This is a genomic window from Actinomadura sp. 7K507 (genome assembly GCF_004348425.1).
Classification (GTDB): Bacteria; Actinomycetota; Actinomycetes; order Streptosporangiales; family Streptosporangiaceae; genus Spirillospora.
In genome coordinates this window covers 1-51,576 of the sequence record NZ_SMKK01000026.1, presented here as the reverse complement: position 1 = coordinate 51,576, position 51,576 = coordinate 1, and the positions used below count along the sequence as shown (strand labels likewise).

Sequence of the window (51,576 nt, the reverse complement as noted above, 5' to 3'; positions counted from 1 at the left end):
ATGTCCGGGGGCGCGGGCGGGCCGGGTCGAAGCGGATCACCACCGGCAGGTCGGGCATGCCGACGGCGCGGCGGTAGCGTTCGACCGGGCCCGCGCCCAGCTCCCCGTACACCTCGCCGACCAGGGTGTCGCCGGCGCAGGCGACCTTCAGCAGCAGGCGCGGCTTGTCCGCCGTGCCGGTGAGGCGGGCGCGGACGTCGTGGACGCCGGGCAGCTCCCGCGCGTCCCGGACCAGGGCGCCGGCCGCGTCCCCGGCGCGGACGCGGGTCTGCGCGTCGAGGTCCGGCCACCACTGGTGGACGAGGTACCGGGCCTGGACGACCAGCCACAGCTGGCCGGCGAGGGCGAGGATCTCCGCGACGCCCGCCGCGGCGGGCAGGAACCAGCCGGTGCCGTCGGCGAACCGCGCCAGCGCGGGATCGAGCAGCGGCCCCTCCGCCGGGGCGCCGAAGACGCCGAGCCCGGCGGCGAGCGCCGTGCCGCCGCACGCGAACAGCACCGCCCCGGTCAACGCGATCGCGATCCGCACGTCAGTCCCTCCGCCAGCCGAGCCGGACGTCGACCCGCGGCCGGTGCATCGGCTCGATGCGGTCCAGCCGCGCGTCGACGGCGATGTGGACGAGCTCTTCCAGGTTCGCCGGGTTCCGGTACTCGGTGGTCGCCCAGACGACGACGCCCCGGCGGAAGATCCCGAGGCCGCGGACGCGGGCGCTCTCGATACCGGGGACGGTGAGCGCCGCGTCCGCGAGCGTCCGGCGCAGGGCGGTGCGGCCGATGGCGCCGGCCTGGCGCGGGTCGGAGCCGGCCAGCGGGACGCCGCGCAGGCGGCCGGGCAGCGCGGCCAGCAGGAACGCGAGGCCGAAGACGGTGATCGAGGCCGCCCACAGCAGGACTTCCGGGTCGCGCCAGGAGCGGCTGCGCAGCGCGCCCGCCACGATGTCAACGCCGGGGACCGGGTGGACGCCGGAGCCGAGCGCGGCGGCGAGGAGCTCGATGGCGGCCACCCCGCCCGCCACGGCGACCAGCAGCGCGGCGGCGAACCCGGCGAACGCGCGCCGCGGCCGGAACTCACGGACGGCGAGCCGCCGCGCCTGCCGCTCGTTGCGAGCCTCCTCGATCAGGTCCTTGACCAGCGTCTCGGTCATGGCCACCCCCGTGAGCCATAGGCACGTCCGACATCATCACCCATGGTGAGGCATTGTCACGTGGAGTAACACGCGCCATGCCGACGTCCGGCGCGTTCGCCGGGAGCGATCGTGCAGGTCAGCGGAAGACGACCGTCCGGTCACCGTTGAGGAGGATGCGGTGCTCGCAGTGCCAGCGGACCGCGCGGGCGAGGGCGAGGCATTCGACGTCGCGTCCCACGGCCACCAGTTCCTCCGGGCTGTGGGTGTGGTCGACGCGGGCGACCTCCTGCTCGATGATCGGGCCCTCGTCCAGGTCGGCGGTGACGTAGTGCGCGGTGGCGCCGATCAGCTTCACGCCGCGCGCGTGCGCCTGGTGGTAGGGGCGGGCGCCCTTGAAGCTCGGCAGGAACGAGTGGTGGATGTTGATGATCGCGCCGGGCAGCTTGGCGCAGAAGTCGTCGGAGAGGATCTGCATGTACCGGGCGAGGACGACGAGGTCGGCGCGGTAGTGCTCCACCAGCGTGAGGATCTCGGCCTCCTGCGCGGCCTTGCCGCCGGACCCGGCCGGCAGATGGTGGTAGTCGATCCCGTACGACTGGGTGAGGGGCCGCAGGTCGGGATGGTTGGACGCGACCGCGACGACGTCGATGTCGAGCAGCCCCGACCGCGTCCGGTACAGCAGGTCGTTGAGGCAGTGCCCGCCCTTCGACACCATGATCAGGACGCGCGGGCGGTCGGCCAGCGCGTGCAGCCGCCACTGCAGCCCGAGCTCGGGCACCAGGGACGCGAACGCGCCGCGCAGCTCGTCGGGGTCGGTGTCGTCCAGGGCCGCGAACTGCACCCGCATGAAGAACGTTCCGGATCCCGCGTCGCCGAACTGCTGGCTCTCCAGGATGTTGCAGCCGCGCTCGGCCAGCAGTCCCGAGACGGCGGCGACGATGCCGGGCCGGTCGGGGCAGGAAAGGGTCAGCACGTATTCGTTCAACGGTCTCACTCTTGATTCACGGCGCGGACGGAACCCCGGCCGCCGAAAGGCGCGATGCGGCAGCTCAGGGCGGGTCCCTCCGAGGGTACGCGGGTACGGACGGCCCCGCGGACTACTGATGAGTAGTTTGCGGGCTTGATTTGAGGTTAGTTTTGCCTTCATGCGGCGAATCCTGCTGGTTGGACTGACGGTCACCCTCGTGCTCGCGGGCTGCACCACCGACGGCGACGAGGGCACCGGCGGCGAGGGCGGGCGTCCCGCGAAGGTGGACGGCATCCCCACCTCGGAAGGCACGCACAAGCAGAAGATGGACGTGGGGACGATCGGGCACCGCGAGTTCCTGCTGCACGTCCCGTCCAAGGTGTCGGGCGGCGAGTGGGAGGACGGCAAGCCCGCCGAGCCGCCCGCGCTGGTCATCGCCCTGCACGGCGGGCTCGCCACCATGGGCAAGATGGAGGACATGTCCGGCTTCAACGGGCTGTCGGACGAGAACGGCTTCCTCGTCGCCTACCCGAACGGCGTCATGACCACGTGGAACGCCGGCGACTGCTGCGGCGCGGCGAAGGTCGGCAACGTGGACGACGTCGGGTTCCTCACCAAGCTGATCGACAAGGTCACCGGCGCCGGGCTGGCCGATCCGGACCGCGTCTACGTCACCGGGTTCTCCAACGGCGCAGGCATGGCATACCGGATGGCGTGCGAGAAGCCCGGGAAGGTCGCGGCGATCGGTGTCGTGGAGGGCGCGCTGGTCACCGACTGCGACCCCGGCGAACCGGTCTCGGCGATGATCTTCCATGGGACGGCGGACGGGAGCGTGCCGTTCGACGGCGGCGGGAACCGCGACTTCAACGACCGGCGGCCGTTCCCGCCCGTGTCCGAGGCCGTCGAGTTCTGGCGCCGGGTCGCCGGGCTGCCCGAACCGGCCGAGCGGGTCAAGGCGCGCACCGACGACACCGAGTGCGAGAGCACGGGCAAGGGCGACCAGGGCGTCGCGGTGGCCTTCTGCAAGATCAACGGCGGTAAGCACGTGTGGCCGGACGAGGCGAGCGCGATGCTGTGGGATTTCTTCGCCGACCACCCCCGCGGCGGCCGATGACCGTTACGTGAGAGCTTTTCACATTCGCCGGTCTGTGGCAGTCTGGCCTGCATGAACCTCCGGGACCGCTATGACGCCGCGACGGCCGGGATCGAGGCGCCGTTCGCGGTCGTCGACCTGGCGGCCTTCCGCGCCAACGCCGACGGCCTCGTCCGGCGCGCCGCCGGCAAGCCCATCCGGGTGGCGAGCAAATCGGTGCGCTGCCGGTCGCTGCTGGAAGACGTCCTCGCCATGGATGGCTTCGCCGGGGTCATGGCGTTCACGCTCCCCGAGGCCCTCTGGCTCGCCGGAGAGCGCGTCAGCGACGACATCCTCGTCGCCTACCCCACCGCCGACCGCACCGCCATCGCCGAACTGGCCGCCGACGACGCCGCCGCCCGCGCCATCACGCTCATGGTCGACTGCCCCGAGCACCTCGACCTGATCGAATCGGCCGCCGGCGACCGGGCGGTCCGCGTCTGCATCGACGTCGACGCCTCCTACCGCCCGCTGGCCGGACGGGTCCGGATCGGCGCGCTGCGCTCCCCGCTGCGCACCCCCGCCCAGGTCAGCGCGTTCGCCGAGGCGATACTCAAGCGGCCGTCGCTCGACCTCGTCGGGCTCATGGCCTACGAGTCGCAGATCGCCGGGGTCGGGGACGTCCCGCCCGGACGTCCCGCGCGGGCCCGCGTCATCCGCGGCATGCAGCAGCGGTCCCGGATGGAGCTCGCCCGGCGCCGCGCCGCGATCGTCCGGGCCGTCCGGGAGCTGACCGACCTGGAGTTCGTCAACGGCGGCGGCACCGGCAGCGTCGAGAAGACCGCCGCCGAGCGCGCGGTCACCGAGGTCGCGGCCGGGTCCGGCCTCTACCAGCCGCACCTGTTCGACCAGTACTCCAACTTCAGCGGCCGTCCCGCCGCGCTGTTCGCCCTGCCGGTCGTGCGGCGCCCGGCGCCCGGCGTCGCGACCTGCCTCGGCGGCGGCTACCTCGCCTCCGGCACCGGCGACACCGTCCGCCTCCCCCAGCCGTACCTGCCGACCGGCCTGGCCTACGACGGCAACGAGGGCGCCGGCGAGGTGCAGACGCCGCTGCTCGGCCGCTCCGCCGACCTGCTGTCCATCGGCGACCGCGTCTGGTTCCGGCACACCAAGGCCGGTGAGCTGTGCGAACGCTTCGACGCCCTGCACCTCATCGACGGCGACCGGGTGACCCGGACCGTCCCCACCTACCGGGGCGAGGGCAAGACGTTCCTCTGAGGCGCGCCCGAGCGTTTAGGTTGGGCGTATGAGCGACGCTCCCATGATCAGTGTCCGCGGTGAGGCGGTGCTGGAGGCCGAGCCGGAGATCGCGCGGCTGACCGTGCACGTCCAGTCCCAGGAGTCCGACCGGCGCACGGCCCTGGACCGGCTCACCGAGCGCAACCAGCACTGCCTCGACCTCGTCAAGTCCTACGGCGAGGCCGTCGAGAAGCTCGAGACGGGCGGGCTGTCGATCACTCCGCTGCTGAAGTACAAGCGGCGCGAGGGCGACATCCGCGCCTACCGCGGCACCGTCCAGATCAAGATCACGGTCGCGGACTTCGGGGTGCTCGGCGAACTCGTCACCCGGCTCGGCGACCTCGAGCGCACCGCCGTGGACGGTCCCGAGTGGGACCTGCGGCGCGAGAGCGAGGTGTACGGGCGGGCCGCCCGGCAGGCCGCCCACGAGGCCGTCGAGCGCGCCCGCAGCTACGCCGACGCGCTCGGGTCCCGGCTCACCGGCCTGGTCGAACTGTCGGACGAGGGCCTCGGCAGGCCGCAGGAGCGGCCCGTCGCGCTCGCCGCCGCGTACGGGCGGGCCCCCGGCGGCGCGGAGGCGGAGCCCGAGCCGATCGACCTGGAGCCCGCCAAGCAGATCGTCCGCGCCGCCGTCGAGGCGCGCTTCACCGTGTCGCCGCCGGACCTGGATCCGCGGTGAAGATCGCGATCATCGGGGCGGGCAGCGGCTACATGCCCGGCGTGATCCGGGGACTGCTGCACCGCGCCGGCGACCTGGCGGGCACCGAGCTGTCCTGCTACGACATCGACACCGGGCACCTGGTGGTCATGACGCGGCTCGCGCGCAACATGTTCGCCGCCCGCGACGCCGCGTTCACCGTCTCCGCCCACACCGACCTCAAATCCGCGCTGGACGGCGCGTCCTACGTCTTCACGACGTTCCGGCCCGGCGGGCTCGCCGCACGGCACCTGGACGAGTCGATCCCGCTCAAGCACGGCGTCGTCGGGCAGGAGACCGCGGGGCCCGGCGGGTTCCTGATGGCGCTGCGCTCCGTGCCCGTCCTGCTGGAGATCGCGTCCGCCACCGGCCCGGACGCCTGGATCGTCAACTACACCAACCCCACGAACATCGTCACCGACGCCGTCGCCCGCGCCACCGGCGCCCGCGTCATCGGACTGTGCGACCAGGCCGTCGGCGACACCGAGATGTGGGCCGACCTGCTCGGCCTCCCGTTCGAGGGACTGGAGGCCGACTGGACCGGCCTCAACCACGCCACATGGGCGCAGCGGCTCCGGCTCGACGGCCACGACCTCGACGTCCCGCTGCTGCTGGACGACCTGAAGGTCCCCGGCGGGGGCGCGACACCATGGCGCGACCCGTCCCGCATGGCCGAACTCGCCAAAACGCTCGGATTCCTGCCCAACTCCTACGCCAAGTACTACTTCTTCCACGACGAAGTGGTCGAAGAGCTACGCAAGAAGGGCACGACCCGCGCGCAGGACATCCTCGCCATGCTCCCCGCCTACTACGAGCAGGTCACCGCCGAGTCCGGGAAGGCCGATCCCGACCCGTCCCGCGAGCGCGGCGGCGGCGAGCACGGCGAGTTCGCCGTCGACGTCATCTGCGCGCTGCACCGCGACGAGGGCCGCCGGATGATCGTCAACACCCGCAACAACGGCGCGATCCCGTCCCTGGACCCCGACGCGATCGTCGAGGTCCCGTCGCTCGTCGGACGCTCCGGGCCGGTCCCGCTGACGATGGGGCCGCTCCCCGGGCCGGTGCGCGGCCTCACCCAGGCGATCCACGCCTACGAGCGGCTCGCGTCCGACGCCGCCGTCACCGGCGACCGCCGGACCGCGCTGCAGGCCCTCATGGCGCACCCGTTCGTCCGGAGCAAGCACACCGCCGAGAAGATCCTGGACGAGGGACTCGCCGCCCACCGCGGGCACCTCCCCCAGTTCACCTGACCCGCCCCGTCGTCCGACTGAACGGGGAAGGCCCCGGGCCCGTACTCCCTGACGTGGGAGGAACGGACTGCGGGGAGTACCGCATCGGGCTCGGCGTCTACGCCCTGGGACGGCTGCCGGGCGCCGAGGCCGACGAGCTGTCGGCGCACCTGCGCGGCTGCCCGCCCTGCCGCGCCGAGCTGGCCGAGCTGCGCGCCGTCGCCGAACTCCTCGCCCACAGCGTCCCGCGACCCCCCGGCGGCGGACGCGGCACGGCCGTCGCGGCACGAAAAGGCGCCGGCCGCAGACCGCGGACCGGCGCCTCCCTGATGCGGCTCAGCGGCGCTTGCGCCTACGGTTCAGGAGGACCAGGGCGGTCACGGTGACCGCGGCCCCGACGCCCGCCAGGACCAGGCGTTTGTCGACACCGCCGGCACCGGGGACATCGTCGCTCTCGTCGTCCGAGGACGGACGCACGAGCGCGCCGACGGTCCTGGCGACCTGACCCGCCTCCTCCTTCAGCCGATCGGCGCCCCGCTGCGCGACCTTCTTCGGATGGACCCGGTCGGCGACCTCGTCGATGGTACGTGCGAGCTCCTGGACATTGCGCTCTATGTACCTTTCCAGCCCTTCCGGGTCGCTGGGCCTGTCAGCCATGCCGTGTCCTTATCGTGTGGGGCGAAACCTTGACCAGCGAAGCATGATCCGAACAGTCTGGCAGGTCTTCCCCCCGAACGCCCGCCTCACCCCGGACGGGTACGGTTGGAGCCATCATCCGAGCGAAAGGCGGGACAGGTGTCCGAGCGGCTTCAGCCGGGCGATGTCGCCCCCGATTTCGAGCTTCCCGACGCCGACGCGTCCCCGGTGTCACTGGCCTCGCTGCGCGGGAAGCGCGTGATCCTCTACTTCTACCCGGCGGCCATGACGCCCGGCTGCACCAAGGAGTCGGTGGACTTCGAGAGCGCCTTCGGCGACCTGGAGGCCGCCGGCGTCACCGTCGTCGGCGTCTCCCCCGACAAGCCCGCCAAGCTCGCGAAGTTCCGGGAGAAGGAGGGTCTGACCTTCCCGCTGCTGTCCGACCCGGACACCGAGGTTCTGAAGGCCTACGGCGCGTACGGGGAGAAGAAGCTCTACGGCAAGGTCGTCGTGGGCGTCATCCGCTCCACGTTCATCATCGACGCCGACGGCAAGATCGAGAAGGCGTACTACAACGTGAAGGCCACCGGCCACGTGGAGCGCCTCCGCCGCGACCTCGGCGTCTAGCCCCCGCGTCACGCGCCATGCGGAACCCTGAACCGGCCCGCGGCGCGGGCCGGTTCATCGCTTTCCAAGGTGCAGGGTGCGGGCGGGGGGATTCGAACCCCCACGGTGTCTCCACCAACAGGACCTAAACCTGCCGCGTATGCCTGGTTTCGCCACGCCCGCCGGTGCTCCCGTCCGGGAGCGCGTTCAGCTTAGCGTTCTGACCGGCGGCCCCGGCAACGCAATTGCCCCGGTGCGACGTGGCGGGCACGCGGCGCCGGCGGGGCCTGTCGCGCACCGGAGGTACGGCGCGGCGGGCGCCAGGCGGCCTGAACGGATAAGGGACACGGCCGCAATGGATTTGCGGACATCAGCTACGCGAATCGGCGGCATTATCTGAAAAACGGTATCGGCGGGGCCGCGGCGGGCGGCCTAGGCTTGATGGGTCCGGCCTTCGGCACAGTCGGTGACGCCATGATCACGAGTTCGTCGGGAACGGTTCTGAACGCCTCCTTCACGCACCGCCTGCTGCCCTACGACGGCGCGGACCAGTTCCTCGACGGCGCCGTCCCCTTCCTGCTGGACGGGCTCGACAGCGGCGACCGCGTCCTCGCCGTCTGCGGGACCGGGCAGGAGATGCTGCTGCGGGACGCCCTCGGCCCCGCCGACGCCGGCATCGAGTTCGCCGACCCGGCGGCCTGGTATTCGCACCCCGCGCGGACGCTGGCGGACTGCCTGAGCCAGGCCGACGACGCGGCCCTGCGGGGAAGCAGGCTGCGGCTCCTCGGGGAACCGGCGTGGACGTCGCGGTCCCCGCTGGAGGTCCTCGAATGGCAGCGGATCGAGGCCGTCCTCAACGTCGCGTTCCGCGGCACCGGCGCGTCCCTCATGTGCCCGTACTCGGCCACGCTCCCGGCGGGCACCGTCGCGGCGGCGCGCAAGACCCATCCGGAGACCGTGCGAGGCGGCCGGTCCCTGGCCAACCCGGGGTACATCGACCCCTGGGCCTACTGCGAGCAGTGCGACCGCGAGCCGCTGCCCCACCCGCCGCCCGGCGCCGACGCGCTGAAGATCGAGCGGGCGGACCTGTACTGGCTGCGCGCCTACGTCACCGACTACGCCCGGCAGACCCCGCTTCCGGCCGAGGACCGCAAGCGCCTCCTCGTCGCCGTCACCGAGGTCGTCACCAACGCGATGCGGCACGGCGAGCCGCCCATCATCCTGCGCATGTGGACGGAGACGGACGCGGGCGGCGCGGCCTTCGTCTGCGAGGTCACCGACGAGGGGCGGTGGGCGCCGGACACCGGATACGGGCTCATCCCTCCGCGTCCCGCGGGCACCGCCTCGGGAAGCCGGTTCGGGCTGTGGGCGGTGCGGCTGCTGTGCTCGATCGTGCAGGTCAGGACGGGAGACGGCGGCAGCGTCGTCCGGCTCAGGCTCGACCTCCCGGACCCTGCCGGCCCTGTCGTCCCGGACGGAGAGTGAGCGGTTCCATGCGTTGGGCTTCCAAAAACCTCCGGACGGCGTACGCTGAACGAATCACCGACCTCGATGGGCAGGCCCCATGATCAGCGAGCGGGAGACCCCCTGGTTCGCCAAACGTCCTGTCAGCGCAGTCCGGCCGGGAGACCACGGCTGGCTGGCCTACAGCGGCTTCGAGGAGCGCGACCGGGTCATCGGCCCGTTCGTCAAGGAGGGCCTGCGCACCAACGAGAAGGTCGTGTACGTCACCGACGCGCCGGCCGACCGGCTTCCCGGCCTCGGCCCACGGCACCGGATCGACCTGGACGCCTACGGCAGGGCGGGCCAGCTGCGGGTGATCTCCCGGCAGGACGCCTGCCTCAACCGGCGGGGCGAGTTCGAGCCCGCCATGATGCTGGACACGATCGGCCGCGAGGTGGACGGCGCGTTCACGCAGGGCTTCCGCGCCGTGCGCCTCACCACCGACTACAGCTGGCTGATGAACGCGCCGAACCCGCCCGACCTCGGCCGGATGCTCGGCTGCGAGCACCGGGTGGGCGACGCGGTCTCGCCGAGCACGATGGCGATGGCGATCTGCCAGATCGACCGGCACGCGTGCCCGCATGACGAGCTCATCGCCCTCCGCGACACACACGAGGTCCTCGTGGAAGTGAACCCCGAATTCGATGACGGGATCCTGAAGATAGTGCGCACATTCGAACCCGACGGCCTGCGGGTCGAGGGCGAGCTGGACGCCGCCCGGCACACCGTGTTCGCCGAGCAGCTCGCGCAGGTGAGCACCGAGCGGCGCGGCATCCACCTCGACCTGTCCCGGCTCGCCTTCATCGACCTCGGCGGCCTGAACCTGCTGGCCCGGCACGCGACCGGGCTGCCCGCCGGCGAGCCGCTGGTCCTCGACCATCTGGCGCCCGACGTGGAGAGCGTCATCGAGATGGTCGGCTGGCACCGGCTGCCGGGCCTCGCCCGCGGCGGCGAACCGGGGCGCCCGGACACGGAGGGCACGAGCTGATGTCCATGGAGCACCAGGCGTTCCTGTACCGCGACATCGACGACTTCCTGTCGGTCACCGTGCCGTACCTCCGGTCCGGGCTGGAACGGGACCAGGCCGTCATCGCCGTCGTCCGCGAACCCAACCTGACCGCGCTGCGCGACGTGCTCCCCCCGCGCGACGCGCCGATCCTGTACTTCGGCTCGGCGGAGTTCTACCAGCACCCCGTCCACACCCTGCGCGACTACCAGAACGTCGTGAAGGAGAGCGCGCCGCGCAGCGTGTGCGCGCTGGCCGAGCCCGTCTGGGACGGCTGGGACGAGCGGCAGACGCTGGAGTGGATCCGCTACGAGTCCCTCATCAACGTGGTGTTCGAGGGTTCGGGGGCGCGTGCGCTGTGCCCCTACGACACCGGCACGCTGCCGCACCGCATCGTCGCGGAGGCGAGGCGGACCCATCCCCGGCTGCTCGCCCCGGACCACGACGGCCCGAACGAGGAGTACGTCGACCCGGAGACGTTCGGGTCCGGCTGCGACCGCGGGCTGCGCTTCGACCGTCCCCGCACCGCCGAGTACCTCCCCATCGAGAACGACGACCTGTCCGCGCTGCGGTCGTTCGTCGGCGAGCGCGCCTGCCGCCACGGCCTCACCCAGCCGGCGGCGCGCAACCTGGTCACAGCCGCGAACGAGGTCGCGGCCAACGCGCTGCAGCACGGCACACCGCCGATCGGCCTCTGGGTGTGGCAGGACGGCACCGACCTCGCCTGCGAGATCGGCGACAACGGCTTCTGGCGCCCCGGCCCCAGCTCCCTGACGGGGTTCATCCCACCGGACACGGCCCTCCAGCGCGGCTTCGGCCTGTGGACCGTCCGCCTCTTGGTCGACCTGATGGAACTACGAGCAGGCTGGGACGGCACGTTCGTCCGCTTGTGGGCCTGCGGGAGTGCCCGCGGCTAAGGGGCTAAGGGAGAAGCGCGTTGGGGAGGAGGTCCGCCAGGGCGCGGAAGGCCTTGCCGCGGTGGCTTATGGCGTCCTTCTCCTGCGGGGTCATCTCCGCGGTGGTGCGGGTTTCGCCGTCGGGGACGAAGATCGGGTCGTAGCCGAAGCCGCCGGAGCCGCGCGGCTCGCGGACGAGGGCGCCGCGCATCTCCCCCTCGACGCCGTGCTCGGTGCCGTTCGGGACGACGAGGACGGCCGCACATACGAACGCCGCGCCGCGCTGCCCGTCGGCGACGTCGGCGATCTGGTCGAGGACCAGCTTGAGGTTGGCGGCGTCGCGGTCGCCGGCGCCGAACCGTCCCGACCAGCGGGCCGACAGGACGCCGGGCATGCCGTTCAGCGCGTCCACGCACAGGCCGGAGTCGTCGGCGACGGCGGGCAGGCCGGTGGACGCGGCGATCGCGCGTGCCTTCAGCAGGGCGTTGCCCTCGAACGTCAGCTCGGTCTCGGGCACGTCGGGCGCGCCGGGGAACTCGTCCAGGCCGGCGACGTCAAGGCCGCCGAGGATGCGGTGCAGTTCCGCGATCTTGCCCGCGTTGCGGGTCGCGAGCACGATCCGGGTCATCGGGCCGGGGCCCCCGTGCTGAGGGCCTGCGCCTGGAGGCGGGTCAGCTCGGCGCAGCCGCCCGCCGCGAGGTCGAGCAGCGCGTCCAGCTCGGCGCGGTCGAACGGGGTGCCCTCGGCGGTGCCCTGCACCTCGACGAACCGGCCGTCGCCCGTGCAGACCACGTTCATGTCGGTCCCGGCGGCGGAGTCCTCCTCGTAGCCCAGGTCGAGGCGGGGCTCGCCGTCCACGACGCCGACGCTGATCGCCGAGACCGAGGTGATCAGCGGGTCGCCCTTGAGGAGCTTGCGCTCGCGCATCCAGCTCACCGCGTCGGCCAGCGCCACGTACGCGCCGGTGATCGCGGCGGTGCGGGTGCCGCCGTCTGCCTGGAGGACGTCGCAGTCGAGCTGGACGGTGTTGTCGCCGAGCGCCTTGAAGTCGAGGCAGGCCCGGACGGAACGGCCGATCAGCCGGGAGATCTCGTGGGTGCGCCCGCCGATCCGCCCCTTGACGGACTCGCGGTCGTTGCGGGTGTTGGTCGCGCGGGGCAGCATCGCGTACTCGGCGGTGACCCAGCCGAGGCCGCTGTCGCGCCGCCACCGGGGCACCGAGTCCTGCACGGACGCCGCGCACAGCACCCGCGTCGCGCCGAACTCGACCAGCACCGACCCCTCGGCATGGTCGAGCCACCCGCGCTGGATGCGGACGGGACGGAGCTGGTCGGACGCGCGGTCATCGGGGCGAGGCATGCGCTCCACCCTAAGGCCTGTTGAACAAGTCCCGTGGTGGGGGTTTGTTGAACAGCCGGGTTCGTTTCCGGTGCCTGTCCGGCGTGACCGCTCCCTGGCCCATGGTGGGTGGAGGTGGTTCATCCGGGGTCGGCGCCGTACTGGTCCGGGTTCGCCGAGCAGAGGCCACCCGCCGGTTCCGCCGCCGCGGTTCGCGGCGGCGTTCGGTGGGGGTGGCTGCCGCGTTCCCCGTCCCGGCGCCAGCTCGGGTGCTGGTGCCGGGTGTGGGGATGGGTGCGGTTGACTCGGACAGGGCTCCAGGTAGCCCTGGCCCGCCCGCGCACAGCACGCGGCGGGAGCTTTCGTAGTCCACCCGTGCGGTGGAGGGGTCACAAGGATCTTGCAGGTGGACGAAGGCGGCGAGGGCGGCGGCGACCAGGTCGCGGTCGCCGGTGAGCCCGCAGCCGCCGTCCTCGATGCGGCAGTGGTGGGTGCGGACGCTCAGGTGTTTGGGGACGCGGCGTCCGCAGGGGCAGTGCTGGGACAGGGCGGTGGCGCGGGTGGCCGCCCGCAGCAGCCGCCCGCCGCTGGCGCGGCATTCGTGGTCCAGGGCGGTGATGAGCATGCCGGGGGTGAACCGGGCGCAGGCCCGTCCCCACAGCCGGAACCAGCCGCTGATGCGGCAGTCTTCGATCACCAGGTTCGGGCCGTGCACGGCCACGATCTGCCCGGCGGTCTGCCGGGCCCGGGTTTTGCGGGATTGGGCGATGCGCTGCGCGGCGGCCGCGTCCCGGGCGCGCAGCCGCCGGTAGCTGCCCGACAGGGTGTCGCGGCGGTAGGCGCGGCGGGGTCTGCCGTCGGCGCGGGCGATGCGCGGCCCACCGGGCACCGGCACCTGTTTGGGTGGCAGCCCGGCCGCCTGCCGGCGGCGTTGGCGTTTGCGCTGGCGCCTGCCAGGCTCGTATTGGGTGGTGTTGGACGCGCGGCGCGAACGTTCCAGCGCCCGCTGCCGGCGGCGCCGTTTACGCTCCCGCCGGGCGATGCGGTCCCGCTCGTCGGGCGGCAGGGTCACCTTCGACGAAACCACCCCCGAAGAGACCAGCCCCGGGGACGTCACCGCCGTGTGGGGCGACGCCTCGACGGCAGCCCCTCCAGCGGGGCCCGGCTCGGCGGGGGCCGAGACCACGGCGAGGTTGGAGACGTTGCCGTCCACCCCGCCCCGGCGGCCTGTGGGGACCTGGACCCGCCGCACCACCGTCGACGCGGGAACATACGCAGGCCGCAAGACCATCAGGTGGGCTTCGTAGCGCCACCCGCCCGGCTCGGCCGGATCCTGGCGGCGCACCAGGTCGACCTTGTGGAACGCCTCCGGATCAGCCAGCGTGTGCAGCAGATGCGGCCACTGACCCGCACCCTGCGGCAGCCGCACCGGCACCACCAGATCACCCCGGCACCCATCCGGGCCACCCGCATACACCAGCGTCAACGGCCCCTCATGCTCCCACCACAACCCCTTGGTCCCCCAGTTGCGGGGCGCTGATGGCACCGGCACCGTACGGGGCTGGGTCAGCACACTCGCCCCGGGCGGCAATGCCGCCGCCTCCTCGGGAGTGGTGCCCTCGGGCAGGCCGGGCGCCCGATGTGCGGCCAGGTGCCCGGCCAGGGTGCCGTGCAACCGGAACGTCTCCCACTTGCGAGGCATTGTGTGCGAACGGGCCCGTCCGGGGATCCGGGTGAACTCCCACCACGCCCCCGCGCCCGGAACCCCCTGGCGGCAGCCCGACGCGTCGGCGAACAGGTGCCGTTCCAGCCCGGTCCACACCTCGTCGGCGATGTGCATGGCCACGGCCTTGGAGAGGTGATGCCTCAGATGCCCCGAGGCGTCCAGATGCCGGTAGGCGGCACGCTCCAATGCGTCCCGCGACAACCCCAGCCGCACCCGCAACCGCTTGGTCTCCGCCGGGGTGCGGCGGCGACGGTGCCCGGCCCGAAAGGCCAACGCGCGCGACCGGGCATCGCGCCGCAACGCCCGCTTCAAGCTCCACGCCGCACCGAACAGGTGCTCCAGCCGATGCCGCGCCGCCGGGTCCGGCGTCAGCCGCAACCGCACCACCGTCACCGGCCCATCGGCCGGACGCCGCCACGCCGGAGCCTTGTTCTTACCCCGGAATCGCCGCCCGGAGGCCGGGTCGGTGACCGTGGCCCCGTCCACCAGCCCGCCCGCGGCACCGGCCACGGCGTCGGACGCGGCCCCGCAGGCCGTCCCGCCCACCTCGTCCATGCCGTACCGGCTGACGGAGGAGCCGACGATGGAGGGGACAGTGACGGGTCCGGCACCACCCTCACGACCGACTTCGGACTGCAACACGGCGGACACATTACGCAATCGCAGTCGAACACGCAATCGACAACCTGCCCATCACGCATCCACACGACACCCACCCAAGAACGCAGCGCAGTTCGTCCCCGGCTGGCCGTACTCGTTCGTCGCCGCGCTGGAGCCCGGCCGGACCTCAAGGACGGCCGTCCAGCCCAGGCACGGCGGCGAGTTCACGCTGAGCAACCCGGCCACCTGGCCGCAACCAGCAGCACTCACGACCACCCAGACCACCCGCTACGGCACCGCGACGGCCTCCTCGTGGGGCCGACTGCACCCACGCCTCACCCACCGCGCGGTCTGGCTGGAACACGATGGCCGGCTCCCGATCGTCGAGGACACCCTGATCCTCCACGTCGAGCGGATCCCCGGCACCGGCGACCCCAAGCCGGTCTGGCTGTGGTCCTCACGCACCGGCGCCTGCCCGCAGCACGTCGACCGGCTCTGGCGGGCGTTACTGCGGCGTTTCGATAAAGAACAAGCTAAGTGGCACTCAGAGGGTGTACTGGGCGCCCACGCGGGCCAGGTCGATGGCGCCGGTGTAGGGGGTCGCCTTGGCCTCCTTCAGCGAGAGGTCGGCGTCGTTCCACGGCACCAGGTGGGTGAGGACGAGCCGCCCGACCTCGGCGCGGGCGGCGTGCTCACCGGCCTCGCGGGCGGTCAGGTGCAGTTCGGACGGCAGGCCGGGGCCGTCCAGGAAGGACGCCTCGCACAGGAACAGGTCGGCGCCCGCCGCCAGCTCGACCAGCTCGTCGGACGCGCCGGTGTCGCCCGAGTAGGCGACGGCCTTGCCGCCGTGCTCGACGCGGAAGGCGTACGCCTCGACCGGATGCGGCATCAGCGCGGTCGTCACGCGGAACGGCCCGATCTCGTAGGGGCCCCGGCGCAGGGTGTGGAAGTCGAACGTCCCGGTCATTCCCGGGTCGGGTTCGAGGTCGTACGCCCGCGCCATCCGCTCCGCCGTGTCGGAGGGGCCGTGCACCGGGATCGGCGGCGGCGGGCCGCCGGGCCGGTAGGTGCGCGCCACCCAGTACCCGCACAGGTCAAGGCAGTGGTCGGCATGCAGGTGCGAGATGCAGACGGCGTCGATCTCGTACAGCGAGCGGAAACGCTGCAGCGACCCGAGCGCCCCGTTGCCGAGATCGAGCACCAGCGCGAACCCGTCCGCCTCGATCAGGTAGCTGGACGCGGGGCTGTCCGGCCCCGGGAAACTGCCGGAGCAGCCGATCACAGTGACCCGCACGCTCAACTCCTCCTTTGTGTCCCCGAGGAATCAGGTCGTCAGCGCCTTGCTCGGCGTGGTCTCCACCGAGCCGATCTCCGGGCCGAGGAACCGGCGTCCGAGTTCGGCGAACACGGCGGGGTCCCCGGTCGCGCGGAACCGGTGACGCGGCCGGGGCGTCGCCTCGGCTCGGGCCAGCCCCCGATCGTGCAGCACGCGATACACGTCCTTGGCTGTCTCGTCGGCACTTGACACCAGTGTGACCCCGTCGCCCACCACATACGAGATGACACCGGTCAGCAGTGGGTAGTGCGTACAGCCGAGGATGAGGGTGTCGCATCCCGCGTCCACGATGGGCCGCAGGTAGTCGCGGGCCGCCTCCAGCAGTTCCCCGCCCATCGTGACGCCCGCCTCGACGAACTCGACGAAGCGCGGGCAGGCCGCGCTGACCAGGTCGATGTGCGGGGCGGCGGCGAACGCGTCGTCGTAGGCGCGGCTGTTCACCGTGGCCTCCGTGGCGATGAGCCCCACCAGCCCGTTGGACGTGGCGCGGGCCGCGCGCCGGGTCGCCGGGTTGATGACCTCGACGACCGGGACGTCGTAGCGTTCGCGGGCGTCGCGCAGCATCGCCGAGCTGGCGCTGTTGCAGGCGATCACCAGCATCTTCACGCCCTCGTCGACCAGGGCGTCGAGCATCTCCAGGGCGTACGCGCGGACCTGCGCGATGGGGCGCGGCCCGTACGGCTGGCGGGCCGAGTCCCCCAGGTAGACGATCGGCTCGTTCGGCAGCTGGTCGAGGATGGCACGGGCCACGGTGAGGCCGCCGAAACCGCTGTCGAAGATCCCGATGGGGGCGTCTGGGAGGCCGACCCCCCGGGACACAGCTGACATGGTGCACAAGGCTAAGCGAGATGGCCCGCCTCAGGTACGTCATGCGTTGGACATCACACCGTCACATGCCGGAAAACCGTCCAGTTCAGGCCGTGGGCGCGCGGTCCGGACGCGAATCGGCGCGAAACGCCGGTGTGTCCCTCCGCAACGCCGGGATGCCCGTTTCAGAAGGGTTTGAGCGGGACCCTCGCGAGTTGCCGGCACTGCGCGACGAGCCGGTCCGCCGAGTCCCACACCTCGACCTCCTCGTCGAACCAGCCGTCGGCGAGGAGCCGGCCGGTGCCGTGCACGGCCAGCCAGCCGGGCGCCGGCACGGCCCGCATGTGCCAGGTCAGCTCGACGGTCGGGGCCCAGCCCTTCGCGCCCAGGTTCAGCGCGACGGGCGGCAGCGCGTCCACGGCGAGCGCGAGGGAGTAGGCGTCGATCGCGTGGTCGTCGCGGTGCCGGAACCAGCCTCGGACCTCGGGACGCCCGGTCGGCTGCCCGTCCAGCCAGCCCATCGTCGAGCGGTCGAAGCGCATGTCGACCTGGTCGGCGAAACCGCGGCCCCCCGGGGCGTGGAAACCGCTGCACTCCTCCAGCGGAGGCATCGCCGGGGGCCCCTCACCGGACCAGTCGGGCTCGGCGGCGTCGTCGAGGGTGGCGGTAGTGATCAGGGCGTCCACGACGAAACGGTCGTTCTGGACGAGCGTGACCCGCGACGCGGCGGCCGTCCGGCCCTCCTTGCGGGGCTCGACGATCAGCTCGGCGGGGCCCGCCTTGGCGACCCGGTGGAAGTTCGTCGCGGTCGAGACCGGGTGCGCGTGCGGGGAGGCGTCGACGGCGGCGCGGGCGAGCACGGCCATCAGGTAGCCGCCGTTCAGCGCCTCGCCGATGGCGTAGCCGCCGTCCAGAAGGGTCTCGTACCGGCCCTCGCCGACCTGCTTGATCGCGGTCGCGTCGCCGAACCCGCTCATCCGCACACTCCTGCGTCCTGCCGTCCCGCGGGCGCGCCCGCCCGTCCGGCACGGTTCTAGAATCTCGTTCGAAAACGCACTCTACCGTGCCGGACGAACGGCCACCCCGGTCAGGGGCCGTCCTGCCCGGCTCTAGGTCACGCCCAGAGCTGGCCTTCGAGGCGCGCCTCCGCCTCCTCCAGCGTCCCGCCGTACGCGCCGGTGGACAGGTACTTCCAGCCGCCGTCCGCGATCACGAAGGCGATGTCGGCCCGCTCGCCCGCCTTGACCGCCTTCGCCGCCATGCCGAGCGCCGCGTGCAGCGCCCCGCCGGTCGAGATGCCCGCGAAGATGCCCTCCTGCTCCAGCAGCTCACGGGTGCGCCGCAGCGCGTCCTTCGACGCGACCGAGAACCGGGTCGTCAGCACCGACTCGTCGTACAGCTCCGGGATGAAGCCCTCGTCGATGTTGCGCAGCCCGTACACCAGCTCCCCGTACCGGGGCTCCGCCGCCACGATCCGCACGCCCGGAACCTGCTCGCGCAGATACCGGCCGACGCCCATCAGCGTGCCCGTGGTGCCGAGCCCGGCGACGAAATGCGTCACCGTGGGCAGGTCCTCAAGGATCTCCGGCCCGGTCGTCTCGTAGTGCGCGAGGGCGTTGGCCTCGTTGCCGTACTGGTAGAGCATCACCCAGTCGGGGTTCTCCTCCGCCAGCCCCTTCGCCACCCGGACGGCCTCGTTCGACCCTCCGGCCGCCGGGGACGAGATGATCCGCGCCCCCCACATCTCCAGCAGCTGGCGGCGCTCGGCGGAGGTGTTCTCCGGCATCACGCACACCATCCGGTAGCCGCGCAGCTTGGCGACCATCGCCAGCGAGATGCCCGTGTTGCCCGACGTCGGCTCCAGGATCGTGCAGCCCGGCGTCAGCAGCCCCTCCTTCTCCGCCTTCTCGATCATGTAGAAGGCGGGACGGTCCTTCACCGAGCCGGTGGGATTGCGGTCTTCGAGCTTGGCCCAGAGCCGGACGTCCTCGCGCGGCGACAGCCGCGGCAGGCCGACCAGCGGGGTGCGGCCGAGCGAGTCCAGCAGCGAGTCGAATCGCATGGTCCCGTGTCCAGCCCCGGCTCAGCCGCCGGCCACGGCCGGGAGGATGGTCACGCTGTCGCCGTCGGCGACCTGCGTCTCCAGCCCGCCGAGGAAGCGGACGTCCTCGTCATTGAGGTAGACGTTGACGAACCTGCGCAGGCCCTTGTCGTCCACCAGCCGGTCGCGCAGGCCGGTGTGGCGCGAGTCCAGGTCGCTGAACAGCTCGTCCAGCGTGGCGCCCTTGCCCTCCACGGCCTTGGCGCCGTCGGTGAGGTTGCGCAGGATCGTCGGAATGCGGACCTCGATCGCCATCGCGGTGATCTCCTTCTACGTCGTACGGGCTCCCCGCCCTCTGCTTCACAACCGGGTTGGGAGCGGGATGATTCCGGGCGGCAACAGCGCGTCAGCGACAGTCGTAGACGACCTCGGCGCGCGAGTGCCCGAACAGGAAGCTCTGTACGGGTGAGACCACGGACGAACCGGTGCGGCGGCGGCCGCCGCCCGTCCCGTGCCCGCTCGTCCACATGTCGACCAGTTTACCGGCCGCCACCATGACGTTCCCCGCCGCGTCCCTCAGCTGTAGGCGTCCACGACGGCGACCTCTTCCTCGGTCACCTCACCGTCCACGATCCGGAACGACCGAAACTCGGTGTCGTGGTCCTCACGGGTGGAGACGAGCACGTAGTGGGCGTTCGGCTCGGACGCGTAGGAGATGTCGGTGCGCGACGGATACGCCTCGGTGGAGGTGTGCGAGTGGTAGATGACCACCGGCTCCTCGTCCCGGTCGTCCATCTCCCGCCACACCTTGAGCTGCTCCTGGGAGTCGAACCGGTAGAACGTCGGAGACCGCTCGGCGTTGACCATCGCGACGTACCGGACGGGCCGGTCCGAACCGATGGGACCCGCGACGATGCCGCAGGCCTCGTCGGGATGGTCGGCACGCGCATGCGCAACGATCTTCTCGACCAGACCACGCTCGATCGTCAACATGTCCCGCAGGCTACCGGGCACTCCGCACCGCCCGGGTCCCGCCCTCAGTGGAGTTTGACACGCAGGCGGATCTGGAGGCCCTGCCCGTCCGAGCGGACCTCCACGATGTGGCACAGGCGGCGGACGGCCCACATCGCGGGATCGTGGCCCCTGGCGCCCGGCGGCACGTAGCCGAGGAAGCGGTCGGTCGGCACGCCCACCGGATCGGCCACGTCGCAGATCAGCTCGCCGCCCTCCGCCCACACCCACACCGCGCCGCGGCCGCCGGCGTCCCGGACGATGCCGGTGGCGACCTCGTTGGCCGCCAGCACGAACGGGAGCGTGCGCTCCCGCGGCAGCCCGAGCCGGGCCGCCTCGGCGGACAGGAAGCTCCGCAGCCCCGGCAGCCCGCCCGAGGCGAACGGCCTGCGGGCCGCCGCGGCCGGCGGCGGAGGCAGCGGGCCCGCGTCGCACTCGGCGCAGAACCCGGCCGGGTCGGTGAACCGTGCGGCGGCCGCCGTCCCGTCCGGACCGGTCAGCTCCGGATGCGTGCGCGCGGCGTCGTCCAGGACGTGGCCGGGCAGCGCCGCCGTGTCGTAGGCGCACACGATCAGGGTCGGGGTTGCGGCGAACACGACGTTCAGCAGCGCGTCGTACCGCTTCCACTCCCGCGTCTCCAGCGGTCTGCGGCCGTCCCATACCGGCTCGGCCAGCAGCCGCAGCCGTCCCCGCGGCCACCAGTCGCCCCGCGCCCGGTCATGGAAGTACGCGAGCGCGTGCATCGGGCCGGCGAACCACTCCGCCGGGTCGATGAACTCGACCGCCTCGGTCGTCTCGGCATCGAGCCGCTCGCGCAGGGCCCCGGCCACCGGCGGCGCGACGACGGCCACGACCGCGTCGCCCGCCTGCCGCCCGGCGCGCAGGAACGGCACGGCGGTCCGCAGGAACTCGTCCCGCGACCCGTACAGCAGCGCCCTGTGGACGAGCGCGTCCCGCCGGTCCTGCGCGGCGGTTCCCGGACGCAGTGCGCTCGGCTCGGTCATGGCGCCGCCTCCGCGACGGGGGTCATGGCGTCGCCTCCGCGACGATTCCGGGGGCGGTGTCCCAGCCGGACGCCCGCAGCATCAACTCCATGCAGCCCGGCATCGACCGCAGGATCACCTGCCGGTCGAGGACGCTGCTCGTCTCGTTGGCGCGGATCAGGGTGCGCAGGCCGTCCAGGTCGCAGAAATCGAGCCGGGACAGGTCCAGGCACAGATGCGCGGCGCCGTCGTCGACGTCGCGCAGGGCCTCGACCAGCGCGGGCAGGGTCGACTCGTCGATCGCGCCGGACAGCCGCAGGCCGGGAGGCGCGAACAGCGGGACGATCGTCAGCACCCCGTCGTCGAAGACCGCGTCGGCGCCGGCCCGCCCGCCGTGGTGGCGATCCACCTCGCGCAGATGGTCGCCCGCGAACCAGCGGCGGTCGTACTGGCACAGCGCCATCGCGGGCCGCGCCGGCCGGGCGACGGCCCGGTGGAGAGCACCCTCGTACGCGGCGAACCGCTCGGTGCCGGGCCAGCCGCGCAGGGACGGGGACGCCTCGTCCGTGACCCGCACCCCCCGGTGACCGCGCGCCAGGGCGGTATCGATCACCGCTTCGACGTCGGTTCCGGCGGTGGGCAGGATGGTCAGCCGGCCATCGCCGAGCGCTGCTCCGAAGCCGTCGCGGAGGCGTCCCGCGGCGGAACCGGCGGGCTCCTCGTCCACCAGGTAGACCAGGGCGTCCCCGGCGCGCAGGCCGTCGTTGAGGAACGCCGTCAGGACGGCGTGGCGTTCCTCGTCGTTGACATAGGCGAGGCACAGATGGTCGCCGTGCCGCATGTCGCCGACCGGCCGGACGGGCTCGCCCGCCCGGTCGAGGGCCTGATCGGGAGCCATGCGACCTCCTCAAGGAGCGCCGATGCGGTCAACGTACCAACCGGGTCCGCCGCCGGCACCGCCCGGTCGCGTCACCTCACCCGCGTCACCTCGCCCGCGTCACCGGGCGAGGTGCTCGATGGAGACGCCCGGGACGTCGACGAGGCCCTCGGCGTGCAGCCGGGCGTGCAGCGCGGGCGGCACATCGCGCAGCAGCAGCCCTCGCCCCTCGCCCCGGTCCGGACGGCCGGCGCCGGTCAGCAGCCGCAGCCCGTCCGCGTCGCAGCCCGTCACGCCGCCGAGGTCGAGGCAGAGCAGGCCCGTCCGGGTCGTGATCGACGCCAGCACCGTCTCGGCGGCGCGACGGGTCGACCCGTCGATGACCCCGGCCAGTTCGGCACCGGGCGGGCTGAAGATCGGCGTGATGCGCAGCGAGCCGTCGTCGTAGTAGTCGTCGACCCGGACGCGTCCCATGTGGCTGGCCTCGACCTCCGCCAGCCGGACCTCGTCGAACCAGCGGCGGTCGAACTGGCAGATCGCCATCGCCTTCAGGTCGGTGGTCATGAAGACCTCGTCGAGCATCCGCTCGAAGTCGCCGAACTGCTCGGTGCCCGGCCAGCGGCGCAGCGAGAACCTGGCCTCGCCCGCGATCCGCACGCCCTGGTAGCCCTGCACCAGCGCGAGGTCGATCTCGGTCGCCATGAGCTCGATGCTCCCGGACGGGTCGAACCTGCCGCTCGCCAGGAACGTCTCCTCGGCGGTCCGCACGACGAAGTGCCCGGCGTTCATCGCATCGGTGAGATCGACCATCTCGTAGTCCGTGCCGGAACCGGCGTCGTCGCCCGCGGCGAGCAGCCAGCCGAGCACGTCCCGGGCGGGGACGGCGTCGGAGATGTAGATGACCTTATGGCCCGCGCGGACACCGTCACGCGCGTACGCGGCCATGATCGAACGTCGTTCCGCGTCGTCGTCGAAGATGAGGGCGAGATGGTCGCCCAGTTCCATCGTGCCCACCGGCTTGTGGTGGGTGCTCGCTGTGGACATGGCGGCCTCCGAGTGGTCGCGGCCCGCCGGGACGGGCCTGGAACGCCCCCTGGAGGCAACACTAACGACCCTCCGCAGCACCGTCCCGACAATCGGTAATGTCCGCTATGACCGGGTGTGGACGCCGGAGACGGTCACCAGAGGACGCGGACCAGGCTCTCCTGCAGCATCGTGAGCCAGTCGTAGGCCGCGAACATGGGAGTACGGGGGTCGTCCTTGTCCATCTTCTCCGCCTCCTCGTACCACTCCTCCGAGATGTCGAGCCGGGTGCCCAGCGCCAGCCGGACGTCGTTCAGCGCCCGCAGCCACGCCTGCGCCTGCTTCTCGTCCAGGAAGACGTCCGCCTTGGGTTCGCCCAGCGACCCCAGCACCACCCCGGCCGCCTCGCGCTTGCCGTCGCGCAGCCCCATCTCGGTGTAGCGGCGGAACTCCCCCGCGGCCTCGCCGCCGTCGCCTTCGTCGCCGTATGCGTCCGGGAACAGCCGCGCCAGCACCGGGTCGTCCGGCTTGGTGGCGTTCTCGGAGATGCCGACGGAGGCCAGCTCGTCGTCCTCGGCGGGAGCGTCGCCGAGCAGCGCGAGCAGCTGCTCCATCAGGGCGCGCAGGAGCGCGATCTCCTCGGCCTCCAGCCGCACCCTGATCCCCTGGCGGGTCTTCTTCACATGGCTCACGGGTCGCTCCGCTCCACACGGCTCATGGGTCGCTGCGCCCTCACTCGGCCCACGGGCTCAGTCGTCCCGCTTCACGGTGGCCCACAGCCCGTAGGAGTGCAGGATCTCCACGTCCCGCTCCATCTCCTCGCGGGTGCCGTTCGCCACGACCGCGCGGCCCTTGTGGTGCACGTCCAGCATCAGCTTCTCGGCCTTCGTCTTCGGATACCCGAAGACGGCCTGGAACACGTACGTGACGTACGACATCAGGTTGATCGGGTCGTTCCAGACGATGGCCAGCCACGGCCGGTCCGCGCTGACGTCCTCTTCGGCGTCCGGCCGCTCCAGTTCGACGGGTGCGGGCGCCGTGCTCATGGCGCTCATGCCGCGTCTCCCCCTCTCCACGTCGGGTCCGCCCTCGCACCCGATGCTATGCGCGTCAGCACCGTCCGGGGGCGATGGCCCGCACGATCATGGTGCCACCTGGGCTTAGAGTGCCAATCGTGGACCTTGATGACGGTACTGCCCTGCTGACCGACCAGTACGAACTGACGATGCTTCAGGCCGCACTGCGCAGCGGGACGGCCGACCGCCGCGCCGTCTTCGAGGTGTTCGCGCGGAGCCTGCCCGCGGGCCGCCGGTACGGGGTCGTCGCGGGTACGGGACGGCTCCTGGACGCGATCGAGGCGTTCCGCTTCGAGCCCGCGCAGCTGGAGTTCCTGGCCTCCAACGGCATCGTGGACGAGCCCACAGTGCAATGGCTGGAGAAGTACCGCTTCACCGGGAACGTCTGGGGCTATGCCGAGGGCGACTGCTACTTCCCGGAATCGCCGATCCTGGTGGTGGAGGGGACGTTCGGGGAGGCCGTCCTGCTGGAGACCCTCGCCCTGTCGATCCTCAACCACGACTGCGCGATCGCGTCCGCCGCCTCCCGGATGGTGCAGGCCGCCCAGGACCGCCCGATCATCGAGATGGGTTCCCGCCGCACCCACGAGCGCGCCGCCGTGGCCTCAGCCCGCGCCGCCTACATCGCGGGGTTCGCCACCACGTCGAACCTGGAGGCGGGCCGCCGCTACGGCGTCCCGACCGCCGGGACGAGCGCGCACTCGTTCACCCTCCTGCACGACAGCGAACGGCACGCCTTCGAGGCGCAGCTCGCCTCGCTCGGAGAGGGCACCACGCTCCTGGTCGACACCTACGACGTCGAACGGGCCGTCCGCACCGGCGTGGAACTCGCCGGGACATCGCTCGGCGCCGTCCGGCTCGACAGCGGCGACCTGGGCGCCCTGGCGCTCCGCGTCCGCGACCAGCTCGACGCGCTGGGCGCGCACGGCACGCGCATCGTGGTGACCGGCGACCTGGACGAGTACGGCATCGCGGCCCTCGCCGCCGCCCCCGTGAACGGCTACGGCGTGGGGACGTCCCTGGTGACCGGTTCGGGCGCGCCCACGGCGTCCCTCGTCTACAAGCTCGTCGCCCGGTCGGACGGCCCCGACGAGGACGCCCCCATGCGCCCGGTGGCGAAGCGGTCCACCGGCAAGCCGAGCCGCGGCGGACGCAAGACCGCCGTCCGCCGCATCGACGGCCACGGCATCGCCCACGCCGAGACCGTCTCGACCGGCGAACCGTCCCCCGGCCCGCGCGACCGCGTCCTCCAGGTCCCCCTGGTCCGCGACGGCGAGGTCATCGGCCGCGAACCCCTGACCGAGACCAGGGACCGCCACGCCCGCTCGGTCGCGGAACTCCCACCGACCGCGACCCAGCTCTCCAGAGGTGAACCGGCCGTGCCCACGGAGTTCGTCAACGGCGGCCCGCGCAGTTGAACCCGACCACGCGGGCCTGAGGTAGCGTCGGGAGTAACCGGGACAGGGAGCGGTCATGGGCAAGAAGGCTCTGATCATCGTGGACGTGCAGAACGATTTCTGCGAGGGCGGGTCGATGGGCGTCGGCGGCGGGGCGGACGTGGCCACGGCCATCTCCGGGTACGTGGCCGAGCACCGGGACGACTACGCGCACATCGTGGCGACCCGCGATTTCCACCTCGACCCAGGGGACCACTTCGCCGAAGAACCCGACTTCGTCGACTCGTGGCCGCCGCACTGCGTGATCGGCACACCGGGGGCCGACTTCCACCCCAACCTGGCACTCGCACCCATCGAGGCGGTGTTCAGCAAGGGCCACGAGTCCGCCGCCTACAGCGGCTTCGAAGGCGTCTCCGACGACGAACTACCGCTCGCGGACTGGTTCGCCACCCGCGGCGTCGACACCGTGGACATCGTCGGCATCGCCACCGACCACTGCGTCCGCGCCACCGCGGTGGACGCCGCCCGCGCGGGCCTGCGCACCACCGTCCTGCTCGACCTCACCGCCGGTGTCGCCAAGCCCACCGTCGACCGGGCGCTGGACGAGCTGGCGCAGGAGGGGGTCACCCTCTCCGGCGCCCCCGTGGTGATCACCTGATCATGACCTCCCCCCGAGTCGTTCTCATCGCCGGCGTGTCCGGCAGCGGCAAGACCACCATCGGAACCAAGCTCGCCGAAAGCCTCGGCTGGGACTACGCCGAAGCCGACTCGTTCCACTCCCAGGCCAACATCGACAAGATGAGCGCGGGCCACCCGCTGACCGACGCCGACCGCCTCCCCTGGCTCAACTCCATCGCCGCCTGGATCGACGACCGCCTCGAAATCGACCGCCCCGGCGTCGTCTCCTGCTCCGCCCTCAAACGCAAATACCGCGACATCCTCGCGGGCGACCGGGAAAAGGTGGCGATGGTCCTCCTGGACGGCGACCGCGACACGATCGCCGCCCGCATGAAGGACCGCAAGGGCCACTTCTTCAGCGCGACCCTCCTGGACACCCAGTTCGCCGACCTGGAACTCCCGTCCCCGGACGAGGACGTCGTCACAGCCCCCATCACCGGCACCCCAGAGGAAACGGTGACTCACATCCTCACCGCCCTCGGTCTCAGCCCCGGCCCTCAACAGCGAACGCCGTAACCGCCGAGCACGCCGTCCAAGCGCCCCTGCCCGCGGCCCGGCTGCAGGCGCCCGCTTGTTGCCACACCTGGCCATGGATCTTGTCCACGGCGGATTCCTTCCTGAAAGGATTCGATCGTAGGTTTCCGCTGAGGAAAGGGCCTGCCCTGCATGGAGCCTTTGAGCAGGCGCGACCCGCGGAAGGTGGGGCCCTACCGCCTGGTCGGGCGGCTGGGCGGCGGCGGAATGGGGCAGGTGTACCTTGGCCGTTCCGAAGGCGGCCGCCCGGTCGCGGTCAAGGTGGTCCGGCAGGAACTGGCCGCCGATCCGGGGTTCCGCCGCCGGTTCGCCCGCGAGGTGACCGCGGCCCGCAAGGTCGGCGGGTTCCACACCGCGCAGGTGGTCGACGCCGACCCCACAGCCGACCCGCCTTGGCTGGTCACCGCGTACATCCCCGGCCCATCCCTGCAAGCCGCCGTCCAGGAGGACGGCCCGCTGCCGCTGAAGTCGGCCGCCGCCCTCGGAGCGGGCCTGGCCGAAGGGCTCGCCGTGGTCCACGCCTGCGGCCTTGTGCACCGCGACCTCAAGCCCTCCAACGTGATCCTGGCCGAGGACGGCCCGCGCGTCATCGACTTCGGTATCGTCCGCGCCCTCGACGCCACCTCCCACACCCTGTCCCGCGCCGTGGTCGGCACCCCGGCGTTCATGTCCCCCGAACAGGCCCGCGGCGACCCGGTCGGCCCGGCCAGCGACGTGTTCTCCCTCGGTTCCGTGCTGATGTTCGCCGTCACCGGTCGCGGCCCTTTCGGGGAAGGCCCGTCCCACGCGCTCATGTACCGCATCGTCCACGACGATCCAGACCTCGACGGCCTGCCCGGGGAGTTGCGCGACCTGGTCGTGGACTGCCTCGCCAAGGACCCCGGGATGCGCCCGGCCGTGGCCGATGTGCTGCGCCGGATCAGAGCCACCGACCCCCGCATGAAAACCTGGCAGTTGCCAGAGCCCGTGCGCCGCGAGACCCTGGTGGCCGCCCATCCCGCACCACCACAACCGGCGGAAGAACCCCCTCGCCCGATCCTCCCCCAGCGGCAGGGCCGTTCCGCCGACACCGGTACGGGAGTCGGATCCGCTCTGCGTCGCCTGCCCCCCATCGGGGGTTTCGGCGTGTTCGACGAAGTGGCCCCGGCCGAGCCATGCCAGGACTGCGGCCATGGCAAGGCCCGGTCGACAGATCTCTTCTGCCCCGACCATGACCGCTTTCTCCCCCTCGCCACCAGGACGAACGTCCAACGGGCCGGAATAGTGCTGTCAGGAGCGGCGCTCGTCTACGCACTTCTCTGGCTGACCGCAGAACTGGGATCGCACGTCACCGCCTTCCTCGCCACCGCAGCCACCGGGATGCTCGTCTACCTGCTGCCGCTGCGCAGACACGAGGCCCCTGCGATATTTATGGCGGCGGCGGCCTACGTCCTCGCTTTCATCACCATGTTCCTGATCTATGCGACGGAGGGCGATTCCCGCCGGCTGCTCGTCAGCACGGCGTTCTTCGCGGTGGTGATCCTGCCGGCGGCGCACGCCATCCTCGGTGCTCTCGGCACGACCGGTGACGACAAGCAGATCTTCGCGCGCGGACCTGCCAACGGCACGGTCGCCCTGGGCTCGATCCCGGCCGCCTTCACCCTCGCCGGCGGCTTGGGCTGGCTCCTGACACCGCTGCTCGGGGACGCCGTCCACGGCGAGCGGCTGCGCGCCATATTCGCGTTCACCACTGTCCTCGCGCTGTTCCTGTCGCTCGGGATCTCCGGTGTGGTCGGTTTCACCGAAGGCATGCGGCGTGTCAGCAGGGAGTCGCCCCGCTTCCGACGCCCCCGCACCGCGCGCCACGTGACCTGGCGTGCGGCGTTCAGCGACGCGGAGCGCGTCCGGGCCGCCACCGCGGTCGACCGACTGGGCGAGCTCGCCAGAATCACCGCCATCCGTGTCACGGACGTGGCGCGGATCACCTTGGTCACCGGGGCGCGCGTGACCGTCAACGCGCTGGCGGACCTCTCCCGCCTGCTGGTGGTGCTGGTGATCGAGGCGGTGAACCTGGTCGTGAAGGCCGGTGTCCTCGTGCTGCGTTCGATCGTCGCCGTCGCGGTCGGGTTCGCCGAGTCGGCCGCCAAGCTCCTCGGTTTCGGCGTCGGAACCGGCGCGTGGGCCTTCGCCGCCCTGGCCCTCCCGGTGGCCGCGCTCCTGGGAGCCGCGACGCTCTCCGTGGCGCTGTCCGAACATCTGCGCGACTACATCGACGACGGCGCGTTCGCCGACCTCGGGTGGTTCACCGCGCAGGCCGCGGCGGCGCTCGCAATGGTGTCGAGCGCCTGGATTCTCAGCGCGCACCAGAACATCGGCCTGTCGCTGATCTCCGCCCACCGCTCCGCGAACATCGCAGGCCCGTACCTGCTCGTCTTCATCGCCATCGGCGGCTGGTTGTTCACCGCACTGTCCTTTCTGGGCATCGGCGACGTTCGTGCCGGATGGGCCACCTGGACGGCGACCGCCCTGCTGGTCGCCGCGTTCATGTGGTCCCGATGGCGGCACCGCGCAACCTGATCCGCGCCCGGTCCGTCGCCGCCCCTCACCATCGTCGGCCGTCTCAGTCGCGGACGTAGTAGTGGCCGAGGACGCCGTCATACCGTCCGGTGGGACGGCAGCAGCGCCGGAAAGCGTCGCCCGGACCCGCACGGGCAGGGGTCGTTGCCGCCGAGCTTCTCGACCAGTTCGGTGTCGACGCCGACCGTACGGTCGCCGCGCTTGACCTTGGTCTCGCTAGAGGGAACCCCCGGCGGCGCTTGCTGGTCCGCTCAAAAGGACGTCTCGGTGTCGCGGTCGCGGTACATGGCGGCCTCCTACGCTCGGGCTCCGACAGCGCAGACGGTACGGCCAGGACGACCCCGCACACCACCGATTTAACCGGCGGCTCGCTGCCCGGTTGGTGTGGCGGTTAGGACGGCGGCGACCAGAGGTAGGGGGTCGTGGTGGTGACGGGGGTGAAGCCGAGGCGCTCCAGGATGGGGCGGCTGTCGTCGGAGGCGTCGACTTGCAGGTACCGGTAGCCGTGCTCGGCGGCCAAGCGCGCCCGAGCGGCCACCAGCGCCCGGTAGATGCCGCGGCCTCGCCATGCCTCCAGCGTCGACCCGCCCCACAGGGACGCGAAGACTCCGTCCTCGCCGAGCACCGCCCAGGCGGCGGCGACGACCCGGCCGCCGGCCTCCGCCGTGAAGATCGCCAGCCGATCGGAGGCGGCGGCCAGGCTCCCGGCCAGATGGTCACCGATGAAGCCGCAGTCACGGCCCCACACCTGCGACTCCATCGCCACTATGGCTGGGATCGCCTCGCCACCGACCCGGCGGATCACCACGCCCTCGGAGGCGGGTGGCGCGGCCGTCATGTCGGCGATGCGGCCGATCACGACCGTCTCGGTGGGTTCGGCGACGAATCCTGCGGCACGCAACCGGTCGGGCAGATCGCTGGGGAGGTCGTGACCGCGGGCCTTCCACTCCACGGCCTCGCCGCGGGCGCCGAAGAAGGCGGTCTGCGCGGCGATGAGGGCGTCGACGTCGTGGCCGGACAGGTCGCGCGGACCGGTGACGAACCCGCGGTACTCCCCGACGACCCGCAGAAGCGGACCGTCCTGCTCGATCCACGCGTCCAGCGCGGGAAGGCCCGTGCCGCGCAGATGCTCGTCATAGGCGGCCAGAAGATCGTCATTCACCTGGCCGAGGGTAACGACCCACCTCTCCGGTGACGACGGGGTTTCCGCGCGCCCGGCCGGCGGTCCCGCTCTGCGCTCGGGCCGGGCGAGGACGCTCAGGGTTCGGACGCCGCCGCGACGAAGAACGGGACGGCCGCGAACAGACGGTCGGCCTGGGCGCGTTCGCGCTGGTCGGCGATCCACGCGTCCGCCTCCGCACGTGTGATCGCGCCGTGCTCGCAGCAGACCTCGGCGAGGCGGGTGAGTACCGGCAGGAACGAGGCGTCGGTGAACACCCCCGTGTGCACCTCCGCCGTCACGTCGCGGAAACCGGCGTCCAGCAGCAGGTTGCGGTACTGGCGGGCGGCCCGCGGCGACGCCACCTGGTCGGCGCGCTTCCGCACGATGGTGCGGGTGAGCTCCGGGTCGGTCGAGTCGATCACGAACGTGTCCCAGTCCTGCCCGGACAGGACGATGCGCCCGCCCGAAGTCAGAACACGCCGTGCCTCGGCAAGCGCCCGTCCCGGGTCGGCGAGCGTGTGGATGACCTTGTCGGCCCGGTAGCCCGCGGCCTCCCCGTCCTCGAACGGCAGGGCCCGCGCGTCACCGGCGCGGAACTCGCCGGACGGCCAGCGCTCCCGCGCCAACTCGATCATCTGGTCGCTGACGTCGATCCCCATGGCCCGTACGCCCTGATCCGCCAGCTCGGCGACGGCCCGCCCGGCACCGCAGCCGACGTCGACCACGAGCGCGCCCGGGGCGGCACGCAGCAGTTCGTACGAACGGGCGCGCAGCGCGGCGGCGCCGGGACTCTCGTCGACGGCGTCGAGCTGCGGGATGAGGGCCTTGATCGATTCGTTGGACATGCACGCCATGCTGCGACTTAATGTCGACATGAAGTCAAGCGCGACCATGAGCATCGGCGAGGTGGCCGGTCACTTCGGGCTGGCGACGCACGTGCTGCGCCACTGGGAGACCATGGGCCTGCTGTCGCCCGCGCGAGCGGCCGCAGGACGCCGCCGATACGGCCGCTCCGACCTCTACCGGGTCGCGAGCATCCTGCTCGCCAAGGAAGCGGGACTCGCCCTGACCGACATCCGCGACATCCTGACGACCGCGGACGTCGAGAGGCGCCGAGAGATCCAGCGCCGCCACCGCGATGAACTTGCCCGGCGAATAGCGGAGATGCAGGCCGCCCTGACCTTCATCGAAGGCGGCCTGGCCTGCGACTACGAGGACCTGACCGAGTGCCCCAACTACCAGTCCATGATCGCCGACCGGATAAGCATGCACGCCCCGTGAAACCAGCGTTGATCCAGTGCCCGCGAGCCACTGCCGCGGCGCCCCCGGACTCCCGTACGAACCCGCCCAGCCATGCTCCATCGGTCGGGCGTCGGCGGTGAGCGTGCGCCGACCCGAGTCAAGAACGGATCCCCGCCTGAGCCGTCCTCTTCACGCGCAACGCTAAGCCCGACGTCACCGAGGGGCCGGCGTTAGGTTGGTGGGCACGACGCCACCACCGTTGAGGCCACGAGGAGACCCCGATGATGGCGATGTCCGAAGAGCCGTCGTTCGTCCGTGACGACTTGCGTGCAGCGTTCGCCGCGCTCGAAGTGATGCCGGGCTTCCGCGCCGAACTGGTGGATGGAGAAATCATCGTGTCACCGCCCCCAGACGGGCAGCACGAGACCGTCGTCGTGGCGGTCGATACCTGGGTACGCAACGCCCATGATCTGATTCTCCACCGCAACCTGACGCTGATCAGCCCCGAGGGCGAGTACGTGCCCGACGGGATCGCCGCCCCCAAGGGCACCTTCGCCGGACGAGAGTGGCACAGCAAGCCCGACGGCGTGGTGCTGGTCCTGGAGGTGACCTCCGGTCGGCGGGGAGAGCGCAAGGGCGCCGAGCGCGACCGCGGGCCCAAGCGCCGCGGGTATGCCGCGGCCGACATCCCGCTCTACCTGCTGATCGACCGGCTGGACGGCAAGGCCACGATCTTCTCCGAGCCGCGCGGCGACGACTACACCCACAGCGCCTCGGTCGCCCTGGGCGAGAACCTGCTGATTCCCGAACCGCTCGAAAGCGTCCTGCCCACCGAAGAATTCTGACGTCTCTGAGCACGGTCTCCGCCCCCCGCTGACACGCGGGGGTCGGTCGTCTCAGTCGCGCACGTAGTAGTGGCCGAGGACGCCGTCATGCCGTCCGCCGGGACGGCGGGAGCGCCGCAAAGCGCCGCCCGGATCCGCACGGGCAGGGGGTCGTTGATCACCGACCGGGTAGCCGTGCACGGCCCGTAAAAAAAAGAGGGCCATCTTCTTGGCCGTGAGCCCGAAAGCGGTTCCCTCGCACGAACTTGACCTCAAGTCTGGTTGAGGTGCCACGCTCGGTTCCACCAGGCCATCTTCGATTGGAGACCTCGTGCCCGCGCCCCGGCGACCCACCTCAGAAGCAGCGAAGCACGACCAGGTCACCGAGGTCGTACAAAGCTACGAAAGCGCGTTCAACCGCAACGACGCCAAAGCCATGAACGCCCTATTCTCCGAAGACACGGTATTCGTGAACTTCGGCGGCAACCTCGTGTTCGGGGCCGACCTCCTGTACCAGGCACAAGCACATGTCTTCGCTCCTGGCGGTGCGTTGGAAGGCATCCATGTTCGGTATTCTGTCGAGAGCGTCCTGTTTCTCTCGCCTGATATCGCCGTGGTCCATGCACGACAACGCTCCGCCACCGCAGGCGATCGGCTGTCCACCACTGACAAGGACCCTATGGAGAGCATTCTCCAGATGACGCTGATGCAGGACGTCCAAGGTCGGTGGCGCGTCCGCGCTGCTCAGAACACACCGGTCACCGCCCCGCCTATGAAGCCCGACGGGAGCCATTGAGAAACCTGATCGACCGCCGCCTGTTTCGGCGTGGCGTCAGGGGCGGCGTTTGGTGGCCCAGTCTCGGAGTTTGGCTATGCGCTTCTGGATGTCCTCGGCGGTGGCCTGGGCTATGGCGGGGCCTCCGCAGGCGGCGCGCAGTTCGGTGTGGATGACGCCGTGGGGCTTGCCGGTGCGGTGGTTCCAGGCGCCGACGAGGCCGTTCAGCTCGCGGCGGAGGGTGGCGATGTCCTCGGCGGCGGTGCGGTCGGCGCGGGGGTCTCCGGTCTTCTGCTTGCGTTCGCCGGCGATCTGGTCGGCCTGCCGCTTGCGCAGCAGCGCCGACACCTGATCGGGCTCCAGCAGGCCGGGGATGCCGAGGTACTCCTCCTCCTCGGCGGAGCCCGGCTGGGCGTGCATGCCGAACTCGCCGCCGTCGTAGAGGACGCGGTCGAACGTCGCGGACGCCTCGACCGTCTCGAACGGCAACTCCTCGCCGACGTCGGGCGTGTCCACCTCGCGGTTGGCCTCGGCGAGCAGGTCGTCGTCCAGGCCGTCCTCGCGGACGGGACGGTCGAGGACGTGGTCGCGCTCCTCCTCCATCTCGGAGGCGTGCCCCATGAGGGTCGGCACCGACGGCAGGAAGACCGAGGCCGTCTCGCCGCGCTTGCGGGCGCGGACGAAGCGGCCGATGGCCTGCGCGAAGAACAGCGGCGTGCTGGTGGAGGTGGCGTAGACGCCGACGGCGAGGCGCGGGATGTCGACGCCCTCGGAGACCATCCGGACCGCGACCATCCAGCGGTCGTCGGACTCGGCGAACTGATTGATCTTCTTCGACGCGCCCGGGTCGTCCGACAGCACGACCGTGGCGCCCTGGCCGGTGACGGCGCGCAGCATCTTGGCGTAGGCGCGGGCGGTCTCGTGGTCGGTGGCGATGACCAGGCCGCCCGCGTCCGGGATGACGCGGCGCAGTTCGCTGAGGCGGCGGTCGGCGGCGGCGAGGACCTGCTTGATCCAGTCGCCCTTGGGGTCGAGCGCGGCGCGCCAGGCCTGGGCGGTCTGGTCCTGGGTGAGCGGCTCGCCGAGCGTCGCGGTGATCTCGTCGCCGGCGCGGGTGCGCCAGCGCATCTCGCCGGCGTAGGCCAGGAAGATCACCGGGCGGACGACGCCGTCGGCGAGGGCGGGGCCGTAGCCGTAGGTGTAGTCGGCGCGGCTCCGCCTGATGCCGTCCGGCCCCTCGTCGTACTGGACGAACGGGATCGGGTTGATGTCGGTGCGGAACGGCGTGCCGGACAGCGCGAGGCGGCGGGCCGCCGGCTCGAACGCCTCCCGGACGGCGTCGCCCCAGGACAGGCCGTCGCCCGCGTGGTGCACCTCGTCGAAGATGACCAGCGACTTGCGGGACTCGGTGCGGTTGCGGTGCAGGGCGGGACGCGCGGCGACGGTCGCGTAGGTGACGGCGACGCCGTGGAAGTCCTTGCCGACGGGCCCCTGGCCGTTCTGGTACTCCGGGTCGATCTTGACGCCGACGCGGGCCGCCGACTCGGCCCACTGCCGCTTGAGGTGTTCCGTGGGGCACACGACCGTGATCGCGGAGATGACGCGGCGCTCCATCAGCTCGCGGGCGAGGCGGAGCGCGAACGTCGTCTTGCCCGCGCCGGGCGTCGCGACGGTGAGGAAGTCGCGGGGGCCGGACTGCTGGCCGTCCGTTCCGCCCTGCTCATCCGGGGAGCGACCCCCGGAACCCCCGAAATAGGCCTCCAGCGCCTGCTGCTGCCAGGCGCGCAGGGACGACGCAGTCCCCCAGGCGGCCCGCTCGGGGAAGGCGGGAGGCATGCTCGATGCGGCGAAGGTGCTCACGGTCATCGAAGGCTACCGAGCCCCACCGACAGAACGCGCCCCGGCCGCCTCACGTGTGCCGAGATCCACACTCCTGTGGTCGCTGCGGCGGGAGCGGTAGGCGGCCCACGCGGCCCTGATACGACGGCCCTGACCTGCGGTGAACTCCCTCATGCAGGCGTCGTGGGCGTAGTCCATGAAATTGTGGACGGGGTCGCGGCCCTTCTGCGGGCATGTATCGCGGGAGTGAGGACATCCTTGCGCCGGCCGCGCCTCGTACGGGGTGTCGGCCACCCCGTCCCCGGGCGAGGAGCAGCCGTTCTCGAACGTGTGGAACAGTCCGAGCCAGTGCCCGATCTCGTGGACGGCCGTGTAGCCGCGGTCGAACCGCTGGAACGAACCGCCCGGCAGGCTCCGGTAGTCGATGACGACGCCGTCCATGCGCGGGTCCTTCCGGTACCACTGGGGGAACGTGGAGTAGCCCAGGACGTCGGTGCCCACGGCGGCGGTGTAGACGTTGAGCGTCCGGCGTCCTCCCTTGCGCAGGCGCTTCTTCATGGGGCTCTCGTGCTTGCGCGGGTGGTGGAACCAGGCCGAGTCGCCGGTGCGGTCGTAACCGGCCAGGCGGAACCTGACGCGGGTGTCCGCGCCGCCCTTCTTGCCTCCGTACGCGGCGTTCAGCGTGGAGATCTGGCGGCGGACGTCCTTCTTCGACAAGCGGCCTTTGCTGCCGCTGTGGACGACGTGGAACCGCACCGGGACGACGATGCGCCGTGCCCTGCGCAGCGTGGAGTCGAGGCGCCGTTCGTCGGAAGTGCCGAAGCGGTCGTGGAGCGTCCGCCGGAGATCGCCGAGCATGGCGACGACCTGGTCCTGTCCGAGGTCGGCCCTGTCGTGCGGACGGCCTCCCGGATCGGTTCTTCGTGCGGCGGGATCGGGGGCGCACCCGTCGTCCCGTTCCGCCGCCGCGGGGGCGGCCCGGAGCCGCGTCCGATCACTCGCCGAACCCGAAACAGCACACACCGTGACCAGTAGTGCGCACACCGAAACCCCGGCCAACCGCCGCATTCATCCCCCGTATGTTTTGGAAACACCAAATCCCGCGGCCGCCGTATCGCCGGTAAGTAACCCGGCGACGGACACCGGCCACGGGACCGTCCAGCGCGCACGCCGAAACGGGCGGCGCGCCCTCAGCCGCCTCTCAGCGGCCCGTCACCGAACGTTCTCATCCTCGGCCGCCCGCACCGGGTGAAAGCCCTGGCGGGCAGGCCGGGCGAGAACATTCACTTCTCGCCGTCGCCGCCGCCCGCCTTCATGGTCTCGTAGATCTCCTTGCACTCCGGGCAGACGGGGTACTTCTTCGGGTCCCGGTTCGGGACCCAGACCTTGCCGCACAGCGCGATCACCGGCGTGCCGCTCACGGCGCTCTCGGTGATCTTCTGCTTCTTCACATAGTGGGCGAACCGCTCGTGGTCGCCGTCACCGTGCGAGAGGTCAGGCCGGACATCGGTCTGGGTGTCACCGTCGGGAAGGATCTTCGTACTCACGTCGTTCACCTTAGTTCAGCGTGGGGTCCTCGGGAAAAGTGGAGACGAACGCGAGATCGCCCCCCTGCCTGCGCAGTACCTCCTGCCAGAGCCGGTCCGGGGCGGCCGCGAAGACGTCCCCGGCCTCGGCGGGCACCAGGTACCAGGAGCCGTCCTCGATCTCCGCGTGCAGCTGCCCGGTCGACCAGCCGGCGTAGCCCGCGAACACCCGCAGTTGGAGCAGCTCCGCCGCCAGCAGGCCCGGCGGGGCCTCCAGGTCGACCAGGCCGACCCTGGCGACCTCCGCGCCGCCGTCCAGCGCGCGCCACCCGAGCGGCTCGTCCTCCCCGGGGAGGCGCGCCAGGGCCAGCGCGTTCTCCAGCCCGACCGGGCCGCCCTGGAACACGACGGACGGGCCGGTGACGAACTCCGACCAGGGCGGCAGCACGCGGTCGACGGGAACCTCGGTCGGCCGGTTGAGGACAACTCCCAGCGTGCCGCCGTCGCCGTCGTGCTCGACGAGCAGGACGACGCTCCGCCGGAAATTGGGATCCTCCAGCTGAGGGGTCGCGACCAGCAGGTGCCCCACCCGGATGCCGTCTTCCATGGGTTCCATGATGCGTTGTGCGGACCTCCGGCGGCACGTCCCCCCACTCGTTAGCCTGTTACGCATTCCTATCGATGGGGATATCGGCACGACAAGGACCTAGGTTAAGAATGATCTAGGATCATCGGCCACCCGCTTGGTGCGCGCCGGGAGGACAGCGATGCAGTTGCCCAGGGTCGTCATCGCCGCCGTATTCTTCGTCATCGGGGCGCTGATCGCGATCCCCGCCATCCTCAACGGCACCGGGGGCGAGTCGAGCGCCTCGACCACGGCGACCACGCCCGGCAGTCCCGACCCGTCCGGAAGCCCGAGCCCGTCCGGGACCGCGACCTCGCCGTCGGCGAGCCCGTCCAAGACGTCGCCGCAGGCGGTGACGGCCTCGATCGGGTCGGTCTCCTGCCCGGCCGGCACCGTGAACGTCACGATCCGCAACACCGGGCAGCAGAACGCGGACTTCGCGGTCGAGAAGAACGACGACACCGCCGCGATCCCCGGTGAGATCCGGGCGAACTCGACCCGGACCGTCGCCGTCGAGCTCCGCGAGGACCGCGCCACCCGCGTCACGGTCAACTGGGCGAACAAGCGGATCGAGAGCAAGACCGTGAAGGCCAACTGCGAGAAGGCGGGCGCGGCCCCGCCCACGACCCCGCCGGAGGAGCTGCCGAACACCGGGCCCGACGCCGTGCTGTGGGCGCGCGGCGCGACCGGCGTCGCCATCATCCTCACCGGCGCGATCATCTTCTGGTACGGCGGGATCTGGCCCCGCCGCCGCGACCCGATGCTCCCGAAGAAGACCGACTGACTCGGTGGGCGGCGGGGCGCACCCGGGGCGCGCCCCCGGTTCAGGCCTCGGTGCGGGGACGTCCGCCCGCGGCCTCGCGGACCGCGCCGGCGACGAAGTTGCTCACGTCGGGGTGGAAGACGCTGGGGACGATGTAGTTGGGCCCCAGCTCGTCCGGCGTGACGACCTCGGCGAGGGCCTTGGCCGCAGCGGCGAGCATGTCCAGGGTGACGATGTCGGCCTGGGCGTCCAGGAGACCGCGGAAGACGCCGGGGAACGCGAGCACGTTGTTGATCTGGTTGGGGTAGTCGCTGCGGCCGGTGGCGACGACGGCGGCGTGCTCGCGGGCCTCGTCCGGGGACACCTCGGGCTCGGGATTGGCGAGCGCGAACACGATCGCGTCGTCGTTCATCGTGGCGATGTCGTCGCCGGTCAGGATGCCGGGGGCGGACACGCCTATGAACACGTCGGCGCCCTTGACGGCGCCGCGCAGGTCGCCCTCGTAGCAGGCGGCGTTGGTGTTGTCGGCGATCCAGGACAGCGAGTCGTCCATCTCGCCGCGGCCCTTGTGGACGGCGCCGAATGCGTCGCAGACGACGAGGTCGCGGGCGCCCGCGTGCATCAGCAGCTTCAGGATGGCGCTGCCGGCGGCGCCCGCGCCCGCCATCGTGATGCGGACGGAGCCGATGTCCTTGCCGACGACGCCCAGCGCGTTGGTCAGCGCGGCGAGGACGCAGATCGCGGTGCCGTGCTGGTCGTCGTGGAAGACGGGGATGTCCAGCAACTCGCGCAGCCGGGCCTCGACCTCGAAGCAGCGCGGCGCGGAGATGTCCTCCAGGTTGATGCCGCCGAACGCGGGGGCGAGGATCTGGACGGTCCGGACGATCTCGTCGGTGTCCTGCGTGTCGAGGCAGATCGGCCACGCGTCGATCCCGGCGAACCGCTTGAACAGCGCGGCCTTGCCCTCCATGACGGGCAGCGCGGCCTCCGGGCCGATGTTGCCGAGGCCGAGCACGGCCGAGCCGTCGGTGACGACCGCGACGCTGTTGCGCTTTATCGTCAGGCGGCGGACGTCCTCGGGGTTGCGGGCGATGGCGAGGGAGACGCGGGCGACGCCGGGCGTGTAGGCCATCGACAGCTCGTCGCGGTTGCGCAGCGGCACCTTGGACTGCATCTCGATCTTGCCGCCGAGGTGCATCAGGAACGTCCGGTCGCTGACCTTGTGGATCCTGACGGACTCGATCTGCTCCAGCGCGCCGGAGATCGCCTCGGCGTGCTGGGTGTCGCGGGTGGCGATCGTGACGTCGATGCGCAGGGTCTCGTGGCCGGCGGTGTTGACGTCGAGGGCCGTGACGATGCCGCCGGCGTTCTCGACTACGTGGGTGATCTGGCTGACGGCCCGGCCGCCGGCCGGAACCTCCAGCCGGACGGTGATCGAGTACGACACGCTTGGCACGCTCGCCACGGCAAATGCTCCCTACTGCGTATGGGCAACCCATGTCCCGCGCGCGCCGCCGCGGCCGGGTCGGCGCGCGTGACGGAGCGTCCGGGGGCCGCGGCCGGGTCCCGTCCCGCGGCTCACACTTCCCGGGCAGCGACGACGATCAGTTCGACGGTCGCGGACACGGACAGTCTCGTGGTGTCGATCACGAGGTGGTAGAGCCGCGGATCGGCGGGGTCGACCCCGTAGAAGTGCTTCACGTAGGCCGTCCGGGCGCGGTCATTGTCATCGAGCATACGCTCAACATCGCGATCGGGTGTCCTGGTCGGGGCAGCTCGTCCCGCTTCCGCGGGGCGGCCGCTCTCCGCGGCCCTCGCTCCGGAGGGCATCTCGGCGGCGGCGCGTGCCAGCCGCCGTTCCCGCGGGCCGTCCAGCCGGACGTGCAGCGCGCCCCGGTGCCCGGCCAGCACCACGCCGGCGGCCCGGCCGAGCAGGACGCCCCCGCCGCGCTCGGCGGTCCGCTTGATGACGCTCTCGGTGTGCTCCACGAACTCCCCGGGCAGCGCGGCCGTGTGGTCGGGGAAGTAGACGTCCATGCCGAGCGCCATCGTGGGCAGCCGCGCGGCGCCGGCGAGGATCCGGCCGATGCCGCTCTCGGCCCGGTCGTCGTGGGCGAGCGCCTCCTCCAGCGTGCAGCCGATCTCGCCGGCGACGAGCTCGGGGATGGCGCGGTCGACGAAGGGCAGCCCGAGCCGCTCGGCCACCGCCGGGCCGACGGCCGGCCCGCCCGCACCGAACGTGGCCGAGATGGTCACCACCTGCGCGTTCACACGCGGCCCCTGACCGTTCCCCGCGCGGTCAGAACAGGGCCGACTGGAGGGAGCGGCGGGCCTTGGCGACGCGCGGGTCGTCCGGCGGGAGCAGCTCGAACAGCGACAGCAGGTGCTTGCGGGCCGCGTCGCGGTCGTCGCCCGCCGTGCCGCGCACGGCGGTCAGCAGCCGCTCGAAGGCCTGCTCCAGCCGGCCGGACACCATCTCCACGTCGGCCGCGCTGATCTGCGCCTGGACGTCGCCGGGCTTGGCGGCGGCCTCCTGGACGGCGCCCTCGGCGTCCAGCGACCGCACGCGCAGGCTCAGCTCGACCAGGGCGAGGCCCTGCTTGGCCTGGACGTCGCCCGGGTCGGCGGCGAGGACTCCCTCGAACGCGGTCTTGGCGCCGTCCAGGTCGCCGCGCTGAAGGGCTTCCTCCGCCTGCTGGTACACCGGGTCGGCGGCGGGCGCCTCGGCCGTGTCGGCGGCGGGCTGCTCGCCCTCGGGGGCGTCCGGCAGGATGCCCTCCTTGCGCAGCGCCTCGAAGAGCTGGTCGATGGCCTGGCGCACCTGCGGTTCGGGCGCCGCCCCGTTCAGGAACGGCAGCAGCTGACCGGCGACGACCGCGGCGACGAACGGGATCCCCTGCACGCCCATCTGCTGCATGTACGCCGCGAGCTGGGGGTTGGCGTCGATGTCGACCTTGGCCAGGATCCATTTGCCGGCCGCCTCGGTGGCGAGCTTCTCCAGGATGGGGCCGAGCTGCTTGCACGGCCCGCACCACTCGGCCCAGAAGTCCACGAGGACGGGAACGGACTGCGACCGCTCCACGACCTCGGTGTTGAACGTCTGGTCGGTGACGTCCACGACGTACTGGCCGCCGCCTGCGCCCGCGGACGCGCCGCCGCCCTGGGCCTGGCGTTCCTGCTGCTTCTTGGCGGCCGACTGGCGCGCCCCCAGATCGAGGGCCCCGTGCAACGAAAAGTCCCGAGAAGGCATGGGTCCATCCTGCCTCATGAGCGCCCGTGGCTGCGCGTCCGTACGCTCCCAGCGGAGCGTGGCGACCGCACCGGACGCCCGGCACGTCCCGATCCGGTGCATAATTCGGCAATTGACCGCCTTTTTCGAATTCGCAGACCGGTCCGGCGGGCAAAGAATCCAGGCGGACTGCCGAAAAGGCAAAAAGATTGCTGGCGGCCATCACCAAGCCCGGTTATAGTCACGATGTCGATGCATCGCGGCACGGCCGAAGCGACCGGCACGCCGGGACCGCCGAAAACGGCGACCCGGCCCGGCCGGGCACCACGTGGCAGGGTTGGGGGACCGAGGCCACCTGCGCACCCGGGCATCCGGGGCTCGCCGCCCGCCGCCGCGACCGCATGACGAGCAATGGGGGGAAACTTGTGATCGCGGAGCATTCCGTGATCGTGGCCCGAGGAATGGGTGTCCGCCGCGGGGGGCGGTGGCTCCTGCGCCCGGTGACCTTCGGCGTGCCCGAAGGCGTGGTCGGCCTGGCCGGTCCACCGGGTGCCGGTAAATCCACTCTGCTGGCCACGTTCGCGACCTTGCGCAGGCCGACCGCCGGCGCGCTGCACATTCTCGGACACGACGTCGCGCAATCCACCGGCCTGCGGGCCGCGCGGGCCGCGATCGGATACCTGCCGGCGCGGTTCTCCCGGGCGGAGCACATGACGGCCGGGGAGTTCGTCGAGTACGCGGCCTACTACAAGCGGACGAGCACGTCCGCAGCCCGTTCCATGGTCCGGCGGCTCGACCTCACCGAGGCGGCCGGCACCGAACTGGGGCTGCTGCCTCCCGACGTCCGGCTGCGCGCCGGGCTCGCCGCCGCATGCGTCCACGAGCCCGACATGCTGCTCCTGGACGACCCTTTCGGCGAGCTGTGCGCCGCCGCCGAGCCCTGGCCGACCGGCGCCGACGGCCCCGGACGCCAGGTGCTCACCTCCACGATGACGGAGCTGATCCCGCTCATGCGCACGCTCGCCCCGGCGGTGCTGGTCTCGGCGGACGCCACCGACACGCTCACCGGCTGGTGCGACCGCCTCCTCACGCTCGCCCGGGGCAGGCTGACCGAGCAGCCCACGCAGTCGGCCACCGCGCGCCGCGGCCGCAGCGCCACCGACCGCCGGGCCACCGACCCTTCGCCCGCGCCCGCGCCCCTGCCGCTCAAGCGGCGGCCCGCGCGGCTGACCCTGCCGCAGATGACGCTGCCCAGCGTGCCGCTGCCGCAGATGACGAGACTGCGGGCGCGGCGGCCGCCCGCCAGGAGCGCCACCGGTGTCTGACCTGGGGCGGGTGCTCCGGCTGGACGCCCGCCGCACGGCACTGCTGGTCGCGGTGCCGGTCCTCACAGTGGTCGGGACGGCGGCGGCCGTGCTGTCGCTGTACCCGTCGGTCGCCTACTGGGACAACACCGTCGTCGCCCTGGTCAACTCGGTCCGCCTCATGGGGCCCGTCGCCGCGGGACTGGCCGCGTGGAGCGCCGTACGGGAACGTCCGCTCGACTATCTGCGCGACCTCACGGCACGCTCCCCCGCCACCGGTGTGCTCTTCGACCTGCTGCTGCTGTCCGCCGCCGCGCTGGTCTCCTACGTCACGATCACGGCCGTGGCCGTCGCCGTCACCCTCGCGCAGGGCGGGGCCGGGCATCTCCACCCGATCGGCGTGGCCGCCGGCGCGGGGTCGCTCATCCTGCACGTCATCGCCGGTTACCTGGCGGGACGCGCCGTCCCGCACCGCGCCACCGCCGCCCTGGTCCTCGCCGTCACGTCGCTGTGGGCAGGGCTGCGCGTCCCCGGCATGTCGTGGTGGAGCCTGCTTCCCCCGGCGGCGCTCGACCCGGTCGCCCCGTTCACCACCCTGCGCCCCCAGGTCCTCGTCCACCAGGCCACCTGGACGGCCGGGCTGATCACCGCGCTGATCCTCGGCTACGTGATGTGGGCGACGCGGCGGTTCCTGCTCGTCCTGCCCCTGCTGGTGGCGCTCGCCGCGACGTCCGCCGCCACGCTCGGCCTGCACGGCTCCGGCGGGACGGTCGCGCCCGTGTCGGCGGAGCCGGTGTGCCGGGAATGGCCGCTGACCGTGTGCGTCCATCCTGCCCATAGCGACGCGCTCACCCGGCTGACTGCGGTGGCCACTCCCCTCGCCGCCCGCCTCGACGACACGCCCGGCGCGTTCGCGAGGGTGGAACAGCGCCCGGCGTGGACACCCGCCACGGTGGCGGACGGCGTCGCCACCGTCCACCTCGACGAGGACCTCTCTCCCGGGTACGCGGCGCGGGCCATCCGGCAGATCACCCGGAGCCTCAGAGACGCCGGCACATGCGCGGCGTCACCGGAATCCCCGGACGGCTACCGCGCGCTGGTCGACGCGTGGCTCCTCGGCGACGACCCGCCCGCCATCGCCGACACCCGCGCGGCACGCACGTTCGCATCATGGAGCGAGGCCCGGCGCCGCGCCTGGCTACGGCTCAACTTCACCGAATACCACTCGTGCGCACTCGGCCCCGCGAACTTCCAGACGAGCAAGTCCCGCCGCACCTCCAAGCACGCGGAACGGGCCTCGAAGCGCGCGGAACGGGTGAACGGCCGGTCGGCGCGCGGCTCAGACGGCGCTTGAGGCGGGCGTTTCGGCGGGCGTCGTCCAGTGGCGCTCGACGAAGAAGGGGGCGACCGGGAGCACGGCCGCGCCCAGGGCCAGGACCGTGCGCTTGATGTCCCAGCGGAGCGCCTGGCGGACGAGGAAGACCATCGCGACGTAGACCACGAACAGGAATCCGTGAATCGGGCCCATCAGCTGCACCCCCGCCTCCGCGTCCGCCCCGTACTTCAGCGGCATCGCGACCAGGAGCAGCAACAGGAACGACGTCGCCTCGGCGATGGAGACCAGGCGGAAAACACGAATCATGTCCACGCCGGTTCCAACGCACCGGCCTCCGCCTGGGGTTTCACCCCGCGCTATGGCTTCACTCACATCGACCTAACCCGCGCGTCAGGTACGGGGCGATCCTGCCGGGAATGTCCCGCTACATGGCTCGCCCGAAGAACGACGCGCCCCGCGCCCGGTGGCGCGGCCTGCTCACCCCCGTCCTGCTCATCGTCGCGACCGTCGCGGTCGTGCTGGTGGCCCAGCAGACACTGCGCGGCCTGCCCGGATGGCTGAACCCGTTCGGCGTGGAGACCAAGGACCGCAGCGGGCCCGTCCTGCTGAAGTCGATCCGCGACATGCACCGCTACGAGGCGGCGCGCGGCAACTTCCAGGTCGTCGTGGACCTGGAGAAGGACGCCAAGTTCCTGCCGGAGTCGCTGCGCGGCAGGCGCACCCTGTTCGTCGGCAACGGCTCCGTCGACGCCTATGTGGACTTCTCGAAGCTGGGCTCGGGTGCCGTCGAGGTGAACTCCGACCGGACGGCCGCGACCATCAAGCTGCCGCCCGCCCAGCTGGAGAAGACCAACCTCGATCCGAAGCACAGCTACGTCCACGCCACCGAGCGCGGCCTGATCGACCGCTTCGGCGACTTCTTCAGCAGCAACCCGGGTAACCAGCAGCAGCTCTACGTCCTGGCGTCGCAGAAGATCCAGACGGCCGCCGCCCAGAGCGGCCTGAAGCAGCGCGCCGACGCCAACACCAAGACGATGCTGGAGAACATGCTCAAGGCCCTGGGCTTCACCACGGTCACCATCACCCCAACCTCCCGGTGAGCGGACCTCAGCAGAGCGCGTTCTCGACCGCCTCCGCGGCGGCCGTGTTCAGCCTCTCTCCCCCTCCGCCGGTGAGCTGGGTCGACATCGCGACGCTGACGCTGCGGCCACCGTCCGCCCGGACGCCTTCGCGAACCATGTGACCGAGCATGTCGCCGCCGTGGGCCCAGTACCCCGCCCGGTCGCAGCGCAGCGGGAACCAGAACAGGCCCAGCCCGTACCGGGATCCCTGGTAGGCGCCGTCCCAGCCGGTCGGCACGGTGCGCTGCATCTCGGCGAGCAGCACCCGCGGGACCAGCCGTCCCCCGATCAGCGCGCGGAAGAACCGGTTGTCGTCCGACACGGTCGTGATCATGCCACCGGAGGCGCCGGCCACGCTGGGGTCGAGCAGGGTCACGTCGGTCGGCGGCGCACCCTCCTCGTACTGCCGGTAGCCGCGGAGGAAGGGACGGGGCAGCGTGGCGCGGTGTCCCGGAGTGTGGGTGCCGTGGAGCCGGAGCGGCCGGATGACGCGGTCGCGGACCTGCACCCTCCAGTCCTTGCCGGACGCCTTCTCGATGATCATGCCTAGCAGGGCGTAGCCCGTGTTGGAGTAACTCCACTTCGGCGTCCCGTCGGGGTTGGTCTCACCGGGCTGGAAGCCGGGCTCGTGCTTCAGGGCCAAGGCCACCAGCCGGTCGGGCGTGTACCGGTCGAAACGATGCTCGCGGTAGTCCTCGGCGCTCCGCTGCAGCGGGATCTCCGACAGATAGTCATGGAGGCCGCTGGTGTGCTGGAGCAGGTGGCGGATCGTGATCCGGCGCCCGTCGTTTCCGTTGCCCCGGACGAGCCCCGGCAGCCATTCGTCCACGGTGTCGTCCAGGCTCAGCCGGCCCTCGCCGACAAGCTGCAGCACCACGGTGGCCACATACGTCTTGGTGACGCTGGCGGCGCGGAAATGGTCACCCGGCTGCGCGGGACGGCCGGTCCGCCGGTCGGCGACCCCGGCCCGCGCCGTGAACCGCCCGTCCGGTGTGCGCACCTCCGCGACCACACCGGTGACCCCGAGGCGTTCGATCTCCCGGACGTCGTGGCGCAACCGCTCACCCGTCCCCGCGGCGGCCGGAGCCGCGGTCATCGCCGTCCCCGCCAGGAGAGCGATCGCTCCGGTCACCGCTACCGCCGCCCTGCCGGCTAGAGCGCGGTGGTTCGTCATCTCGTTCGGGGCACCCGGACTCATCGTTCCTCCTCGGCGTCACCGTTCACTTGCGGTGCGTCGAGACTAGGAACGGCGAACGCCCGGGAACGATGAGGCGACCGGGAGACCTGGCCCTGGTGCCAGCCCCACCCCCGGCTTACCGGACACCAGGCAAATCAGGTGGTGACCGCCTCTATGGCGTCGGCCAGGAGACACCTGTCGCGCTGGTCGGAATCGATGGAGCGCCAGCCCCCGAACGAGTTGAGCCTCAGGTCGAGGTCCAGCGCCTCATGCATGAAGGGAATGGTCTCGACCGCGGGCGGCCCCATCTCGCCGATGAACTTGGCGACCCACTTCACCGGGGGGACGAGTTCGGCGTCGGCGATCGGACGCAGCGCCTCGGTGAAGACGCGGAGCGCCACATCGGTGTCACCGGTCATGCGGGAGTACGCACGCGCGGCGTAGATGCGCTTGTGCTCGTCGTCGTCCTGGACGAACTCCCGTACCCGGCCGGCGCAACCGGGCGCCGGTGACCCGATGTCACCGAGAACCTGGAGTGCGACGTACTCGTTGCCGTCGTCCAGGGAACGGGCCAGCAGCCGGGCCGGTGACTCGTCGTCGCCGGTCACGCGCCAGTACGCCCGAGCGGCCACCAAGGCGGCGCTTCGATCGAGCCCCGGCCTGGACGATTCCGACGGCAGGAACAGCCGCGCGCGCCGGAACCGGCCGACCGCCCGGGAAAGCCGTCCGCGCTTGCTCTTGCCCTCGGACGCGCGCCGGAGCAGCCGGGGCGGCCTCGGCCGCCGCGGGGCCCATCTCCGCGAGCGCGCGCGAGGCCCACTGCCCGGCGTCAGTGGGCAGCAGCTCGACCAGCTCGGGCACCGCCGGCGCGGCGTCCTCCCCCCACGACTCCAGGATCTGAGCCATCTCCCGGCACCACCCGTAATCGGACGACGACCGGAGCCGCGCGCGGACCGCGGGCAGCAACTCGTCCGTGAAGGGCCGCGCCGTCTCCAGTACCTCGTGCAGGAACGGCATGTGGAGCATGTAGAACCGCGCGTGCCCGCCGGCTCCGAACTCGTCGAAGCCCGTACGGCCGCTGCCGTCGAGCCAGGAGCGCAGATGGGGGACGCAGCGCCGGTCACCGGCCCCGCGACAGCGCCCAGTCCGTCACGGACGCGGGGCGCCGATCCATCCACTCCTCGCGCTCCCACGGAAGCAGATCGCCCCGCCGGACGGCCTCGGCCATCTCCTCCTGGGCACGGGCGGAGCCCGGTTCGGTGACCAGAACGGCCGCCGCCGCGCTCAGCCTGCGCTCGGGGTCCGCGGAAGCGAGTTGGCCGGTCAGCCACCGCCGGACGACGTCGTCCGGCGCGGGCTCGTCCAGCTCGACGATCGACATGGCGAGATCGATCCTGGACAGCCCGTCCTCGCCGTCGTCGGCGGCCGCCTCCCACCGCCCGCGCAGCTCCCGGAGACCCGGCCGTCCTCGTCCGGAGACACCGCGAGCGCGCCGAGAACGTCTTCGCGGACGTAGCGGTCGGCGTCGTCCAGCAGCCGCAGCAGATCCGGGGTCGCCTTCGTCCACGCCCGGGTCCACCGGGCGGGCAGCCCGTCCAGGGCCGCGACCTCCCGGAGCGTGTCGTCAGATCCATCCGTGTCGAGAGGCGCGTATCCGAGATCGCCTCGACCAGGAACGGCAGCACCGAAGCGGCCGCGGACGGCGAATGATGCTCGCAGAGAGGGTGGTACAGGTCGGCCGCCGCGTCCTCTTTATTGCAGTTCCCTTGGCGGTCGGGCCCTGGGGGCCCTTCCTTCGGCGGGCACTGCGTGCGATCACTGCATCGCTCCGGCTCGCCCTGGGGGCTCGCTGCGCGATCAGGTTTCTCGCTTCGCTCGCAACCTGCCTTCGGACGCGATCGCGACTGTTCAGGTTGTTGCGGGGTTGCGGCGGCGGGCTGGTGCCAGGGAAACGCTAGGCCTGGGGTCGGGGCGGGACTCTGATGAGCAGCCCGTCACCCTGGCCGCCGCCGCCGCAGAGGGCGGCGGCGCCGAGGCCGCCGCCGCGGCGCTTCAGCTCGTAGGCCAGGTGGAGGACGATACGGGCGCCCGACATGCCGACCGGGTGGCCGACCGCGATGGCGCCGCCGTTGACGTTGACCTTCTCGGGTCCGACGCCGAGGTCGCGCATCGACTGGATGCCGACGGAGGCGAACGCCTCGTTGATCTCGATGAGGTCGAGGTCGCCGACGCTCAGGTTCTCCTTGCCGAGGGCGTGCTTGATCGCGTTGGACGGCTGGGACTGCAGCGAGTTGTCCGGGCCGGCGACGTTGCCGTGCGCGCCGATCTCGGCGAGCCAGGTGAGGCCGAGCTCCTCGGCCTTGGCCTTGGACATCACCACGACGGCCGCGGCGCCGTCGGAGATCTGCGAGGACGAGCCGGCGGTGATCGTCCCGTCCTTGCTGAACGCGGGGCGCAGCTTGGCGAGGGACTCGGCCGTGGTGTCGCCGCGGACGCCCTCGTCGGCCGAGAAGACGACCGGCTCGCCGCGGCGCTGCGGGATCTCGACGGGGGCGATCTCGTCGTCGAACATGCCGTTCTTGATGGCCTCGGCGGCGCGCTGGTGGGAGCGGGCGGAGAACTCGTCCTGCTCCTCGCGGGAGATGTCCAGCTTCGCGTTGTGGTGCTCGGTCGACTCGCCCATGGCGATTCCGTCGAACGCGTCCGTCAGCGCGTCGTAGGCCATGTGGTCGAGGACCTCGACGGATCCGTACTTGTAGCCGCCGCGCGACTTCGGCAGCAGGTGCGGGGCCTGGGTCATCGACTCCATGCCGCCCGCCACGACGATGTCGAACTCGCCGGCCCTGATCAGCTGGTCGGCGAGCGCGATCGCGTCCAGCCCGGACAGGCACACCTTGTTGATCGTGATCGACGGGACGTTCATCGGGATGCCCGCCTTGACCGCCGCCTGCCGGGACGGGATCTGGCCCGCGCCCGCCTGCAGCACCTGGCCGAGGATCACGTACTGCACCTGGTCGCCGCGCACGCCCGCCCGCTCCAGCGCCGCCTTGACCGCGTGCGCCCCGAGGTCGGCCGCGGAGAAGTCCTTGAGCGATCCCATCAGGCGCCCGACGGGGGTGCGCGCTCCGGCGACGATCACGGACGTGGTCATGAGGGGGCCTCCAGGATGGTGCTGCGGCGACGTTTGCCACCATACCCAGGAGAACATTGTCCGGTTTCGCTCGCCCCCGGCCTCGCCGCCCGAGTGCCGCCCGAGTAGGAGAAAGCCCATGCTGACCCGTATCGACCACATCGGCATCGCCTGCCGCGACCTGGACGCCACCGTCGAGTTCTACAAGGCGACGTACGGCTTCACCGACGCGCACTTCGAGGTGAACGAGGAGCAGGGCGTCCGCGAGTGCATGCTCAAGATCAACGACACCGGGGACGGGGCGGCGAGCTACCTGCAGCTGATCGAGCCGATCCGGGACGACTCGGCGGTCGCGAAATGGATGGAGAAGAACGGGGAGGGCGTCCACCACATCGCGTTCGGGACGGACGGGACGGTCGAGGACGAGGCGGCCGGCATCGCGGGCAAGGGCGTGCGGGTGCTGTACGACGCGCCGCGCAACGGGTCCATGGGATCCTTGATCAACTTTTTGCACCCCAAGGACTGCCACGGCGTCCTCACCGAGCTCGTGCAGAAGCGCTGAACGACCCGCATGATCTTCAGGTTGCGCCGCCACAGGGGCGCGACCGGATCGTGACGTGTTCGATATCACCATCACGGACGGTGGGGCACCGACTCCCGCTGTGTGACCGTTCCGACACATCTGGTGCATTTGTGGTGCCCGTACCTGGGCGGCAACCGGCACGGCGTGCGAGTTCACAAAAGGGACAAAACACGCAGCGCGTCAAGATGAGCCCCCAACACGGCAGCGTCCGGAGTACGCTTCATTCGCCGGAAGAGGTCTGGGGCACTGCGCCCGTCATGCCAGGCGATCAACCGGTCCCCGGAACTACCCGTAGCCTCCGTCACATCAGGATTGAGCCACATGCAGTCCGACATCGACGCCCAGCTCAGCAACTTCTTTGAAGACACGCCCCCGCGCGAATTCGACGTGGTGCTTCGCGGCTACGACCGGCACCAGGTCGACGAGCACATCAAATCGCTCGACAACGAGGTCCGGCAGACCCGCGAGCAGACACAGGCCATGCAGCGCGAGCTGTCGGACGCCCATCGTCAGCTGCAGGAGCAGGAACGTCCCACATACTCCGGTCTCGGCGCGCGCATCGAGCAGTTGCTCAGGCTCGCCGAGGAGCAGGCCACCGAGCTCGTGCAGGCCGCCCGCTCCGAGGCGAACGAGATCAAGGCCGCGGCCAAGGTCGACGCCGCCGAGCAGCGCGCCACGGCCGAGAGCGACGCCTCCGAGTTGCGCGCCAACGCCCAGCGCGAGGGCGACGACATGCGGGGCGCGGCCGAGCGGGAGGCCGAGGAGGTGCGGACCTCCTCCCGCCGCGAGGCCGACGAGCTGACCTCCACGACCGAGCGCGAGGTCGCCAAGCTGCGCGCCACCGCCGACCACGAGGTCGCCGAGAAGCGCGCCGCCGCCGAGCGTGAGATCGCCAAGCTGCGCACCACGACCGAGCGCGAGGTCGCGCAGCTGCGCGCGTCCACCAAGCGCGAGCGGGACGAGATCCTCACCACCGCCAAGCGGCAGGCCGACGAGATGCGGGCCCAGGCCCAGCGCATCCTGGAGGAGAGCGAGGCGCAGCGCGCCCAGGCCGAGGCCGAGTTCGAGATCCAGCTCGCGGCCCGCCGCGAGGAGGCCGACCGGCAGGACGCCGAGCGCCACGGCGCCGCCCAGGCCGCCACGCAGAAGCTCGTCGCCGAGGCCGAGCAGCGCGCCGCGTCCGCCGAGCAGCGGGCCGGCAAGGCCACCCAGCAGGCCGAGCAGACCCGGCGCGAGGCCGACTCGCACGCCAAGCAGCTCATGGCCAACGCCCGCAAGAACTCCGACAACGTCATCGCCGAGGCCAAGGCACAGGCCGAGCAGCTGCTCGCCGAGACCAAGGCCGAGGCCGACCGCGTCCGGACGGCGGCGCAGCGGCAGGTCGACGAGCTCACCCGCCAGCGCGACAGCATCACCAGCCACCTCAACCAGCTGCGCCAGCTGATCGGCGGCGTCGCGCCCAACCTGGGCGCCGACGAGCTCGCCGCAGCGCCGGAGCCGGCCGCGATCCCGGCGGCCGAGCCCAAGCAGGCCCCGGCGCAGCAGCAGGCTCCGGCGCAGCAGGCCGAGCAGCCCCGGCAGCAGCAGCCCGCCGCCCAGCCCGCGGGCAAGGCCGCGCCCGCCAAGCAGGCTCCGCAGTCCAAGAAGTCCGACGAGGACGACGAGGACTGGTGGCAGGAGTGAACCGGCCGGCCGCTTGACGGCGGCCGGAACGTGACGGGAAAGCCTAGAGGCGGCGGAAACGCCTCTAGGCTTTCCGTCGTCTCATCCAGTAGCGCGCGGTCCGGTGCCCCGGCCCGCGCCACGCGTGCTGGACCACGGCAGGACGGAAGAGGAGAGCGGCGTGTCCGACGAGACCCCCCACGAGGACGAGCCGGAGGCGACCCCCGGCAAGGGGCGCCCGGCCACCGGACGTAAGG

General features: G+C 71.7%; 55 protein-coding genes and 1 tRNA gene. 22 read left to right on the top strand and 34 right to left on the bottom strand.

All coding sequences use genetic code 11. The annotated features are described in order from the left end of the window. The 3 genes from E1285_RS08855 to purU form a co-directional block, all read right to left on the bottom strand. The coding region (locus tag E1285_RS08855) for a hypothetical protein (protein ID WP_132149975.1) at nucleotides 1-529 on the bottom strand (529 nt) is incomplete at its 3' end. A gap of 1 nt (nucleotide 530) precedes the next feature. Next, on the bottom strand, nucleotides 531-1,145 hold the full coding sequence (locus E1285_RS08850; RefSeq protein ID WP_132149973.1) for a DUF6286 domain-containing protein: 615 nt from the start codon (nucleotides 1,143-1,145) through the stop codon (nucleotides 531-533). Nucleotides 1,146-1,263: 118 nt separating this feature from the next. Next, nucleotides 1,264-2,112, bottom strand: a complete 849-nt coding sequence (purU, locus tag E1285_RS08845; RefSeq protein ID WP_243722649.1) for a formyltetrahydrofolate deformylase — start codon at nucleotides 2,110-2,112, stop codon at nucleotides 1,264-1,266. Between the two features lie 160 nt (nucleotides 2,113-2,272). Here purU and E1285_RS08840 point away from each other — a divergent pair, with 160 nt between their 5' ends. From E1285_RS08840 to E1285_RS08820, 5 genes are read left to right on the top strand one after another with little or no spacing between them, the layout of a single operon-like run. Then, complete coding sequence (locus E1285_RS08840) at nucleotides 2,273-3,208, top strand: PHB depolymerase family esterase (RefSeq protein ID WP_132149969.1); 936 nt, start codon at nucleotides 2,273-2,275, stop codon at nucleotides 3,206-3,208. A 51-nt stretch (nucleotides 3,209-3,259) separates the two neighbouring features. Then, nucleotides 3,260-4,444, top strand: coding sequence for an amino acid deaminase/aldolase (locus tag E1285_RS08835; protein ID WP_132149967.1), 1,185 nt, complete (start codon nucleotides 3,260-3,262; stop codon nucleotides 4,442-4,444). A gap of 28 nt (nucleotides 4,445-4,472) precedes the next feature. Continuing rightward, on the top strand, nucleotides 4,473-5,144 hold the full coding sequence (locus tag E1285_RS08830) for an SIMPL domain-containing protein (protein WP_132149965.1): 672 nt from the start codon (nucleotides 4,473-4,475) through the stop codon (nucleotides 5,142-5,144). Then, entirely contained in the window at nucleotides 5,141-6,412 is a 1,272-nt protein-coding gene (locus E1285_RS08825; protein WP_132149963.1) for a glycoside hydrolase family 4, read from the top strand. The genes E1285_RS08830 and E1285_RS08825 overlap by 4 nt, the downstream gene beginning before the upstream one ends. A 53-nt stretch (nucleotides 6,413-6,465) precedes the next feature. After that, nucleotides 6,466-6,777, top strand: a complete 312-nt coding sequence (locus E1285_RS08820) for a zf-HC2 domain-containing protein (protein ID WP_165966523.1) — start codon at nucleotides 6,466-6,468, stop codon at nucleotides 6,775-6,777. Here the strand turns inward: E1285_RS08820 and E1285_RS08815 are convergent. Beyond that, a complete protein-coding gene (locus E1285_RS08815; protein WP_132149961.1) occupies nucleotides 6,728-7,048 on the bottom strand; it encodes a DUF3618 domain-containing protein in 321 nt (106 codons plus the stop codon). The genes E1285_RS08820 and E1285_RS08815 overlap by 50 nt on opposite strands. Nucleotides 7,049-7,186: 138 nt before the next feature. Here E1285_RS08815 and bcp point away from each other — a divergent pair, with 138 nt between their 5' ends. Continuing rightward, nucleotides 7,187-7,654 carry a thioredoxin-dependent thiol peroxidase gene (gene bcp, locus E1285_RS08810; RefSeq protein ID WP_132149959.1) on the top strand — a complete coding sequence of 156 codons (468 nt, stop codon included), beginning with the start codon at nucleotides 7,187-7,189 and terminating at the stop codon, nucleotides 7,652-7,654. Nucleotides 7,655-7,731: 77 nt separating this feature from the next. Here the strand turns inward: bcp and E1285_RS08805 are convergent. Further along, nucleotides 7,732-7,816 (bottom strand) — tRNA-Leu (locus E1285_RS08805). A gap of 291 nt (nucleotides 7,817-8,107) precedes the next feature. Here E1285_RS08805 and E1285_RS08800 point away from each other — a divergent pair. From E1285_RS08800 to E1285_RS08790, 3 genes are all read left to right on the top strand, one after another. Beyond that, nucleotides 8,108-9,118: a sensor histidine kinase gene (locus E1285_RS08800; protein WP_243722648.1), complete on the top strand. Its 1,011-nt coding sequence runs from the start codon at nucleotides 8,108-8,110 to the stop codon at nucleotides 9,116-9,118. A gap of 79 nt (nucleotides 9,119-9,197) precedes the next feature. Further along, entirely contained in the window at nucleotides 9,198-10,124 is a 927-nt protein-coding gene (locus E1285_RS08795; RefSeq protein ID WP_132149957.1) for an MEDS domain-containing protein, read from the top strand. Beyond that, on the top strand, nucleotides 10,124-11,059 hold the full coding sequence (locus E1285_RS08790; RefSeq protein WP_132149955.1) for a sensor histidine kinase: 936 nt from the start codon (nucleotides 10,124-10,126) through the stop codon (nucleotides 11,057-11,059). The genes E1285_RS08795 and E1285_RS08790 overlap by 1 nt, the downstream gene beginning before the upstream one ends. A gap of 4 nt (nucleotides 11,060-11,063) precedes the next feature. On the opposite strand, the gene rdgB is transcribed toward E1285_RS08790, so the two are convergent. The 15 genes from rdgB to clpS form a co-directional block, all read right to left on the bottom strand. After that, nucleotides 11,064-11,666, bottom strand: coding sequence for an RdgB/HAM1 family non-canonical purine NTP pyrophosphatase (gene rdgB / locus E1285_RS08785; protein ID WP_132149953.1), 603 nt, complete (start codon nucleotides 11,664-11,666; stop codon nucleotides 11,064-11,066). Continuing rightward, on the bottom strand, nucleotides 11,663-12,397 hold the full coding sequence (gene rph, locus E1285_RS08780) for a ribonuclease PH (protein ID WP_132149951.1): 735 nt from the start codon (nucleotides 12,395-12,397) through the stop codon (nucleotides 11,663-11,665). The genes rdgB and rph overlap by 4 nt, the downstream gene beginning before the upstream one ends. 10 nt (nucleotides 12,398-12,407) lie before the next feature. Beyond that, the gene (locus tag E1285_RS08775; protein WP_165966522.1) at nucleotides 12,408-14,744 is read right to left on the bottom strand and encodes a transposase; all 2,337 of its coding nucleotides are present in this window, start codon (nucleotides 14,742-14,744) and stop codon (nucleotides 12,408-12,410) included. A 502-nt stretch (nucleotides 14,745-15,246) separates the two neighbouring features. Then, nucleotides 15,247-15,996: an MBL fold metallo-hydrolase gene (locus E1285_RS08765; protein ID WP_132149945.1), complete on the bottom strand. Its 750-nt coding sequence runs from the start codon at nucleotides 15,994-15,996 to the stop codon at nucleotides 15,247-15,249. Nucleotides 15,997-16,026: 30 nt separating this feature from the next. Beyond that, complete coding sequence (gene murI / locus E1285_RS08760; protein ID WP_132149943.1) at nucleotides 16,027-16,866, bottom strand: glutamate racemase; 840 nt, start codon at nucleotides 16,864-16,866, stop codon at nucleotides 16,027-16,029. A gap of 164 nt (nucleotides 16,867-17,030) precedes the next feature. After that, the gene (locus tag E1285_RS08755) at nucleotides 17,031-17,822 is read right to left on the bottom strand and encodes a thioesterase family protein (RefSeq protein ID WP_132149941.1); all 792 of its coding nucleotides are present in this window, start codon (nucleotides 17,820-17,822) and stop codon (nucleotides 17,031-17,033) included. A 137-nt stretch (nucleotides 17,823-17,959) separates the two neighbouring features. Next, nucleotides 17,960-18,907 (bottom strand): cysteine synthase, encoded by a 948-nt coding sequence (locus tag E1285_RS08750; RefSeq protein ID WP_132149939.1) that lies wholly within the window; start codon nucleotides 18,905-18,907, stop codon nucleotides 17,960-17,962. 21 nt (nucleotides 18,908-18,928) lie between these two features. Then, nucleotides 18,929-19,201: a MoaD/ThiS family protein gene (locus E1285_RS08745; protein WP_132149937.1), complete on the bottom strand. Its 273-nt coding sequence runs from the start codon at nucleotides 19,199-19,201 to the stop codon at nucleotides 18,929-18,931. 91 nt (nucleotides 19,202-19,292) lie between these two features. Further along, nucleotides 19,293-19,442: a hypothetical protein gene (locus E1285_RS45430; protein WP_165966521.1), complete on the bottom strand. Its 150-nt coding sequence runs from the start codon at nucleotides 19,440-19,442 to the stop codon at nucleotides 19,293-19,295. Between the two features lie 20 nt (nucleotides 19,443-19,462). After that, a complete protein-coding gene (locus E1285_RS08740; protein WP_132149935.1) occupies nucleotides 19,463-19,879 on the bottom strand; it encodes a M67 family metallopeptidase in 417 nt (138 codons plus the stop codon). Between the two features lie 44 nt (nucleotides 19,880-19,923). Next, complete coding sequence (locus E1285_RS08735; protein WP_132149933.1) at nucleotides 19,924-20,901, bottom strand: sensor histidine kinase; 978 nt, start codon at nucleotides 20,899-20,901, stop codon at nucleotides 19,924-19,926. Nucleotides 20,902-20,923: 22 nt separating this feature from the next. After that, nucleotides 20,924-21,778, bottom strand: coding sequence for an MEDS domain-containing protein (locus tag E1285_RS08730; RefSeq protein WP_132149931.1), 855 nt, complete (start codon nucleotides 21,776-21,778; stop codon nucleotides 20,924-20,926). Between the two features lie 99 nt (nucleotides 21,779-21,877). Further along, entirely contained in the window at nucleotides 21,878-22,801 is a 924-nt protein-coding gene (locus E1285_RS08725) for an MEDS domain-containing protein (RefSeq protein ID WP_132149928.1), read from the bottom strand. Between the two features lie 134 nt (nucleotides 22,802-22,935). After that, nucleotides 22,936-23,472, bottom strand: coding sequence for a DUF2017 domain-containing protein (locus E1285_RS08720; protein WP_132149926.1), 537 nt, complete (start codon nucleotides 23,470-23,472; stop codon nucleotides 22,936-22,938). Between the two features lie 57 nt (nucleotides 23,473-23,529). Further along, nucleotides 23,530-23,826, bottom strand: coding sequence for an ATP-dependent Clp protease adapter ClpS (gene clpS, locus E1285_RS08715; RefSeq protein WP_131875481.1), 297 nt, complete (start codon nucleotides 23,824-23,826; stop codon nucleotides 23,530-23,532). 98 nt (nucleotides 23,827-23,924) lie between these two features. On the opposite strand from clpS, the gene E1285_RS08710 reads away from it, so the two are divergent. The 4 genes from E1285_RS08710 to E1285_RS08695 all read left to right on the top strand — a co-directional run bounded on the left by E1285_RS08710 (nucleotide 23,925) and on the right by E1285_RS08695 (nucleotide 29,021). Then, nucleotides 23,925-25,274: a nicotinate phosphoribosyltransferase gene (locus E1285_RS08710; RefSeq protein WP_132149979.1), complete on the top strand. Its 1,350-nt coding sequence runs from the start codon at nucleotides 23,925-23,927 to the stop codon at nucleotides 25,272-25,274. A gap of 55 nt (nucleotides 25,275-25,329) precedes the next feature. Further along, a complete protein-coding gene (locus tag E1285_RS08705) occupies nucleotides 25,330-25,911 on the top strand; it encodes an isochorismatase family protein (protein ID WP_132149924.1) in 582 nt (193 codons plus the stop codon). 2 nt (nucleotides 25,912-25,913) lie between these two features. Beyond that, nucleotides 25,914-26,447, top strand: coding sequence for a gluconokinase (locus E1285_RS08700; RefSeq protein WP_132149922.1), 534 nt, complete (start codon nucleotides 25,914-25,916; stop codon nucleotides 26,445-26,447). Nucleotides 26,448-26,597: 150 nt separating this feature from the next. Then, complete coding sequence (locus E1285_RS08695) at nucleotides 26,598-29,021, top strand: serine/threonine-protein kinase (protein ID WP_132149920.1); 2,424 nt, start codon at nucleotides 26,598-26,600, stop codon at nucleotides 29,019-29,021. 391 nt (nucleotides 29,022-29,412) lie between these two features. Here E1285_RS08695 and E1285_RS08685 read toward each other — a convergent pair whose 3' ends face one another. Together E1285_RS08685 and E1285_RS08680 are read right to left on the bottom strand one after the other, a co-directional pair. Then, nucleotides 29,413-30,183, bottom strand: a complete 771-nt coding sequence (locus E1285_RS08685; protein ID WP_132149918.1) for a GNAT family N-acetyltransferase — start codon at nucleotides 30,181-30,183, stop codon at nucleotides 29,413-29,415. Nucleotides 30,184-30,278: 95 nt separating this feature from the next. Beyond that, nucleotides 30,279-31,028, bottom strand: coding sequence for a methyltransferase domain-containing protein (locus tag E1285_RS08680; protein ID WP_132149916.1), 750 nt, complete (start codon nucleotides 31,026-31,028; stop codon nucleotides 30,279-30,281). A 28-nt stretch (nucleotides 31,029-31,056) separates the two neighbouring features. Here E1285_RS08680 and E1285_RS08675 point away from each other — a divergent pair, with 28 nt between their 5' ends. The 3 genes from E1285_RS08675 to E1285_RS08660 all read left to right on the top strand — a co-directional run bounded on the left by E1285_RS08675 (nucleotide 31,057) and on the right by E1285_RS08660 (nucleotide 33,045). Beyond that, entirely contained in the window at nucleotides 31,057-31,464 is a 408-nt protein-coding gene (locus E1285_RS08675) for a MerR family transcriptional regulator (protein ID WP_132149914.1), read from the top strand. Between the two features lie 242 nt (nucleotides 31,465-31,706). Beyond that, entirely contained in the window at nucleotides 31,707-32,270 is a 564-nt protein-coding gene (locus E1285_RS08670) for a Uma2 family endonuclease (RefSeq protein WP_132149912.1), read from the top strand. A gap of 310 nt (nucleotides 32,271-32,580) precedes the next feature. After that, the gene (locus tag E1285_RS08660) at nucleotides 32,581-33,045 is read left to right on the top strand and encodes an SgcJ/EcaC family oxidoreductase (protein WP_132149910.1); all 465 of its coding nucleotides are present in this window, start codon (nucleotides 32,581-32,583) and stop codon (nucleotides 33,043-33,045) included. Between the two features lie 36 nt (nucleotides 33,046-33,081). Here E1285_RS08660 and E1285_RS08655 read toward each other — a convergent pair whose 3' ends face one another. From E1285_RS08655 to E1285_RS08640, 4 genes are all read right to left on the bottom strand, one after another. Further along, nucleotides 33,082-34,860, bottom strand: a complete 1,779-nt coding sequence (locus tag E1285_RS08655) for a DEAD/DEAH box helicase (protein ID WP_207946483.1) — start codon at nucleotides 34,858-34,860, stop codon at nucleotides 33,082-33,084. A 36-nt stretch (nucleotides 34,861-34,896) separates the two neighbouring features. Beyond that, nucleotides 34,897-35,721 carry a zinc metalloprotease gene (locus E1285_RS08650; protein ID WP_243722647.1) on the bottom strand — a complete coding sequence of 275 codons (825 nt, stop codon included), beginning with the start codon at nucleotides 35,719-35,721 and terminating at the stop codon, nucleotides 34,897-34,899. Between the two features lie 425 nt (nucleotides 35,722-36,146). Next, nucleotides 36,147-36,410 carry a DUF3039 domain-containing protein gene (locus E1285_RS08645; protein WP_132149904.1) on the bottom strand — a complete coding sequence of 88 codons (264 nt, stop codon included), beginning with the start codon at nucleotides 36,408-36,410 and terminating at the stop codon, nucleotides 36,147-36,149. Nucleotides 36,411-36,420: 10 nt separating this feature from the next. Next, on the bottom strand, nucleotides 36,421-36,996 hold the full coding sequence (locus tag E1285_RS08640; RefSeq protein WP_132149902.1) for a YqgE/AlgH family protein: 576 nt from the start codon (nucleotides 36,994-36,996) through the stop codon (nucleotides 36,421-36,423). Between the two features lie 160 nt (nucleotides 36,997-37,156). Between E1285_RS08640 and E1285_RS08635 the strand changes: the two genes are divergently transcribed. Then, entirely contained in the window at nucleotides 37,157-37,798 is a 642-nt protein-coding gene (locus tag E1285_RS08635; protein WP_132149900.1) for a hypothetical protein, read from the top strand. A 40-nt stretch (nucleotides 37,799-37,838) separates the two neighbouring features. On the opposite strand, the gene E1285_RS08630 is transcribed toward E1285_RS08635, so the two are convergent. The 3 genes from E1285_RS08630 to E1285_RS08620 form a co-directional block, all read right to left on the bottom strand. Then, nucleotides 37,839-39,242 (bottom strand): NAD-dependent malic enzyme, encoded by a 1,404-nt coding sequence (locus tag E1285_RS08630; protein WP_132149898.1) that lies wholly within the window; start codon nucleotides 39,240-39,242, stop codon nucleotides 37,839-37,841. Between the two features lie 113 nt (nucleotides 39,243-39,355). Then, on the bottom strand, nucleotides 39,356-40,048 hold the full coding sequence (locus E1285_RS08625; protein WP_132149896.1) for a cytidylate kinase-like family protein: 693 nt from the start codon (nucleotides 40,046-40,048) through the stop codon (nucleotides 39,356-39,358). A gap of 28 nt (nucleotides 40,049-40,076) precedes the next feature. Continuing rightward, entirely contained in the window at nucleotides 40,077-41,027 is a 951-nt protein-coding gene (locus E1285_RS08620) for a tetratricopeptide repeat protein (protein ID WP_132149894.1), read from the bottom strand. A 479-nt stretch (nucleotides 41,028-41,506) separates the two neighbouring features. Here E1285_RS08620 and E1285_RS08615 point away from each other — a divergent pair, with 479 nt between their 5' ends. Continuing rightward, a complete protein-coding gene (locus tag E1285_RS08615) occupies nucleotides 41,507-42,331 on the top strand; it encodes an ATP-binding cassette domain-containing protein (protein ID WP_243722645.1) in 825 nt (274 codons plus the stop codon). Beyond that, nucleotides 42,324-43,664 (top strand): hypothetical protein, encoded by a 1,341-nt coding sequence (locus tag E1285_RS08610; RefSeq protein ID WP_132149891.1) that lies wholly within the window; start codon nucleotides 42,324-42,326, stop codon nucleotides 43,662-43,664. Before E1285_RS08615 ends, E1285_RS08610 begins: the two co-directional genes overlap by 8 nt. Here the strand turns inward: E1285_RS08610 and E1285_RS08605 are convergent. After that, nucleotides 43,650-43,952, bottom strand: a complete 303-nt coding sequence (locus E1285_RS08605; protein WP_132149977.1) for a DUF3817 domain-containing protein — start codon at nucleotides 43,950-43,952, stop codon at nucleotides 43,650-43,652. The genes E1285_RS08610 and E1285_RS08605 overlap by 15 nt on opposite strands. Before the next feature lie 122 nt (nucleotides 43,953-44,074). On the opposite strand from E1285_RS08605, the gene E1285_RS08600 reads away from it, so the two are divergent. After that, nucleotides 44,075-44,746, top strand: a complete 672-nt coding sequence (locus tag E1285_RS08600) for a DUF4230 domain-containing protein (protein WP_132149889.1) — start codon at nucleotides 44,075-44,077, stop codon at nucleotides 44,744-44,746. Between the two features lie 7 nt (nucleotides 44,747-44,753). On the opposite strand, the gene E1285_RS08595 is transcribed toward E1285_RS08600, so the two are convergent. From E1285_RS08595 to E1285_RS08580, 4 genes are all read right to left on the bottom strand, one after another. Further along, nucleotides 44,754-45,965, bottom strand: coding sequence for a serine hydrolase domain-containing protein (locus tag E1285_RS08595; RefSeq protein ID WP_132149887.1), 1,212 nt, complete (start codon nucleotides 45,963-45,965; stop codon nucleotides 44,754-44,756). Nucleotides 45,966-46,099: 134 nt separating this feature from the next. Next, nucleotides 46,100-46,576 carry a hypothetical protein gene (locus E1285_RS08590; protein WP_132149885.1) on the bottom strand — a complete coding sequence of 159 codons (477 nt, stop codon included), beginning with the start codon at nucleotides 46,574-46,576 and terminating at the stop codon, nucleotides 46,100-46,102. A 488-nt stretch (nucleotides 46,577-47,064) separates the two neighbouring features. After that, nucleotides 47,065-47,325 carry a hypothetical protein gene (locus E1285_RS08585; protein WP_132149883.1) on the bottom strand — a complete coding sequence of 87 codons (261 nt, stop codon included), beginning with the start codon at nucleotides 47,323-47,325 and terminating at the stop codon, nucleotides 47,065-47,067. Nucleotides 47,326-47,898: 573 nt separating this feature from the next. Continuing rightward, on the bottom strand, nucleotides 47,899-49,095 hold the full coding sequence (locus tag E1285_RS08580) for an acetyl-CoA C-acetyltransferase (protein WP_132149881.1): 1,197 nt from the start codon (nucleotides 49,093-49,095) through the stop codon (nucleotides 47,899-47,901). 118 nt (nucleotides 49,096-49,213) lie between these two features. On the opposite strand from E1285_RS08580, the gene mce reads away from it, so the two are divergent. Then, a complete protein-coding gene (mce, locus tag E1285_RS08575; protein WP_132149879.1) occupies nucleotides 49,214-49,636 on the top strand; it encodes a methylmalonyl-CoA epimerase in 423 nt (140 codons plus the stop codon). 342 nt (nucleotides 49,637-49,978) lie between these two features. Next, nucleotides 49,979-51,340: a DivIVA domain-containing protein gene (locus E1285_RS08570; RefSeq protein WP_132149877.1), complete on the top strand. Its 1,362-nt coding sequence runs from the start codon at nucleotides 49,979-49,981 to the stop codon at nucleotides 51,338-51,340. Nucleotides 51,341-51,576 lie beyond the last annotated feature (236 nt).

Excerpts from the sequence above, each read along its gene's own strand:
- E1285_RS08790 (WP_132149955.1), top strand. The coding sequence starts at position 10,124 with ATGTCCATGGAGCACCAGGCGTTCCTGTACCGCGACATCGACGACTTC.
- E1285_RS08710 (WP_132149979.1), top strand. The coding sequence starts at position 23,925 with ATGGTGCCACCTGGGCTTAGAGTGCCAATCGTGGACCTTGATGACGGT.
- murI (WP_132149943.1), bottom strand. The coding sequence starts at position 16,866 with ATGTCAGCTGTGTCCCGGGGGGTCGGCCTCCCAGACGCCCCCATCGGG.
- E1285_RS08830 (WP_132149965.1), top strand. The coding sequence starts at position 4,473 with ATGAGCGACGCTCCCATGATCAGTGTCCGCGGTGAGGCGGTGCTGGAG.
- E1285_RS08695 (WP_132149920.1), top strand. The coding sequence starts at position 26,598 with ATGGAGCCTTTGAGCAGGCGCGACCCGCGGAAGGTGGGGCCCTACCGC.
- E1285_RS08570 (WP_132149877.1), top strand. The coding sequence starts at position 49,979 with ATGCAGTCCGACATCGACGCCCAGCTCAGCAACTTCTTTGAAGACACG.
- mce (WP_132149879.1), top strand. The coding sequence starts at position 49,214 with ATGCTGACCCGTATCGACCACATCGGCATCGCCTGCCGCGACCTGGAC.
- E1285_RS08735 (WP_132149933.1), bottom strand. The coding sequence starts at position 20,901 with ATGACCGAGCCGAGCGCACTGCGTCCGGGAACCGCCGCGCAGGACCGG.
- E1285_RS08635 (WP_132149900.1), top strand. The coding sequence starts at position 37,157 with ATGCAGTTGCCCAGGGTCGTCATCGCCGCCGTATTCTTCGTCATCGGG.
- E1285_RS08700 (WP_132149922.1), top strand. The coding sequence starts at position 25,914 with ATGACCTCCCCCCGAGTCGTTCTCATCGCCGGCGTGTCCGGCAGCGGC.
- E1285_RS08640 (WP_132149902.1), bottom strand. The coding sequence starts at position 36,996 with ATGGAAGACGGCATCCGGGTGGGGCACCTGCTGGTCGCGACCCCTCAG.
- E1285_RS08835 (WP_132149967.1), top strand. The coding sequence starts at position 3,260 with ATGAACCTCCGGGACCGCTATGACGCCGCGACGGCCGGGATCGAGGCG.
- E1285_RS08725 (WP_132149928.1), bottom strand. The coding sequence starts at position 22,801 with ATGTCCACAGCGAGCACCCACCACAAGCCGGTGGGCACGATGGAACTG.
- E1285_RS08795 (WP_132149957.1), top strand. The coding sequence starts at position 9,198 with ATGATCAGCGAGCGGGAGACCCCCTGGTTCGCCAAACGTCCTGTCAGC.
- E1285_RS08585 (WP_132149883.1), bottom strand. The coding sequence starts at position 47,325 with ATGTCGATCGTCGAGCTGGACGAGCCCGCGCCGGACGACGTCGTCCGG.
- E1285_RS08650 (WP_243722647.1), bottom strand. The coding sequence starts at position 35,721 with ATGCTCGGCGATCTCCGGCGGACGCTCCACGACCGCTTCGGCACTTCC.
- E1285_RS08605 (WP_132149977.1), bottom strand. The coding sequence starts at position 43,952 with ATGATTCGTGTTTTCCGCCTGGTCTCCATCGCCGAGGCGACGTCGTTC.
- E1285_RS08850 (WP_132149973.1), bottom strand. The coding sequence starts at position 1,145 with ATGACCGAGACGCTGGTCAAGGACCTGATCGAGGAGGCTCGCAACGAG.
- E1285_RS08840 (WP_132149969.1), top strand. The coding sequence starts at position 2,273 with ATGCGGCGAATCCTGCTGGTTGGACTGACGGTCACCCTCGTGCTCGCG.
- E1285_RS08740 (WP_132149935.1), bottom strand. The coding sequence starts at position 19,879 with ATGTTGACGATCGAGCGTGGTCTGGTCGAGAAGATCGTTGCGCATGCG.
- E1285_RS08620 (WP_132149894.1), bottom strand. The coding sequence starts at position 41,027 with ATGCCTTCTCGGGACTTTTCGTTGCACGGGGCCCTCGATCTGGGGGCG.
- E1285_RS08580 (WP_132149881.1), bottom strand. The coding sequence starts at position 49,095 with ATGACCACGTCCGTGATCGTCGCCGGAGCGCGCACCCCCGTCGGGCGC.
- E1285_RS08800 (WP_243722648.1), top strand. The coding sequence starts at position 8,108 with ATGATCACGAGTTCGTCGGGAACGGTTCTGAACGCCTCCTTCACGCAC.
- E1285_RS08750 (WP_132149939.1), bottom strand. The coding sequence starts at position 18,907 with ATGCGATTCGACTCGCTGCTGGACTCGCTCGGCCGCACCCCGCTGGTC.
- rdgB (WP_132149953.1), bottom strand. The coding sequence starts at position 11,666 with ATGACCCGGATCGTGCTCGCGACCCGCAACGCGGGCAAGATCGCGGAA.
- E1285_RS08600 (WP_132149889.1), top strand. The coding sequence starts at position 44,075 with ATGGCTCGCCCGAAGAACGACGCGCCCCGCGCCCGGTGGCGCGGCCTG.
- E1285_RS08655 (WP_207946483.1), bottom strand. The coding sequence starts at position 34,860 with ATGCCTCCCGCCTTCCCCGAGCGGGCCGCCTGGGGGACTGCGTCGTCC.
- E1285_RS08730 (WP_132149931.1), bottom strand. The coding sequence starts at position 21,778 with ATGGCTCCCGATCAGGCCCTCGACCGGGCGGGCGAGCCCGTCCGGCCG.
- E1285_RS08745 (WP_132149937.1), bottom strand. The coding sequence starts at position 19,201 with ATGGCGATCGAGGTCCGCATTCCGACGATCCTGCGCAACCTCACCGAC.
- E1285_RS08815 (WP_132149961.1), bottom strand. The coding sequence starts at position 7,048 with ATGGCTGACAGGCCCAGCGACCCGGAAGGGCTGGAAAGGTACATAGAG.
- E1285_RS08705 (WP_132149924.1), top strand. The coding sequence starts at position 25,330 with ATGGGCAAGAAGGCTCTGATCATCGTGGACGTGCAGAACGATTTCTGC.
- E1285_RS45430 (WP_165966521.1), bottom strand. The coding sequence starts at position 19,442 with ATGGTGGCGGCCGGTAAACTGGTCGACATGTGGACGAGCGGGCACGGG.
- E1285_RS08670 (WP_132149912.1), top strand. The coding sequence starts at position 31,707 with ATGATGGCGATGTCCGAAGAGCCGTCGTTCGTCCGTGACGACTTGCGT.
- E1285_RS08675 (WP_132149914.1), top strand. The coding sequence starts at position 31,057 with ATGAAGTCAAGCGCGACCATGAGCATCGGCGAGGTGGCCGGTCACTTC.
- rph (WP_132149951.1), bottom strand. The coding sequence starts at position 12,397 with ATGCCTCGCCCCGATGACCGCGCGTCCGACCAGCTCCGTCCCGTCCGC.
- E1285_RS08680 (WP_132149916.1), bottom strand. The coding sequence starts at position 31,028 with ATGTCCAACGAATCGATCAAGGCCCTCATCCCGCAGCTCGACGCCGTC.
- E1285_RS08755 (WP_132149941.1), bottom strand. The coding sequence starts at position 17,822 with ATGAGCGGGTTCGGCGACGCGACCGCGATCAAGCAGGTCGGCGAGGGC.
- E1285_RS08595 (WP_132149887.1), bottom strand. The coding sequence starts at position 45,965 with ATGAGTCCGGGTGCCCCGAACGAGATGACGAACCACCGCGCTCTAGCC.
- clpS (WP_131875481.1), bottom strand. The coding sequence starts at position 23,826 with ATGAGCACGGCGCCCGCACCCGTCGAACTGGAGCGGCCGGACGCCGAA.